This is a genomic window from Anoxybacillus sp. UARK-01 (genome assembly GCF_002075365.1).
GTDB classification, from domain to species: Bacteria; Bacillota; Bacilli; order Bacillales; family Anoxybacillaceae; genus Anoxybacteroides; species Anoxybacteroides rupiense.
In genome coordinates, this window is the sequence record NZ_NASY01000037.1 from 171,632 (window position 1) to 220,795 (window position 49,164).

The 49,164-nt window shown below is 41.4% G+C and carries 43 protein-coding genes (1 of these 43 running past the window's edge); 33 read left to right on the forward strand and 10 right to left on the reverse strand.

Annotated features, from left to right (window positions below):
• Positions 1–613, reverse strand: partial view of a MetQ/NlpA family ABC transporter substrate-binding protein gene (locus tag B6A27_RS08160; RefSeq protein WP_080861292.1) — the 5' portion only. It extends 227 nt beyond the left edge of the window; only the first 613 of its 840 coding nucleotides appear in the window; it begins with the start codon at positions 611–613; its stop codon lies off the left edge, out of view.
• 247 nt (positions 614–860) lie between these two features.
• On the opposite strand from B6A27_RS08160, the gene B6A27_RS08165 reads away from it, so the two are divergent.
• The 14 genes from B6A27_RS08165 to B6A27_RS08230 all read left to right on the forward strand — a co-directional run bounded on the left by B6A27_RS08165 (position 861) and on the right by B6A27_RS08230 (position 16,371).
• Positions 861–2,354, forward strand: coding sequence for a 4-hydroxyphenylacetate 3-hydroxylase family protein (locus B6A27_RS08165; protein ID WP_080861295.1), 1,494 nt, complete (start codon positions 861–863; stop codon positions 2,352–2,354).
• Positions 2,317–3,735, forward strand: coding sequence for a 4-hydroxyphenylacetate 3-hydroxylase family protein (locus B6A27_RS08170; protein WP_080861299.1), 1,419 nt, complete (start codon positions 2,317–2,319; stop codon positions 3,733–3,735). Before B6A27_RS08165 ends, B6A27_RS08170 begins: the two co-directional genes overlap by 38 nt.
• 13 nt (positions 3,736–3,748) lie before the next feature.
• On the forward strand, positions 3,749–4,807 hold the full coding sequence (locus tag B6A27_RS08175) for an LLM class flavin-dependent oxidoreductase (protein ID WP_066149882.1): 1,059 nt from the start codon (positions 3,749–3,751) through the stop codon (positions 4,805–4,807).
• Positions 4,808–4,831: 24 nt separating this feature from the next.
• Entirely contained in the window at positions 4,832–5,899 is a 1,068-nt protein-coding gene (locus tag B6A27_RS08180) for an LLM class flavin-dependent oxidoreductase (RefSeq protein WP_236631817.1), read from the forward strand.
• A 265-nt stretch (positions 5,900–6,164) separates the two neighbouring features.
• The gene (locus B6A27_RS08185) at positions 6,165–6,938 is read left to right on the forward strand and encodes an alpha/beta hydrolase family protein (protein WP_080861450.1); all 774 of its coding nucleotides are present in this window, start codon (positions 6,165–6,167) and stop codon (positions 6,936–6,938) included.
• A 72-nt stretch (positions 6,939–7,010) separates the two neighbouring features.
• Positions 7,011–7,181: a DUF4083 family protein gene (locus B6A27_RS08190; RefSeq protein ID WP_080861307.1), complete on the forward strand. Its 171-nt coding sequence runs from the start codon at positions 7,011–7,013 to the stop codon at positions 7,179–7,181.
• A gap of 80 nt (positions 7,182–7,261) precedes the next feature.
• Positions 7,262–7,720 carry a YoqH family protein gene (locus B6A27_RS08195; RefSeq protein ID WP_080861310.1) on the forward strand — a complete coding sequence of 153 codons (459 nt, stop codon included), beginning with the start codon at positions 7,262–7,264 and terminating at the stop codon, positions 7,718–7,720.
• Between the two features lie 346 nt (positions 7,721–8,066).
• Positions 8,067–10,133, forward strand: a complete 2,067-nt coding sequence (locus B6A27_RS08200) for a BglG family transcription antiterminator (protein ID WP_080861313.1) — start codon at positions 8,067–8,069, stop codon at positions 10,131–10,133.
• A 236-nt stretch (positions 10,134–10,369) separates the two neighbouring features.
• Positions 10,370–10,651 (forward strand): PTS sugar transporter subunit IIB, encoded by a 282-nt coding sequence (locus B6A27_RS08205; RefSeq protein ID WP_044742463.1) that lies wholly within the window; start codon positions 10,370–10,372, stop codon positions 10,649–10,651.
• 19 nt (positions 10,652–10,670) lie between these two features.
• Complete coding sequence (locus tag B6A27_RS08210) at positions 10,671–12,047, forward strand: PTS ascorbate transporter subunit IIC (RefSeq protein ID WP_080861317.1); 1,377 nt, start codon at positions 10,671–10,673, stop codon at positions 12,045–12,047.
• Positions 12,048–12,135: 88 nt separating this feature from the next.
• Complete coding sequence (locus B6A27_RS08215; RefSeq protein ID WP_080861320.1) at positions 12,136–12,978, forward strand: transketolase; 843 nt, start codon at positions 12,136–12,138, stop codon at positions 12,976–12,978.
• On the forward strand, positions 12,975–13,937 hold the full coding sequence (locus tag B6A27_RS08220) for a transketolase family protein (RefSeq protein WP_080861323.1): 963 nt from the start codon (positions 12,975–12,977) through the stop codon (positions 13,935–13,937). Before B6A27_RS08215 ends, B6A27_RS08220 begins: the two co-directional genes overlap by 4 nt.
• Before the next feature lie 260 nt (positions 13,938–14,197).
• Positions 14,198–14,755 carry a GNAT family N-acetyltransferase gene (locus tag B6A27_RS08225; RefSeq protein ID WP_066149958.1) on the forward strand — a complete coding sequence of 186 codons (558 nt, stop codon included), beginning with the start codon at positions 14,198–14,200 and terminating at the stop codon, positions 14,753–14,755.
• Positions 14,756–15,048: 293 nt separating this feature from the next.
• On the forward strand, positions 15,049–16,371 hold the full coding sequence (locus B6A27_RS08230) for a TIGR00366 family protein (protein ID WP_080861326.1): 1,323 nt from the start codon (positions 15,049–15,051) through the stop codon (positions 16,369–16,371).
• A 106-nt stretch (positions 16,372–16,477) separates the two neighbouring features.
• On the opposite strand, the gene pdxR is transcribed toward B6A27_RS08230, so the two are convergent.
• Entirely contained in the window at positions 16,478–17,929 is a 1,452-nt protein-coding gene (pdxR, locus tag B6A27_RS08235) for a MocR-like pyridoxine biosynthesis transcription factor PdxR (RefSeq protein ID WP_080861330.1), read from the reverse strand.
• Positions 17,930–18,169: 240 nt separating this feature from the next.
• Here pdxR and B6A27_RS08240 point away from each other — a divergent pair, with 240 nt between their 5' ends.
• Entirely contained in the window at positions 18,170–18,790 is a 621-nt protein-coding gene (locus B6A27_RS08240) for a LysE/ArgO family amino acid transporter (RefSeq protein WP_080861334.1), read from the forward strand.
• Between the two features lie 385 nt (positions 18,791–19,175).
• Positions 19,176–20,531 (forward strand): Nramp family divalent metal transporter, encoded by a 1,356-nt coding sequence (locus tag B6A27_RS08245; RefSeq protein ID WP_197431026.1) that lies wholly within the window; start codon positions 19,176–19,178, stop codon positions 20,529–20,531.
• Positions 20,532–21,008: 477 nt separating this feature from the next.
• On the opposite strand, the gene B6A27_RS08250 is transcribed toward B6A27_RS08245, so the two are convergent.
• Positions 21,009–21,302 (reverse strand): hypothetical protein, encoded by a 294-nt coding sequence (locus B6A27_RS08250; RefSeq protein WP_080861335.1) that lies wholly within the window; start codon positions 21,300–21,302, stop codon positions 21,009–21,011.
• A gap of 633 nt (positions 21,303–21,935) precedes the next feature.
• On the opposite strand from B6A27_RS08250, the gene B6A27_RS08255 reads away from it, so the two are divergent.
• Entirely contained in the window at positions 21,936–23,519 is a 1,584-nt protein-coding gene (locus B6A27_RS08255) for a Vga family ABC-F type ribosomal protection protein (RefSeq protein ID WP_080861455.1), read from the forward strand.
• Positions 23,520–23,523: 4 nt separating this feature from the next.
• Here the strand turns inward: B6A27_RS08255 and B6A27_RS19375 are convergent, their stop codons facing one another.
• Positions 23,524–23,823: a cysteine hydrolase family protein gene (locus B6A27_RS19375; protein WP_311975619.1), complete on the reverse strand. Its 300-nt coding sequence runs from the start codon at positions 23,821–23,823 to the stop codon at positions 23,524–23,526.
• Between the two features lie 208 nt (positions 23,824–24,031).
• The gene (locus tag B6A27_RS08265) at positions 24,032–24,499 is read right to left on the reverse strand and encodes a carboxymuconolactone decarboxylase family protein (protein WP_080861336.1); all 468 of its coding nucleotides are present in this window, start codon (positions 24,497–24,499) and stop codon (positions 24,032–24,034) included.
• 122 nt (positions 24,500–24,621) lie between these two features.
• Here B6A27_RS08265 and B6A27_RS08270 point away from each other — a divergent pair, with 122 nt between their 5' ends.
• The gene (locus tag B6A27_RS08270) at positions 24,622–25,089 is read left to right on the forward strand and encodes an Lrp/AsnC family transcriptional regulator (RefSeq protein ID WP_080861340.1); all 468 of its coding nucleotides are present in this window, start codon (positions 24,622–24,624) and stop codon (positions 25,087–25,089) included.
• A 230-nt stretch (positions 25,090–25,319) separates the two neighbouring features.
• On the opposite strand, the gene B6A27_RS08275 is transcribed toward B6A27_RS08270, so the two are convergent.
• Both B6A27_RS08275 and modB read right to left on the reverse strand, forming a co-directional pair.
• Positions 25,320–25,985, reverse strand: coding sequence for an ATP-binding cassette domain-containing protein (locus tag B6A27_RS08275; RefSeq protein WP_080861343.1), 666 nt, complete (start codon positions 25,983–25,985; stop codon positions 25,320–25,322).
• Positions 25,986–26,038: 53 nt separating this feature from the next.
• On the reverse strand, positions 26,039–26,713 hold the full coding sequence (modB, locus tag B6A27_RS08280; protein ID WP_080861346.1) for a molybdate ABC transporter permease subunit: 675 nt from the start codon (positions 26,711–26,713) through the stop codon (positions 26,039–26,041).
• A 295-nt stretch (positions 26,714–27,008) separates the two neighbouring features.
• Here modB and B6A27_RS08285 point away from each other — a divergent pair, with 295 nt between their 5' ends.
• Both B6A27_RS08285 and modA read left to right on the forward strand, forming a co-directional pair.
• Positions 27,009–27,944: a helix-turn-helix transcriptional regulator gene (locus B6A27_RS08285; RefSeq protein WP_080861351.1), complete on the forward strand. Its 936-nt coding sequence runs from the start codon at positions 27,009–27,011 to the stop codon at positions 27,942–27,944.
• Positions 27,945–28,148: 204 nt separating this feature from the next.
• Positions 28,149–28,949, forward strand: a complete 801-nt coding sequence (gene modA / locus B6A27_RS08290; protein ID WP_369818763.1) for a molybdate ABC transporter substrate-binding protein — start codon at positions 28,149–28,151, stop codon at positions 28,947–28,949.
• Between the two features lie 305 nt (positions 28,950–29,254).
• Here the strand turns inward: modA and B6A27_RS08295 are convergent, their stop codons facing one another.
• Entirely contained in the window at positions 29,255–31,294 is a 2,040-nt protein-coding gene (locus tag B6A27_RS08295; protein WP_080861354.1) for a molybdopterin oxidoreductase family protein, read from the reverse strand.
• 639 nt (positions 31,295–31,933) lie between these two features.
• Between B6A27_RS08295 and B6A27_RS08300 the strand changes: the two genes are divergently transcribed.
• The 6 genes from B6A27_RS08300 to B6A27_RS08325 all read left to right on the forward strand — a co-directional run bounded on the left by B6A27_RS08300 (position 31,934) and on the right by B6A27_RS08325 (position 39,864).
• Positions 31,934–33,133 (forward strand): macrolide family glycosyltransferase, encoded by a 1,200-nt coding sequence (locus B6A27_RS08300; RefSeq protein WP_080861358.1) that lies wholly within the window; start codon positions 31,934–31,936, stop codon positions 33,131–33,133.
• A gap of 67 nt (positions 33,134–33,200) precedes the next feature.
• A complete protein-coding gene (locus B6A27_RS08305) occupies positions 33,201–34,067 on the forward strand; it encodes a GNAT family N-acetyltransferase (RefSeq protein ID WP_080861362.1) in 867 nt (288 codons plus the stop codon).
• 270 nt (positions 34,068–34,337) lie between these two features.
• On the forward strand, positions 34,338–34,853 hold the full coding sequence (locus B6A27_RS08310) for a hypothetical protein (RefSeq protein WP_080861370.1): 516 nt from the start codon (positions 34,338–34,340) through the stop codon (positions 34,851–34,853).
• Between the two features lie 620 nt (positions 34,854–35,473).
• Positions 35,474–37,687, forward strand: a complete 2,214-nt coding sequence (katG, locus tag B6A27_RS08315) for a catalase/peroxidase HPI (protein WP_080861376.1) — start codon at positions 35,474–35,476, stop codon at positions 37,685–37,687.
• Between the two features lie 304 nt (positions 37,688–37,991).
• Positions 37,992–39,272 (forward strand): MFS transporter, encoded by a 1,281-nt coding sequence (locus B6A27_RS08320; protein ID WP_236631819.1) that lies wholly within the window; start codon positions 37,992–37,994, stop codon positions 39,270–39,272.
• Entirely contained in the window at positions 39,265–39,864 is a 600-nt protein-coding gene (locus B6A27_RS08325; RefSeq protein ID WP_080861387.1) for a TetR/AcrR family transcriptional regulator, read from the forward strand. The genes B6A27_RS08320 and B6A27_RS08325 overlap by 8 nt, the downstream gene beginning before the upstream one ends.
• A gap of 363 nt (positions 39,865–40,227) precedes the next feature.
• On the opposite strand, the gene B6A27_RS08330 is transcribed toward B6A27_RS08325, so the two are convergent.
• Positions 40,228–42,441 (reverse strand): MMPL family transporter, encoded by a 2,214-nt coding sequence (locus tag B6A27_RS08330; protein WP_080861390.1) that lies wholly within the window; start codon positions 42,439–42,441, stop codon positions 40,228–40,230.
• A gap of 126 nt (positions 42,442–42,567) precedes the next feature.
• Here B6A27_RS08330 and B6A27_RS08335 point away from each other — a divergent pair, with 126 nt between their 5' ends.
• Together B6A27_RS08335 and B6A27_RS08340 are read left to right on the forward strand one after the other, a co-directional pair.
• Positions 42,568–43,182 carry a TetR/AcrR family transcriptional regulator gene (locus B6A27_RS08335; RefSeq protein ID WP_080861394.1) on the forward strand — a complete coding sequence of 205 codons (615 nt, stop codon included), beginning with the start codon at positions 42,568–42,570 and terminating at the stop codon, positions 43,180–43,182.
• A 46-nt stretch (positions 43,183–43,228) separates the two neighbouring features.
• Positions 43,229–43,582, forward strand: a complete 354-nt coding sequence (locus B6A27_RS08340) for a DUF2200 domain-containing protein (protein ID WP_080861413.1) — start codon at positions 43,229–43,231, stop codon at positions 43,580–43,582.
• Positions 43,583–44,041: 459 nt separating this feature from the next.
• Here B6A27_RS08340 and B6A27_RS08345 read toward each other — a convergent pair.
• Positions 44,042–45,210 (reverse strand): IS3 family transposase gene (locus tag B6A27_RS08345; RefSeq protein WP_139788097.1). Its coding sequence is split into 2 segments (ribosomal slippage): positions 44,042–44,943 and positions 44,943–45,210, totalling 1,170 coding nucleotides; the frame shifts between segments, so codons are not numbered across the junction.
• Between the two features lie 277 nt (positions 45,211–45,487).
• On the opposite strand from B6A27_RS08345, the gene B6A27_RS08350 reads away from it, so the two are divergent.
• The 5 genes from B6A27_RS08350 to B6A27_RS08370 all read left to right on the forward strand — a co-directional run.
• The gene (locus B6A27_RS08350; RefSeq protein WP_139788098.1) at positions 45,488–45,802 is read left to right on the forward strand and encodes a hypothetical protein; all 315 of its coding nucleotides are present in this window, start codon (positions 45,488–45,490) and stop codon (positions 45,800–45,802) included.
• Between the two features lie 357 nt (positions 45,803–46,159).
• On the forward strand, positions 46,160–46,444 hold the full coding sequence (locus tag B6A27_RS08355) for a hypothetical protein (protein WP_066146864.1): 285 nt from the start codon (positions 46,160–46,162) through the stop codon (positions 46,442–46,444).
• A gap of 197 nt (positions 46,445–46,641) precedes the next feature.
• Positions 46,642–47,394: an RHS repeat-associated core domain-containing protein gene (locus tag B6A27_RS08360; RefSeq protein ID WP_161491037.1), complete on the forward strand. Its 753-nt coding sequence runs from the start codon at positions 46,642–46,644 to the stop codon at positions 47,392–47,394.
• Between the two features lie 14 nt (positions 47,395–47,408).
• On the forward strand, positions 47,409–47,693 hold the full coding sequence (locus B6A27_RS08365; RefSeq protein WP_012573891.1) for a colicin immunity domain-containing protein: 285 nt from the start codon (positions 47,409–47,411) through the stop codon (positions 47,691–47,693).
• A 780-nt stretch (positions 47,694–48,473) separates the two neighbouring features.
• Positions 48,474–49,164: RHS repeat-associated core domain-containing protein (locus B6A27_RS08370; RefSeq protein ID WP_139788099.1), on the forward strand; the 691-nt coding region annotated here is incomplete at its 3' end.

Here is a 49,164-nt window from a genome sequence, read left to right on the forward strand (position 1 = left end):
CTAACGCATAATCGGCATCGGGAATCGTCCTAGGAAGCTGGGCCTGCTCCACTTCGACAAAGGTAAAATTCACTTTCCGCGAGATGATATCTCTTTCCGAAACAGATATAGGCTTGTAATCTGGTTTTAACTGAACCCAACCGAGCTGCTCCAAAATTCTTAACGCCCTAGCTATATTAGGGGGATCATTTGGAATCGCGATTTTGTCTCCAGCCTTTAAGTCATCCAGCGAATCATGCTTATCAGAATATACTCCCATTGGAGCGGTAGGTACTTTAATAACTTCAGTCAGATCTAGTTTATTTTCCTTTTTGAAATTCTCTAAATAAGCGGTATGCTGGAATATATTTACGTCGATGGAGCCCTCGGCTAAAGCGAAGTTGGGCTGGATAATATCGTTAAATTCCACGTAGCGAATCGTATAGCCTTTTTTCTTTAAGTGAGGCTCTATTCCTTTTTTCACTTGATCAATATACGGACCTGGCGTAAACCCGAAGACCAATGTTTTGTTTTTTTCTTCATGAGCGCTGCTTGTACTTGTTTGATTAGTCCCACATCCTGAAACTGTGAACACCAATAAAAGCATACTGATCATCCATAGCCATTTTTTCATCTAACTATTCATCTCCCTTCGGCCATCCAATTCATAGTTATCCTATATGATTAAATGGAATATACCATAAAGATGATTGGCAATCAAGATGAAATTTTTCCAAATTTATCACAAATGCAATTTAATTCATAGTTGACATATAGGTTTTATATGATTAATATTGAGAGTAATCAATTTCAAGTAGGCGATAATACAGACATACTGCCTCTGATCTTGGCTTAGTCATTTTTAAGGAGTGGAAAAGCTTATGGCCGATAAGAAGCGAAATGGATTCATTGAGATCCTAAAAGATGGAAGAAGTGTGTGGATGGATGGAGAAAAGATAAACAATCTCGCGGAACATCCAGATTTTTCAGGAACATTGGCGACGATCAACCGCTTGTGGGAGATGCTGGACTCTCCGGAAGAACAGAAAATAGTAGGATTTGTCAGCCCAAAAACAGGCCAGTATGTCCATCAATCCTTTTTAGTTCCCACGAATCTTAAGGATATCATTTCACGAAGAGAGGCATTTACCTTATGGTCAAGAAAAACGTTTGGCGTAATGAGTAGACTATCGGATTATGCCAGTTCTTTAATTACGGGGTATTTTATTGATCGAGATCAATTTAACAAATATGATCCTAGCTTTTCTGAAAAAATCGAACAGTACTATGAACAGGCCAGAGACGAACGCCGGATCATCACCACGGCTGTTTTAGATCCACAGATTGATCGATCCAAGCCGTCGGTCGAGCAAACAGATCCCGACGCTTTGTTAAGAGTCGTTCGTAAAACCGAAGAAGGCGTTGTTGTCCGCGGTGCCAAAATGATTGCGACAGCTGCTCCATATGCTCACGACGTTATTATTATGCCGCATCAAAAGCTCTCAGATGGCCAAGTGGACAGTGCCTATATGTTTATTGTTCCTCTAAATTTAAAGGGATTGCACATCGTCTGTCGCGAATCGTTTGCTTCTCAAAATCAAGAAAAGCATCCATTAAGCGCCCAATTTGATGAAATGGATGCGGTGCTGATTTTTGATGATGTTTTGATTCCGTGGGAGCGGGTATTCATCAAGGAATCAGCCGAAGGTGTTTTTCAAGCTCAGTTGCATCAGCAACTGAATGTGCTGGCACATCATCAGACCGTTGTTCGATTGCTGACAAAGTTGCAGTTTGTAGCGGGAGTCGCTACGGCCATCGCCCAATCGATCGGAGCAGATCACTATCTTCATGTTCAAGAAAAGCTAGGAGAGCTTTACACACAACTTGACAGCATCGAAGCTTTACTTATCGCTTCAGAAATTCAAGGCGCTTTCCATCGCGATTCCGTCTATCTTCCAGCTCGTGTGCCTTTGCAAACGGCCCGGAATTTAGGAACTCGCTACTATCCTCGCGCGATTGAAATTTTAAAACAAATTGGAGCCGGCGGTTTTATTCAGCTTCCTTCTACTCCGATTGAAAAAAGTGAGACAATCTCGCCGCTATTAAAAAAATATTACAAAGGAGCCAATGTCGATGCTACAACCAAAACAGCTTTATTTCAAATCGGATGGGAGCTGGTTGGAAGTACATTAGGATCAAGGCATGATCTGTATGAAAGGTTTTATACAGGAGATCCTGTACGTACGTTTGCACAGCAGTATGACTTGTACGATAAGCAGCCTCTTAAAAAGAAACTTCATCATTTTTTAGAGAACATTAGCGAGAGGAAGGAAAAACATGAGCCAAGCCATTCCGTATATTCAACGCCTTCATGATGACAGAAATGTCTGGATCAACGGAAAGAAAGTGAACAATATCGAGCACCATCCTGCGTTTAAGGGAACGATTCGTACCATTCAATCACTGCTGAACTTGCAGAAAAACGAAGAAACAAAATCTCTGTTAATGTATCGGACAGAAGAAGGAACAGACGCCCATCTTTCCTTCCTTATTCCAAGAACGCACGAAGATTTACAGAAAAAGAGAATTGCCTATCAATACTGGGCGGATCAAACGTTTGGCGTGATGAGCCGTCTATCAGAATATTCCCGTTCCCTAATTACGGGCTGGTATGCCAACCGCGCAGAGCATGAATCATCACACCCTGGTTTTTCCGAAAAAATCGCACATTACTATCAACAATCTCGTGATTTGGATTTACTATCTACAGCAGCCGGCCATGATCCGCAAAGAAATCGTTCAAATATAACTAAAAAAGGCAAGGAGGGACTGTTACGTATTACCCGCCGAAATCGAGAAGGAGTCTTTTTAAGCGGTGCTAAAATGATTGCGACAGCGGCTCCTTATGTGGATGAACTGTTGCTTTTCTCCTTCCATAAAAGGAGTGAAAGTGAACGAGAATTTGCGAATGTTTTTGTAGTGCCAGTCCATGCGAAAGGTCTTCATATCGTTTGTCGTGAATCTTTCGCTTATGACCATCCTGTTGATTATCCGTTAAGCTCTCGGTTTGACGAGATGGATGCGGTGCTGATTTTTGATGAAGTATTTCTCCCATGGGAGCGAGTGCTTGTCTATGAAGATCCTGAATTTTCTTGGAAGCTTCGCATTGATCGCGCTGCTTCTTTACTAAGTCAGCATCAAACCGTTGTTCGTCTTGTTAGTAAATTAGAAAGTGTAGTAGCGATCGGAAATGAACTAGCAGAAACAGCGGGAGCCACAGCCTTTTTACACGTAAAAGAGAAGCTAGCGGAGCTCATCATTCAACTTGAAACAATAAAGGCGCTGCTCATTGCTTCTGAACATCACGCGCAGTTGTATAATGGTGTCTTGCTTCCCGCCCCCAACTTCTTAACAACTGCTCGTAATCTCGGAACGCGGTTTTATCCAAGAGCATTGGAAATTTTACAGCAAATTGGAGCCGGTGGACTTTTGCAGGTGCCTTCCAGCATCGAGGAATTTGATAGTCCTATCCGTTCGTTTCTACATGAATATTATAAAGGGACATACTCATCTGCTAAAGAAAGAACAAAACTTATCAAACTCGCTTGGGATCTCATTGGCAGTCCGCTCGGTGCACGACATGAATTGTATGAGCGTTTTTATTCTGGCGATCCCGTCAGAACATATGCAGCCCAGTACCATTCTTATCAGCACAAGCAGCGGCTGATTGATTTTGCCTATGAAGTTTTAAAATGAGGAGGTTCTTTTCATGTCCGTCCATTTTTATTGGTACGTACCCACAAATGGTGATGGTGAATATTTAGGATTAAAAACTCCAGAGCGTCCTCCGACGCTGGATTATATCGTACAAATCGCCCAGACAGCGGAAGCAGCTGGGTTTGAAGGAATTCTAATTCCGACCGGCATCCCTTATTTAGACTCGTGGATGGTGGGATCTGCTATTATCCATCATACAAAAAAAATCAAACCATTGATCGCCTTTCGTCCCGGTTTTATTGCTCCTACAGTGGCAGCGAAGATGGCGGCAACTCTTCATCATTTTGCGAATGGAAGAGTTCTTGTTAATGTCGTAACGGGAGGATCAGCGAAAGAACTGGGCCAAGACGGGGACTTCCTTGAACATGATCAGCGTTATCATCGGACAAGCGAGTTTCTCCATGTCGTCAAAAACGCTTGGACTCAGCCTTCATTCAACCATCAAGGCCATTACTTTACCATTAAAGATGGAACATTACGCCCGTCTATCTCTAAAAATCCAAATATTCCTATTTATTTTGGTGGATCATCTGAGATTGCTAAAGAAGTGGCTGCCCAATCGGCGGATGTTTATCTTCAATGGGGGGAGCCTGTAGCACACGCTAAACAGCAAATAGAAGATGTAAAACAGCGGGCGCAAAAATATGGACGAACATTAGAATATGGAATTCGCCTCCATATTGTGATTCGTGATCACGAACAGGAAGCGTGGGACGCAGCCTATAAAATTATCAGCAAGGTGGATTCGACCGTTCAGCACAATATAGATCATTATTATGAAACAACGGATTCTGTTGCTCAAAAAAGAATGAATGAATTATCTAAACGCAATGATCGGTTTGATAAATACGGCTGGACCGGTATCGGAAAAGTCCGAAAAGGAGCAGGGACGGCACTGGTCGGTACTCCTGAACAGGTAAGAGAAGGGCTGCAGGAATATATTCGTGCAGGCGTCACACATTTTATTTTATCTGGATTTCCTCATTTAGAAGAGGCGGAACGCTTAGGACGCTCTTTGCTTCCATTATTTAAAGAAACGGTGTTAAGTTAATGGATTTGTGGCAACGAAAGGAGAGTGGGATCTTTGCAATTTTCGATTTGGGGTTCTAATCTTTCGGGCGGTTTTTTGCGTGCAAGAGTAGAAGAAAATCAAGAATGGAGCTTCGACTATAATCGGAAGCTTGTAAAGACGGCGGAACAGCTCAATGTAGCCTCTGTTCTGTTTCCGGTCCGCTACATTGGGAGCATCGGGGGGCATTCGCCAGAAAAGCATGGACAGCTTGACCCATTGGCAATAATCGCAGCTCTAGCAGCAGAAACAAAAAGAATTCATTTGATTGCAGCGGTACTACCGGCTTTTATTCACCCCGCTACATTAGCCAAAATCGGTGCTACTATCGATAGGATTTCTAATGGAAGATTTCATATTAACCTTGTGAGTGGATGGTTTAAACAAGAGCAGGAAGCGTTTGGACTTGAATGGATTGCGCACGAGGAACGGTACAAACGCTCTATAGAGTATCTCGAAGTGTTGAAGGGGTTATGGACACAAGACCATTTCTCATTTGATGGAACCTATTACAAAATTAAAAATGCGACATTGCTTCCAAAACCAACTCAAAAGCCTTATCCCGCGATTTATCAAGGAGGGAATTCTAAAGAGGCACAAGAAATGGCCGGGCGTCTCTCAGATTATTACTTTATGAACGGCGCTCCAATCGAAGAGCTAAAAAAACAAATCCAATCCGTTCGTGCGATTGCCAGCCGATACGGACGCTGGATCAAATTTGCTGTCAATGCGTTTGTTATTGCCAGAGCAACAACAGATGAGGCGCTGTCAGAGTATCAATTCATTATTGATAACGCAGATGAGGCTGCTATTGAGCAGTTGCAAAAACGAACAGAAACAAAAGGAATGTGGAAGAACGCGTCTGTTCTACCCGATTTTGTGGCTAATAACGAAGGATTTCGAACCGGCCTTATTGGCAGCTATAAAGAAGTGGCTGAAAAAATCAATGCTCTTCAAGACATTGGAATTGATAAAGTGCTATTAACCTTTCGTTTCCCTTTAGTTGAGCTTCCAGAATTTTACGATCATGTCGTCCCTTTGCTTCATCCAAAATCGGTAAAGTATCCATCATAAAAATAAAGAAGGAGAGAAGAATCGATTGTTCTCCTGATTTCTAAAAAAGAGAATGAAAGAGTTCCACTCAACCAAGTTTGTTCGCTTTCTCAAGCGACAAGCACCAACAAGGAAATGGAAGGAACGCGCATATCTAGGTCGCTAAAAACTCTCAATGATCTATTTTTTGTATCGCATTCTAAACACCTGAAGCATCGACAATCCGCAGAGAGGAGAATGAACATTGCTAAATTGCATACCGATTACTTGGAGAAAAGAACGTTTAATGGCCTCCATTCATTATCCTGATCCATCCTTTTCAATGGCAAAAGCACCAGTTGTGATTATTTGTCATGGATTTATTAGTACACGTATCGGCGTCGATCGATTGTTCGTCCAAACAGCTGATCATCTCTCGTCCCAAGGAATGGCGGTGATCCGCTTTGATTATGTTGGGTGCGGAGAAAGCAGCGGAGAATATGGAGATAATCGGTTAGATGATCTGATCCATCAGACAAGAACCGTCATTGACTACGTCACAAGCATAAAATCATTTCAAAACCATACGATTACATTGATTGGCCATAGTCTAGGCGGCGCTGTGGCGCTGCTTACAGCTGCTGTAGATCCAAGAGTACAGTCTCTTGTGCTTTGGGCTCCATCTGCTCGCCCTTATCATGATATTACACAAATTGTTCAGCGACAGATTGGATCGACTCATGTTACGAGAACAATCGACTATTGTGGTTATCGATTGAATCCAAATTTTTTTGCTTCTTTAGCAGAACACGATCCATTGTCAGAGGCTGAGAATTTTCAAGGGAACGTCTTAGTTGTGCACGGAACGAATGATGAAGATATTCCTGTAGAAACTTGCTATTCCTATGACCGCGCCTTTGCGATTCGCCGAAAAGGAAAGTACACTAAAAAGATCATTTCAGGCGCCAACCATACCTTTTCATCGATCACGCATCGAGAAATGCTATTGGAGACAACAAGCGATTGGATCAAACAAGAACGATCTATCAACAACTGCACGCTTAGATCAAGCAATCTTTAAAAATACGTATAAGATTTCTTCTCCTACCGCATCACTCCTTATGGTACAATAAGGAAAAAAAGGAGAGTTGACATGCAGTGGGGAGACATCATCTTTTTGCTGTTGATGCTCGCATTATTTGCGGCTTTCATAAGTGCGATCTTTTGGGCAACCCAATCATTAGGGAGAAGCAGAGGCTCTGAAAGTCAATTAGCTCAAATAGAAGAAAAACTCGATCGGATCATTGATCTGCTGGAGAAGTAAAGCAAAAAATAGCGGATGGATGGTATAAGGACGTAAAAAAAGAGAAACACTAACCCAAAATGAACGGAATGGAGGTACATATGCAACGGGTCATTTTGGGATTAGGGTTAATCGGGCTGATGACTGTAAGCTCTCACCACACTTATGCAGAATCTGAACGATCTTTGCCATGCAGCATGATTTTGCCATCTGTAGATCAGCGAAGTAAAAATGCAAACGGAGCCGCTCTGATTTACAAGGTGAAGCTGACGCCAAGTTTTCCGCGAACAAGCATCAGTATCCACGCTCTCCATTTGCCCGCCCCTAGCACTTTAGGAAATTACGATACGTATGAAGGGTTTGCTTTTATTCCAGGAGAAATTAGCTGGCGATTCAAGCTCCAGCCCATCCAAGAAAAGCATGGTTCGATATGGGCGGGAAAAATAGAGGATATTACCGCTCAAATGACAGGAGTGCAAATACAAGTGCGCCCATCCAATTCAAAAACGAGGCAATTAGGAGCTCCTGTCTTAACGAACCATGTGAAATATTGTAAATGAATATCGAAAAATAAAAAACAGCTGGCTGTTCATAGCCAGCTATTTTTATGACAGAAATGGCAAATGAACAATTGATCGATTCACTTATGATCTTCGTGTTGTATACGTATGATGAATGACGGCACTTGTCAAAACTCACGGTCGGAAGGCCAGCTGTTGCCGGCTACACGGGGACAAATGTTGAGGGAGCGAGGCGTTGTATATTTTGCTCAACAAGCACCATGGGTTAATCGTATAATAGATTGATCACAATGATTCATTGTCTCAGAAACATTCATTGTGCCAAACCATCCGCCACATTGTATCCGCTTTCACTTATACTATAACTAAAGGGAGGAGCTGCCTCATGCTTGATAAAAAAAATTCGGAATTATTTCAGCTGCTGATGTCGACAAGGCCGAAATCTTATCCGATTTTTATTGAAACCCATAGCTTGAGCGCAAGGCGCTTTTTTTACCATTTGGAAAAAATTAATGATTGGCTGAAGCAAAACGATTTGCCGGAAATCGATACAAAGCAAACAGAGCTGATCATCCCAAGTCAGCTGATTGAGTATTGGAAGAGCCAACAGATGAAAACAAACCCCATCCATAGGAAACAGGTTCATTTTGATGAACGTGAGCGGGTTTTGATTTTATTGCTTTATACCTTTATTCGAACAGAGCTGATTTCAAATGCGCACTACCAGTTTTTATTAAACGTCAGCAAAAATACGGTTACTACTGATGTTAAACGCGCCAATGAGTTCAGCAAAAAATTCAGGGTCAAGATCCGCTATACGAGAGAACAAGGTTTTCATTTAAGAGGATCGGAAGAAGACAAACGAAATTTAATGCTAAAATGCATTTCTATGTTTTCGTCTCATCCTTCTAAGCATGAAATCTTTGAATATCTTTTTAGGAAGCAGGGGCATCAAGATCAATTTACAACTTACGAAAAACATTTAAAGAACGTGGAAAAAGCTTTTCGCTTAACCTTTATTGAAGAAAGAATGTTTGACTTTATTTACCTGCTGCAAATGATTCACATTCGCCAGCATCAACAAAAATGGGTTCAAATTCACTCTGATACGAACCAATTTTTACAAAAGCATGATATGTATCCAGTCGCTCTGACAATCCAACAAGCTCTAAATGAAAGCACACAAGCTGAAGAACTCGCTTATTTAACCATTCTGTTATTAGGAATTACCCAAGGACAATTATCGCCAACATCGACCGAGCTGCTAACTTCTATGACGGAAAAAATTATCAATGATTTTGAAAAGTATGCGTGCTTTCAAATAAAAAATAAACCAAAAGCGATTGAAGTGCTTTATCGTCATTTTAAACCAGCCTATTATCGCATGCTGTATAAAATTCCAATTACCAATCCGCTATTAGAGGAAATTAAAGAAGAGCATGCAAGCTTGTTCAGCTTTGTATCAGAAGTGATGAAGCCCATTCAAGAAATGCTTAATATCGATATTCCCGAAGATGAGATTGGGTTTTTGACGATTCACTTTGGTGCTTTGCTTGAACAAAATGCACTTGAAGCCAAAAACAAAAAACCGATACGAGCGGTCATTGTTTGTTCTAACGGTATTAGTTCAAGTTTAATGGTTGAAACTTATTTGCACTCATTATTTCCAAATTTCCACTGGCTTTCGCCTATGTCAAAGGATGCGTTTTCCAATCTGGATGAGCGAGACTACGATATCGTGTTTTCTACGGTTCCGCTGCAAACAAGTAAGACGCTCTTTATCGTTAAACCGATTATGAACGAAGCGGAAAAAAAGCTTCTTCATCATACGGTAATGCAGCAACTATTTACCCATTCAACTCCATATCCGACACCGGAGCAAATTATAAAAATTATCGAAAAATATTGCGTGGTGCAGCATGCAGAAAAATTGAAAGAAGACATTACGGCCATGTTATATGGACAGCCGAACAAAACCAACCTGAGGAGGAGACAACCGTTGTTGAATGAGCTGATTACAGAAGAAATGATTCAATTCGAAACAGGCATCTCCGATTGGAAGAAAGCCATTGCTAAAGTGGCAGAACCACTGTTGCAAAACGGATATATTCAGCCGTCCTACATTGATGAAATGATTGGAAACGTCGAGAAGTTAGGACCATATTTCATTGTCCATCCAGAGCTAGCGATTCCTCATGCTAGACCGGAATGCGGGGTACAAAAATTAGGAATGAGCATTTTAAAGCTTGATGAGCCTACTTATCTATTAAATGAAGAAAAAAATGCAGTCAAAGTGTTGATTTGTCTTGCAGCCATCGATAATACAACACATCTCAAAGCTCTCGCTCAGTTAACGAAGCTATTAGGAAATAAAGAAAGCCTTCAAGCACTTTTTCAAGCGAAAGATAAAGCCGAGCTTTTACAGCTTATTCATCAATATTCACTGACTTAATGCATGAATGAAACTTCATGAAATAGAGAAAGGAGGCGAAGGGCCAAACTTCATATACGAATATTTTCATAGACATGGAATTGATGCCGTTTTTCGGCCGGTCGGATGGTTGGACCAAAACTGAATATAGGATGAAGAGAAGCGAAAGTCATCTCTGACCATCAATGTTCCAGAGGTCATAAGATTATTTTGTAAAAAACTATTTGATTCCAATAATTTTTTAGGAGGGATTTAGATTGAAAATTTTAGCCATTTGTGGATCCGGTCTTGGAAGCAGTTTTATGCTGGAAATGAATATTCAACAAGTATTAAGGGAGCTAGGGGTTGATCACATCGAAGTCGAACATTGCGATCTCAGCTCCGCTACAAGCGATATGGCTGATTTGTTCGTGATGGCTAAGGATATTGCAGAAGGCGCCAGCCATTTGGGAGATCGCATTATATTAGATAGCATTATCGATCAGGAAGAAATGAAAAATAAGCTAAAACAGAAGCTGGAGGAATTAGGAAAATTATAATTATAAGGAGGGGGTTCATGTGGGAAATGCGGTATTAAAGTTTGTGATGGATATTTTAAGCGAGCCGGCTGTATTAGTTTCCATCATTGCGCTAGTTGGACTCGTCATTCAAAAAAAGCCTGCCAGCGATATCATTAAAGGAACCACCAAATCGTTTTTAGGCTTCATTGTTATCTCTGCCGGGGCTAGCATCTTAGTGAGCTCGCTTGATCCTTTCGGCAAAATGTTTCAAGAAGCTTTCCACGTCAATGGAGTGGTGCCAAATAATGAAGCGATTGTGGCGATGGCATTATCCGAATACGGATCATCAACCGCTCTTATTATGTTTTTTGGAATGATTGCTAATATTTTAGTCGCGCGCTTTACAAAATTAAAATATATTTTCCTAACGGGACACCACACCTTGTATATGGCGTGCATGATTGCCGTGATTTTAGTTGCTGCGGGATTAAAAGGATTTCAGCTCGCCTTCGTCGGTTCTTTAGCGCTTGGTCTGATCATGGCGATTTTCCCAGCGCTGGCGCAACCGTTTATGAGAAAAATCACAGGAAATGATCAAGTCGGATTTGGCCATTTTAGCACGCTCGGGTATGCCTTATCTGGGGCGATCGGCAGTCTTGTCGGCAAAAATTCGCGTTCAACAGAAAAAATAAACTTTCCAAAAGGGCTCGGTTTTTTAAGAGACAGCTCTATCAGTATTGCATTAACAATGACCATCCTTTATATCATTGTAGCCATCATTGCTGGACCGGACTACATCGAAAAAAATTTAAGCGGCGGGAAAAACTTCATTGTCTTTTCCATCATTCAAGCGATTACGTTTGCCGCGGGAGTGTTCATTATTTTATCTGGAGTTCGGCTTGTCCTAGCAGAAATTGTTCCTGCGTTTAAAGGAATTTCGACCAAGCTTGTTCCAAACGCCAAACCAGCTCTTGATTGCCCCATTGTGTTTCCATATGCACCAAATGCGGTATTAATCGGATTTTTTTGCAGCTTCTTAGGTGGGATCGTCGGCATGATGATTCTTGGAATCGCCGGTTCGATCATTATTTTGCCCGGGGTTGTTCCGCATTTCTTCACAGGTGCGACAGCTGGCGTATTCGGGAATGCTACTGGTGGAATACGGGGCGCAACCATTGGATCTTTCGCCAATGGGCTGCTGATTACTTTCTTGCCGGTGTTCTTGATGCCGGTGCTAGGAGATTTAGGGTTTGCCAATACCACCTTCTCTGATGCCGATTTTGGGGCTTCTGGCATTGTGTTAGGTTATATAGCGAATGATTTAGGTTCAGTAGGAATTACTGTGACGATCATCGCCGCTGTCGTCATTGCCGTCGTCCTTTCTTTTATTCGCAACAAGAAAAATGCTTCTCCTGATCATACCACCAACGTTTAATGTTGGTGGTTCTCTTCTTAGAATGGTCTGCTCCCGGTTTTATTTTAATAGCTTTTTTGCATCAGTCATGATGAAGGAGGAATCAAAGATGAGCGAGCTGGAACGATTTCGCGATCAAATCAGATTATGGACATTAAAGCAGCTATATGCTTTAGGGTTCGGCCATTATGGAGGAAGCCTTTCAATTGTTGAAGTCCTAGCTGTGCTATACGGCAAAATCATGAACATTTCTCCACAACAAATGCACGATGAACGGCGTGATCGTTTTATTTTATCAAAAGGGCATGGCGGACCAGCCCTTTATGCGACATTAGCTGTCAAAGGTTTTTTTTCATATGATCTGCTCTATACATTGAATCAAACTGGGACCCGTCTCCCTTCTCATCCCGACCGCAACTTAACACCGGGGGTAGAAATGACAACAGGTTCGTTAGGACAAGGACTTTCGGTCGCTGTCGGTGTTGCCTTATCACAAAAATTATCTGACTTGCCGTCTTATACGTATACGATTGTGGGAGATGGAGAATTAAACGAAGGCCAGTGCTGGGAAGCGATCCAGTTTGCGGCTCATCACAAGCTCCATCGCCTATTTGTCTTTGTCGATGACAATAAAAAGCAACTGGACGGCTGGACCAAAGAGATATGCGATCCTATTGACTTTGTAGAGAAGTTCCGCTCTTTCGGCTTTTGGGTGCGCCGAGTGAACGGCGCGAGCTTGGAAGAGATTGAAGCAGCCATTCAAGCGGGAAAACAGCAAACAGAAAAGCCCGTGGCGATCATTCTCGATACGATTAAGGGCCAAGGCGTGCCGTATTTAGAACAAAAGGAGGACAATCACCATATAAGGCCATCAGACGAAGACCGTCAAGCGATCGAGGAAGCGATTTATGAACTCGAACAAAAATGTTCCACAGAGGATGTGATCAGATGAGCCTAAAGTACTGGCCGTTGGAATTAGAAGAAAAGGAAATGCGCCAAATCTATGCGGAAACGCTTTTAGAGCTGGCGCAAAAGGATCCGCGCGTGGTCGCCTTAGAAGCAGATTTAATGAGTTCGATCTCCACCAATAAAATCCAGTCGTTTATTCCAAAGCAACTAATCAATTGCGGCATTATGGAAGCTCATATGATGGGAGTGGCGGCCGGCTTCTCTCTAACTGGAAAAATTCCGTTTGTTCATACATTTGCTCAATTCGCGACAAGACGAGCCTTTGATCAATTATTTGTATCATGCGCATACGCCCAATTAAATGTAAAAATTATTGGATCTGACGCGGGAGTGACGGCAGAGCACAACGGTGGAACTCATATGGCTTTTGAGGACCTTGGTCTTGTAAGATTGATTCCGCATGCGACCGTTTATGAAGTCAGCGACAGCACCATGTTTCGCGCACTGCTTAAACAAATCTATCAAGAATACGGGATTCATTATATTCGCACCATCCGTAAAAAAGCGACGCGTCTTTATACAAATGGTGAATCCTTTCCAAAAGGAAAAGGCAAATGCTTGCGCCAAGGTCGTGACGTCGCTATCATCGCATCCGGAATTATGGTGGAAGAAGCATTGAAAGCAGCGGAACAGTTAGCCAACCGAGGAATCGAAGCGATGGTCATTGATATGTATTCCATCAAGCCGATTGACCAAGATTTGCTCATACATGCGGCTCAAAAAACAGGATTGATTGTCACAGCCGAAAATCATAATGTCATTGGCGGATTAGGGAGTGCCGTTGCTGAAACGCTGATGGAAACATATCCGGTTCCAGTATACCGTGTGGGGGTTCGTGAACAATTCGGTCAAGTTGGAAAAATGGATGAATTAAAAGAGGTTTACGGGCTAACAGCGGAACAAATCGTCCAAACGGTAATGAAGAAATGGCCGAAAGAATAAGCTCATTTATGGTGGTGTTTTCACAGCAAACTGGCTTGAAAACGCTTGGCAAACAAGGAACGTAGCCGTTCGAATCTCATGCTGAGAGGACGACAGTGACGCAGAATAAAATCGTTTATCAAGAACTTGAAACACGCATTATATGCGTGTTTTTTATATCGAACAGGATTTCAAACGAACAAGGAGAATGTAAGAATGGGGACGGCCAACCGTTTCGTGGCATTCTTTTTTCAGGAAAGGATAAAGATAAGGAGGATCGCATCATGAGAGTCTACGAAACCGATCGCTTGCGGTTAAGAGAACTAGATGACACATTTGCTGAAACCGTGCTGAGGTATTATGAAAAAAACCGAGATTTTCTGCAGAAGTGGGAGGCGGACAGACAAGAACATTTTTTTACATTGGAATATCAAGCCAATCGATTGCGTCAAGATTTAGAACTAGCTAAAGCAGGAAATTTGCTTAAGCTTTGGCTGTTTCGCAAGGATGCTGGAGATGAGGCACCAACCATTGGCTGCATCAGTTTTAGCCATATAATCCGCGGCATTTTTCAATCGTGTATTTTAGGATATAAGCTGGATCAAGAGGAAATAAAGAAAGGATACATCACGGAAGCACTGAAAAAAGGAATCGACATCATCTTCAATGAATATCGGCTTCATCGAATTGAAGCTCCCATTATGCCCAAAAATAAAGCCTCCATTCGAGTAGTCAAAAAACTTGGATTCGAATGTGAAGGGATCGCCAAAAAAATGCTCAAAGTGAACGGAAAATGGGAAGACCACATCAGATGGGTGTTATTGAATGACCAAGTGTAAGGATATGGACAATTGGCTGCGAATATTTTTAAAAAGGTGCTAATGTTTAAGACAAAAAGGAGGTGATGGTCTGCCTTCATTACGTTACGTCATCAGCATGAAGTCGGATAAGATACTCTAATGAACAGGCCCTATATCTAGTTATAATAATAAATAAACAGTGAAGTAGTTTCAGTTCATTCTCTCCAAATATTTGAGAAATTGAAAAATTAGGAACAAATACACTGTTAATTTGATAATATTTTATTTATTTATAATAGTATGAATATTCATGTTGTAAAGGAGAGAATGCTGTGAAAGTATTGTCCAATTTTTTTACTGTACTCGTTCAAAGGTTTTTGCCAGATCCTTTTGTCTTCGCGTTGATTCTAACCGCTATTTTGTTTATATCCGGGATCATCTTCACTCCCCATAGTCCACTCGAGATGGTTCATTTCTGGGGAGATGGTTTTTGGGACTTGCTGGCATTTGCTATGCAAATGAGCTTGATTTTAGTAACAGGGCACGCTTTAGCAAGTTCACCGCTTGTTAAAAAAGGACTGCAAAACCTTGCCGGTGTTGCTAAAACGCCTGCTCAGGGAGTCATCCTCGTAACATTAGGAGCGGCGATCGCTTCTTTAATTAATTGGGGATTTGGCTTAATTGTCGGCGCTTTGTTTGCCAAAGAAGTGGCAAAACGAGTGCCAGGTTCTGATTATCGTCTGTTAATTGCAAGCGCTTACATAGGGTTTTTAACGTGGCATGGCGGACTTTCTGGGTCGGTTCCTTTATTAGCAGCCACACCCGGTAATCCGATGGAGAAAATATCCGGGATCATTCCATTAAAGGAAACCATTTTTACCGGTTTTAATTTGTTTATTACTGTCTCGCTTCTTATTGTTTTACCGATTATGACAAGATTCATGATGCCGAAATCACACGAAGTGGTAACAATTGACCCAAAACTGCTTGCTGAAGACCAAAACAATATACCATTGGCAGCGATAAGCGAAAAGAGCTTTGCGGTGCGGATGGAAAACAGCAGAATCTTAACCTATCTCATCGTTGCGCTTGGGTACGCATATTTAATTTATTACTTTGTCACAAATGGATTTAAAATGGATGTCAATACCGTTAACTTGATCTTCTTTTTTACGGGTTTATTATTACACGGCACGCCTTTATCGTATATGCAAGCAATCACGAATGCTGCCCGCGGCACAGCTGGCATTTTAATTCAATTTCCTTTTTATGCCGGAATCCAAGGGATGATGGAGGAATCAGGATTAGGCGGCATGATTACGAATGCCTTTATCTCCATTTCTAATGAACATACTTTTCCGATTCTCGCTTTTTTAAGCTCTGGCTTCATTAATTTCTTTGTTCCATCTGGAGGAGGGCATTGGGTCGTTCAAGGACCTTTCATTATGCCGGCAGCTGCTTCGTTAGGAGTCGATCCAGGTATTGCCGCAATGGCTATTGCGTATGGCGAGGCATGGATGAATATGGCACAGCCGTTTTGGGCGCTGCCAGCTCTTGCGATTGCGGGGTTAGGAGTCCGAGACATTATGGGATATTGCGTAACAACGTTATTAGTATCGGGAATTATTTTTATAGTCGGACTGACATTTTTCTAATTTTTTGTAAATAAAAAGAAAATCCTCCTTGTATGTCAAAGGAGGATTTTTCATTGTATCGCATCGGTGGACGAAGGAAAGAGGTAAAATAGATGATAGAAAAGAGTTATAAGGTTAGTTGACGAATCACTTCTGACAAACGAAAGATGCCGTTTTCAAGTTCATCCAAGGATGCATAGGAATAAGAAAGCCGAAGATACTGGGTTGCATGATGATCGTAGACATTTCCCGGATTTAACAAAATTCCGTGCTCTAACGCTTTTTCAAAAAGCTTTCTGCTAGAAATCGGAGGTAATAAGCGCAGCCATAGATAAAAAACGCCCTTAGGAACAGACCATGTGGCAATGTCGAAAAAGTGCTTTTGTAACGAATTAATCATGACATCTCTGCGCACCTTCAATTCTGTTCTGACTTTTTCTAAATGTTGGTGATACAATCCACTTGATAGCCATTCCGCCGCAACCCATTGAGATAAGGAACTCGATCCATAATCCGTTTGCATTTTAATATCTGCTAGTCGTTCAATGACAGGCTTTGGTCCGACCATCCAGCCGATGCGCAAACCAGGACTCAATGTTTTCGATATGCTGCCTAAGTATAGAACAAGTCCGTTCTTATCAATAGTTTTTAAGGGGAGAGGCGGCGGTGAATCTATCCAGAGTTCTCGGTATACGTCATCTTCAATAATTGGCAGCTGCTCTTGTTCACATACGTCCATGAGTTCTCTTCGTCTCTCTTTAGACATCAATATACCTGTTGGATTATGGAAAGATGGAATCGTATAAAGTAGTGAAGCATTCTGTCTCTTCTTTTGTTGCGCAATCATTTTTGCTTGAACACCATTTCCATCTAAAGGAAGCCCAAATAACCGCATGCCGGCGGATTGAAACACATGCAGAGAATACAAATACGATGGCTTCTCAAGAAAGATGGTAGAACCCCGATGTAATAAACCTATTGAAATCAATTGCAATGCTTGTAGGGCCCCTGACACAATCAAGATAGAGGATGGAGAAGCCTCGATTCCGATCGTTTTTAAATATGTACTAAGTTGTTCTCTCAGAAAAAGCAATCCTTTCGGTTCTTCGTAACCAAGCGAATCTATGCGGTCCGATACCCGATTCATGATTTGTTTCATCATCTCACGCGGAAATAGATCAGGAGAAAGCTCTCCTGTCCCCAATCGAATGATGTTAGGAGCAAATTCTGCTTTATTGATTTCCTGTATCGTAGGTAAATTAGGCGGATGAATTCCTGCCTGCACATAAGAGTTCCAATCGGGGGGCGAGGCAGACATCATCAAAGACCACGTATTGTTGATCACCTTCGTACCGCTTCTGCTTTTTCCTTCGAGCAATCCCTCTGAGATTAATTCTTCCACAGCCGTAACAATAGTGCTGCGGTTGACGCCCCATGCTTGAGCCAATGTACGCTGCGGAGGAATTTTCGTCCCTACAGTCCATTGTCCTGTTTCAATCTTTTCTCTTATATAGTCCTTAATTTGAATATAAAGAGGGATTGGCGATGATTTATCAGGCTTCCAATCCAATTCGATCATGCAACATTCTCTCCCTTATAAAAATAATTTGCTAGAACAATAGAATAAGCTCGTTGATAAAACTTCCCCGCTTGGTTTAGAGGCGAGAGACTTCCCCGGAGGGGGGCTATGTTAATTCTATTTCTTGCTTTGATTCTATATTTTGGTTGGGATAAAATCCATCTAATTGGTTGGAGACAATGATGGCTATCCAAGTATAATCATTATGTATCAATCGCACGCAAGGAGGGAATAGATAGAATGGCAGAAGCTTTTATTCATGGTTTTATTCTTGCATTGGGGTTGATTCTCCCGCTCGGTGTCCAAAATGTTTTTGTTTTTAACCAAGGAGCTCTTCAGCCTCGCTTGATTCAAGCGCTACCGGTTGTTTTGGCTGCTTCGCTATGCGATACATTGTTAATTATGCTTGCTGTTTTCGGTGTATCTGTTGCGATCTTAGGTTCATTTTGGCTTAAAACCATACTGATGTGTGCTGGTCTGTTATTTTTGCTATTTATGGGATGGAACACTTGGAAAAGCACTCCGGCCGATAGCAGCAAACAGATAGCCGAGAAAGCTTTTACCCCTTTGAAGCAAATTGCATTCTCCGCTTCGGTGTCGCTGCTGAATCCTCATGCAATTCTTGACACTATCGGGGTGATCGGAACAAGCTCACTCAGCTATACGGGTTCAGAAAAGATTGCGTTTACGGCCGCATGTATCATTGTTTCATGGGTATGGTTCATCCTTTTAGCATTGATGGGAAAACTAACAGGGAAGCTAGATCCATCTGGACGACTGCTGCGAATCCTTAACAAGGGCTCGGCCTTAGTGATGTGGGGAGCGGCTATATATATTGGTTTGATGGTAGTGATGGCGTAGACACACTTCCAACGGACGTTTTTATAATAGGTTGACAAATGAAAAAAAGATTTATCCATTTTTTTAGAATAACAGATGCTTATATTATCAACAAATACAGATGTTTTGTATATGGAAAGCATGAAATGATGAAAATCTTCTTGTAAAACATCGTTTAGGACAGGGAACGTTGTTCAACGTTATTTTCTTGACTTAAAAAATTTCCGATGTACAATTTATCTAGTTAACGTTTCTTTTCTCTTTACATATATTAGAAGATCGAACGAATCTTTTTTCACTCTGACGAAGGCCGTTAAAGTCGGTCTGTTTTATCAGCAAATTTTTTTGCAATAAAAGTTTGCTCTGTACAAAATATTTAGTGAACACCAATCATGAGGTGGCCATTATGAATAAAAATCATAAAAAACTGCCGACTGCAGTTGAAACTGGATGGAGAAAGCAACGAACACAACCAACGTTGCCTGAAGTCTATCGAAGTTTGCGCATTCCCAAAACGGGATCTTGGTTCAAAAAGTTTCTTGCGTTTGCCGGGCCAGGGTATTTAGTGGCCGTGGGATATATGGATCCTGGAAACTGGGCGACCGATATTGCCGGGGGCTCGCAGTTTGGATACACGCTTCTTTCCGTCATTTTACTTTCTAATTTAATGGCAATCTTGCTTCAAGCCTTAGCCGGGAAGCTTGGAATTGTAACAGGAAGAGATTTAGCACAAGCCTGCCGCGATCATTATAGCAAACCTGCTGCGATCGTATTGTGGATATTATGCGAGTTGGCTATTGCGGCATGCGATCTAGCAGAGGTCATCGGTTCGGCCATCGCGCTGAATTTATTGTTTGGTCTTCCGTTAATATATGGAGTCCTGATCACCGCCGTGGATGTACTGGTCGTACTGCTATTGCAAAATAAAGGGTTTCGTTATATCGAAACATTGGTGATCGTTTTAATTGGAACGATTGGCGCTTGCTTTGCAACAGAAATCTTTCTTTCCAAGCCGGATGTCGGCGGTATATTGAAGGGATTTGTTCCAAGTGCCGAAATCGTCCACAATCCATCGATGCTTTATATCGCAATTGGTATTTTAGGCGCGACCGTCATGCCGCATAATCTATATTTACATTCTTCCATTGTACAAACGCGCCAATATGAGCAAACACATGCAGGAAAACGGCAAGCCATTCAATATGCTACATGGGATTCGACCATTGCCTTGTTTTTTGCCTTATTTATTAATGCCGCCATTCTCATTGTTTCAGCTGCTACCTTTCATCAAGCAGGGATGAAAGAGGTGGCGGAAATCAGTGATGCTTATCATTTGCTTGCGCCGCTGCTCGGAACGACGATGGGAAGCATTTTGTTTGGAGTTGCTTTGTTAGCTTCTGGACAAAACTCGACATTAACAGGAACGTTAGCGGGACAAATTGTGATGGAAGGCTTTCTCAACATTCGTCTTCCTGGTTGGTTAAGAAGACTTATTACCCGATTGATCGCGATTATCCCAGCTGTGATCGTTACAGCTCTTTATGGTGAAAGCGGAACGGCTCAATTGCTTATTTTCAGTCAAGTGATTCTCTCTTTGCAGCTTTCTTTTGCCGTTGTCCCTCTTGTCCAATTTACAAGCGATAAAAAGAAAATGGGGGAATTTGCAAATCCATTATGGCTCAAGGCTCTTGCTTGGGCCGTAGCGATCATCATTATCGGCTTAAACGGATACTTGCTGTTTCAAACGTTCTTCGAAGCGTAACTCACGTACCCAAAGCGATGGAACGGGAAGTTTTCCATCATGGCTGCGATGAGACTATCACAAGAATAAGGTTTGCAAAAACAGGGAGACTCTTTCTCCATTGTTTCCATCTATCGATGAAAAGCCGAAAACGTGCAGCTGCACAGTTGATCGGCTTTTCATCATGTAATGCAACTTTGAACCCTGTTTGAAGTCGAATGATAGAGGCAAACTGGTGATGTGTGATCATTTGAGAGTGAATGTTTAGCCTTTTTCGCTTGACACATTCTCATGTTCCTTGATACAAAATAACGGATATGAAATGTGGAAAAGCGCTTTGGCGGTTGAAGCGGGAAAAGATTCCAGTAGTCGGACGCTATTGAGAAGAAAGCAGTGGCTAATGCAAAGTAGAAGCTGATTTTATGCTCCGTTTGTGTTTCACGGTACCATTCGTTTGCAAGAGTCCGCACAGAGAACCGTTCAATAGGCGGAATGAAATTAGTATATGTTGAGAACATTTTTGACTCGCTTTATTTCTTTTTTGTTTTCAAACAACTCTTCCACGAGAATTTTTTGCCCGTTCGCTACATCAGTCAGTTGTTTATCCATCTGGACAATCTTTTGCTCAACTTGGCTGAGCTGCTCATTGATTTCCGTCAGCTGATGATTTGTTTGTTCAAAGCGTTGATCCATTTGTTCAAAGCGTTGATTGGTTTCTTCCTCATGATTTTTTAGCTGCTCCGCCAGTTCTTTAATCGCTTGCAAAATCATTTCATTTGTAATTTCCGCCATGAATATGCTCCTTTCTTCGTTTTCAGTATCTTGATTATTATAACATATTCCCGTCATTTCAACATGAATCTATTGACATGACAATCAGGCGATCAATGGTGTCTCTCACAGGCTTATTGCGTCTTAACAAATTAACTAGCTTAAGAATCCCAGATAAGCTCAGCAAACATCCAGCCAGTACCGTTTCAAATCCGGAAACGGACAAATTAGTTCGATCTGATTGGTGAATTTGCGGGGTGTATGCTGGAATCGATCCTCCTGATGATGGAAGAACATCACTCTTCGTTTATGTATAAGAGAGCCCGTTTGGATATACAACATTTGACAATGATTAAGATATTGTTTAAAATCAAGGCGAATCAATACGAACGGAAGGGTGAATCGACGAACATGAAGTGCTAATCCTATTTTGAAAAGACGTTAATTGAAGGCATTCTTTAGCGGAAGACGATTTCTGTTTTCTTTGTGTTGCCTTCAGTTAAAGTTTTCAGAATAGGATTGCATTTCTATCGTTTGTTGCACCCAAATAGAGTGTGCCTCTTTTTGGTGTCTGACGATGTCCATGCCTCCTATTCTGGAAACGGATAGGGGGCCTTTTTGTCCCCAAAAACACAGAAAAATGGGGATGATGATATGATGCTTTTAGAAGCATTGAATGTGAAGCACTATGTAAAAGACCGATTATTGTTTGAGATCGAACGATTAGCCATTTATGAAAATGACCGAATTGGCTTAGTTGGCAAGAATGGCAGCGGAAAAACGACATTGTTGAACATATTAGCGAAAAAGATTTCTCCAGAACAAGGAAGCGTGTTATGTCGCGCTCAATGCGGGCTTTTGCCGCAGCTCAAAAGAATCGATGCGATCAAAAGCGGGGGAGAAGTCACACAGTCATACATGAATGACCTCTTTTCAAAAGCGCCGAAGCTCTTATTGGCGGATGAACCAACAACCCATCTGGATCGAGAGCATATTGAATGGCTGGAAAAGAAACTAAGCCAATGGAAGGGAGCTTTGGTCATTGTATCCCATGATTGGGCCTTTCTTGATGCCCTTTGCACAACCATTTGGGAAATGGACGAAGGAAAGATCAAAGAGTATAAAGGCAATTACAGCGATTACTTGGAACAAAAAGAGTTGGAACGCCGCAGACAGCAATCCGCTTATGAACAGTATGAAAAAAAGAAGCAAGCGTTAGAGAGAGCATTGGAATTAAAAAAACAAAAAGCAGAAAGAGCAACAAAAGCTCCCAAAAAGGTGAGCCGGTCAGAAGCAAACATCATGGGTGCTAAACCATACTTTGCCAAAAAACAAAAGAAGCTGCAAAAAACCGCCAAAGCGCTGGAGACTCGATTAGAAAAGCTGGAAAAAGTGGAAAAAATAAAGGAAACGGCTCCCATCAACATGAGTTTGCCCGATGAAGAAACCTTTCAAGATCGCATCATCATACGTGTTGAGGAGGTTACGGGTGTCATTGGCCAACGTGTTTTATGGGAAAAAACTAGTTTTCATGTACGCGGCGGAGATAAACTGGCAGTGATCGGTCCAAATGGGAGCGGAAAAACGACACTTCTTAAAAAAATGATTCATCGGGATGACGGGATTGTCATTTCGCCAATCGCGAAAATCGGATATTTTAGTCAAAACTTAGATATTTTAGACGTTGAAAAGTCGATTTTAGAGAATGTACAATCCACTTCCAAACAAGAGGAAACACTGATTCGTACCATTCTTGCAAGATTGCATTTTTTCAGAGATGATGTGTATAAGCCAATAGGAGTTTTAAGTGGCGGCGAACGGGTAAAAGTAGCGCTGGGCAAATTATTTGTCAGTGATGTGAATACACTCATTTTAGATGAACCGACGAATTTTCTCGATATTGAAGCAGCTCGTGCATTGGAATCGCTGTTACAAGAATATAAAGGAACCGTCATCTTCGCCTCGCACGACCGCCGATTCATTGAAAATGTCGCGACAAAAATGCTGGTCATCCAGGACAAAGTCATTCAATGGTTTGATGGCACCTATCAACAATATGAACAACATGTCCGTCAAAAAGATCGCCATGCGGATACGCAAGCAGATCAACGGCTCTTACTTGAAACGAAAATGTCAGAGGTGCTCAGCCGACTAAGTATGGAGCCAAGTGAAGAACTCGAGAAGGAATTTCAGTTGCTTTTAGAGAAAAAACGGAAGTTGGATAAGGGAATCAACTAATTGATCACTCATCGACGAATAGGTGGAAGAGCGCGTTATCGTTATAAAGGATCTGCGAATTTGCATGAGGAAAGGAGCTTGGTGATTCCAAGCTCCTTTTTGTAAATGGGCGTGCTTGGCACTCTATCGCGTCTGAAACCAGGTAGGTATGAAACCCTAAGTTGTTGCTCATTCTGGCAGTAGTGGAGACACAATGAGGGGTCGTTAAACCGGTAATCACCACATGATTGATATCGTGATCTTTTAAGTACTGTTCCGGCTTTGTCCCTATAAAGGCGCTGTTCCCGTTTTTTTGAATGATCACTCTTCGTCTCTCGGCTTGACAATCTCCTTAAATAAGACCCCATTGCCGTTGGCCCATAGGGGAGAATCAGGAATGAGTAGATAGATGCTAGACGTGTATAATAGGCCATTTTCGTTCTCTCCATATTTGGAGTAGACGGTAGAGGTTTTTCACGGCATCTGGATTATTACGTTCTCCCCATTTTTTATTCTCAAAGCCTTGTTGTACATCAATAATCATGAGGGTTAATTTGTTGCTTTGCTTCATTTTTATCTTCCTTCATTTTTTCATTTGGCTGTAAGTTCATCATGGCACCAAAATATTGCGAGGCGGTTGTAAAACAAATAAATGCGCATAGTTCGCTAATTTCTGCATCGCTAAAATCTTTTTTTAAGACGGAAAAGAGCGAATCCCCGATTTGTCCTTGTTGTTGGACAAACACCTCCGCAAATCCGATAGCCAGTGATGCTTTTTCATCAAATAAATGCGGTTCCGGCTTTCCTTTTGCTTTGCAGTATTCACAACCATTGTTTTGAGCAAGCATGCGCCGCACTTGTTCTTTCAATTGGGACGAAAGAAGACCATTTTTTTCAAGTTCTTCGCCTAGCCGCCTCCATGCTTCCATAATGGTTGGATTGTGACCGAGCAATTGTTGAAATGGGGTTTCTCCATATAAGGAAAATGAAATTCTAGCCATTGATTCCATCCTTTCTTTTTTCTTTATTTTAAAAGGTTTGAAGTGTAATTGGTATTTAATATAAAATGAATTTGTTAAAAAAATCATTCATATGAAACAAAAAATAAAGGAAGGGTTTACAAATGAAAATAGATGAGATTGACTTACACATCCTTGCAGAGTTAAAGAAAAACTCCCGTTTGTCCATGAGAGAGTTAGGAAGGAAAGTCCGCTTATCGCCTCCTTCGGTTACCGAAAGAGTGAAAAGATTAGAGGAACATGGAGTGATTGAGGGATACACCATTCAAATCAATCGCAAAAAACTGGGATTTACGATCGACTGTATGATGGAAGTGACGATCAAAAACGGGGAATATAAGCGATTCAAAGAGTTTATTGAACAGTACCCAACCGCATTATCTTGTTATCGTATTGCCGGACGAGCATGCTATATGGTGATGCTGACGGTGAGTCGATTAGAGGAAATCGAAGAGTTTATTAATGACATTTCTGCCTTTGCCACCACTCTTACCCATATCATCTTCTCGGAAGTGAAAATAAACAATCATTTAGAAGCACGCACTCCTTTACTGGGTTCGGATGAGAAATAAGATATAATTAGATTGAATTACATTCCCGAATGTTAAATGTCTTTTATATTTGAACGGTGAATGTCTAGAGAAAAAGGGGTTCAAACACGCTTTCATCAAAGTTGGCCGCGCTCACTAACGTTTTTCATCGAGAAACCTCCCGTCTCTAGACGAAGGATGATTCCTGATAATAAGAGGGAGGCTTTCTCATGATTTAAGAGATGGATCTTTTAGAATATGAGAAAGCATGTTCAGTTTGTTGAGGATGAATAAGTCGGGGAAAGGTCCGCTTTCATTTTATCGTCATGAATTTTTCCTTCATGTAAATATAAGATTCGATCCCCTAATTTTTTTGCTTCCTCATTATGGTGTGTTACTAGTATAATAGGAATCCTCCAATGTTTATGGATACGTAATAATTCCTCATGGCCTTTCAACCTTGTTTGTTCATCTAAAGCAGAAAAAGGTTCGTCTAAAAGCAAAGCATCCGGCTCGGTGGCGATGGCTCGAGCAATAGCGACCCGTTGTTTTTCACCACCTGAAATCTCAGATGGATAGTTGTCTCTAAGATGATCAATTCGCAGCTCTTTCATTAATTCTTTTGCAAAGCTTTCGTTTTTCATACCATAAGCAATATTTTTCCAAACCGTCATATGCGGAAAAAGCGCGTAATCCTGAAATACATAGCCAATATTTCTTTTTTGGATCGGGACAAACACCTTCTTATGTTGAAATAAAATCGTGTCATGGAGCTGGATGCTTCCGGCAGTGGGCTTACTGATTCCAGCAATACAATTTAAGATGGTCGTTTTCCCAGATCCAGAAGGGCCAAAAAGGACAACAATCTCATTTGCTACCGAAAAGTTGACATTTAATTCAAAATGGGAAAGTTTTTTTTGGATATCGACGACAAGCATAAGAAAAACTCCTTTGCGCAATACCAATAAGGTTTCGGATTCACGTGCTGCTTTTATTTGTGTATATGTTTCATCATGTTCTTTTTGCTCCACCAATTAAGCCATAAAATAGCACTAAAGCCAAGGCAAACGATCATTATCACCCAAAATTTTGCTACCTCCATATTTCCTGACTCCACGGCAAAATAGATGGCGAGAGGAATGGTGTCGGTAACGTTCGGAATATAACCAGCGATCATGAGGGTAGCGCCGAATTCTCCTAACGCTCGGGCAAAGGATAAAACGAGGCCAGATAACAAACCCGGCCATGCAAGCGGAAAGGAGATCGTCCAAAACACTCTCCATTTAGAGGCTCCCATCGTATAAGCCGCATTTTCAATATTTTGGTCATACTGCTGGAACGCTGCAGCGGCACTTTGATACATTAAAGGGAAGGATACAACTACAGCTGCAATCACTACACCATACCACGTGAAAACAATCTGGAAATCAAACCAATCAAGCAGTAATCGGCCTATAAACCCGTTTTTACCGAATACATATAATAAACCAAACCCCACAACGGTAGGGGGAAGCACAAGCGGCAATAAAATGACCGCTTCTATCATACTTTTTCCTCTAAAGGAACTACGGCTGATCAATCGCGCCAACACAACCCCGGCAATAAAGACGATCAGCGTTGCGATGGTAGCTGTTTTTAACGAGAGTATAAGCGGAGAGTAATTCATGGTTTCCAGTCACCTTTTAAATATTTCATGATTATCAGCTTCAGCGTAGAAGGAATGATATAATTATAATAAAACACAAGTTGTTATGCTCTTTCCTTGGACAAGACCGCCAGCGTTCATTATTCGGCCGCCAGGGCAGGCGAAAAATCAAACGGTCGCTTCATCGAAAAAGAGATACATGACAGATGATCTATATCATCAACTATAAATGATGGTATGGAGGTTATCAATATATTATATAAAATTAAATTTAATTACTTATAATCAAACTTTTCAATGGAGGAGTTAAGTGGTTATGGAAAAAAATCATTCTTATACAACCGAGGAAGTTGCTAACATATTAAAAGTTTCCAAATTAACTGTATACGATTTGGTGAAAAAAGGGCGATTGCCTGCTTATCGTGTCGGACGGCAAATGAGAATCGATCCTTCTGATTTAGAAGAGTATATCAAACGGTCAAAAGGAAAGCTACAGCCATTCCATCATAAAGAAACAACAAGCGACACACAAGAGTATTTGCAAGTAAGGCGATTAGTCATAAGTGGTCAAGATATCAGTTTAGATATTTTGGCTAACTACTTAGAAACATCCTCGAAGAAATTTCGTCCACTGCGTTCTTATACCGGGAGCTTGGAAAGTCTTATTTCCATGTATCAGGGCTATTCAGACATTGTAAGTACACATTTAATAGAAGGCGTTTCTGGTGAATATAATGTTCCCTATATCAATAAGATACTCGTGAATTTTCAGTATATCGTCATTCGACTGCTGGCTAGGAGGGCAGGCTTTTATGTCAAAAAAGGCAATCCATTGAATATAAAGCATTGGGAAGATTTAAGAAAAAAAGATATAAAAATGGTGAACCGTGAAAAAGGAGCTGGCGCTCGAGTTTTACTGGATGAAAGTTTGAAAAAATATCGCATCCCTGTATCTGGAATCAATGGTTACGATGACGAGGTAACCAATCATGTCAGTGTCGCAAGTGCTGTCGCCAAAGGGAGAGCGGATGTCGGCGTCGGAATTGAAAGGGGCGCTAATCTAGTGAAAGAGGTTGATTTCATTCCGCTTGTCAACGAAAAGTATGATTTGGTGATTTTAAAGAATGAGGAGAATCGAGAATTAATAAGTCAAGTGCTGCAAATTTTAAGCTCTGACAGCTTTCGAAATGATTTGGAAGCATTAGGCGGCTACGATTTATCACAAACAGGACAGGTGGTTTATGAAACATGAATCGAGTGATATCCAGCCAATTTAAAGCTGGAATGAAGGGCAGCCAGAGTTCTCTCTTGAAAACTCTGGCTTTTGTTTTCCATATGATTTAACATTTTTTATATTTAGTTATATCTTATATAATTTAAATATATAATGTACAAAATGATTTAAAATAATTATAATTAGTGTTATTAATGATAGATGAAGAAAGGAAGGAACAGAATCATGAAGCATTCGATTCGCGTGATCATGAGTATGTTTTTGTGTGCTTCTTTCCTCTTTCTTTTTGGTTGTACGAATCAAGAGGAAAAACAGGAAGCGAAGCAGACCGTAAAACTAACCATCTCAGCAGCATCCAGTTTACAAGACGCGCTGACGGAAATCCAGAAACAGTATGAGAAGGAACACAAAAATATCAAATTATCCTTTAACTTTGGAAGTTCTGGCGCACTACAGCAGCAAATCGAACAAGGAGCGCCAGTTGATTTATTTTTCTCAGCTGCTGAAGATAAATTTCGCCCTCTCGTAGACAAAGGATTGATTAACAAGGAAGAGAGTAAAAATTTGTTAGGAAATGAACTCGTTTTAATCGTTCCGAAAGACAAAGCAGGTACTATAAAAGATTTTCCGTCTTTAGGAGACGGCAACATCAAACAATTGGCCATCGGGAATCCTGAAACAACTCCAGCAGGCCAATACGGAAAGCAAACATTGTCCAAGTTAAATCTTTGGACAAAATTAGAAGGGAAAATCGTGTATACGAAGGATGTGCGTCAAGTATTATTGTATGTAGAAACAAATACGGTGGATGCGGGGATTGTATTCAAAACGGATGCCCAAATCTCTGATAAAGTCAAAATGGTTGACACAGCAGCTGGTAATACGCATGATCCGATTATTTATCCGGTCGGGATCATAAAGAATACGAAGCATAAAACAGAAGCGACAACTTTCTACCAATACATACAGACAAAAGAGGCTCGCCGAATCTTTGAAAAATATGGATTTAAGATTTTGAAATAAGCGATGTCCCAACAGTGGTTAAGAACACGATAACGCACATGTGTTCAAGATGAATCGATCCATTAACGGCTATTTATTATATCGCATAAGTGATTTTACCAGTTAAGGATAAGTAGAAATTGGAACGGATCACCCATGCAAAGGCAGCATCCTATTGTTTCAACGAACAAAGGCAAGTCAATGACTTGCCTTACATCACATCAAAAACAAGCAAAAAGATGCATCCTCGATTTCAACCTTTGTGTTTGGTGTGAAAAGAGGGGAGCCGTGGTGCACCTATTCACGCCAATAATCTCCTTTTCATCCTAACATTTCTCCACATCGACACGTCCTGAAAAAAAAGTGGCTCCACCGCCCATATCGGCGATCCGATCTGGAGTAAGGGAGTTTATTAAACGTTTCGCGCCTGGAGAATCTGCCCAAAGCCCTTGCGTGACAACGACACCAGGAAGCACATGTTCTCCAACAGAAACTTTCAATATACATTCCCCGCGATCATTCCACACCCGGATTTGGTCTCCATCCTGAATCCCTTTCGATAAAGCATCTTGGATATTCATATATAAACGCGGTTCTTTTTCGAAAGAAATGTGTTTTTCGTGATTCGAAAAAGTGGTGTTTAAGAAATTATGATTGGGACCAGGCACAAATAAAAATGGAAAGTCTCCATCATTAGCAATCGGTGTATAGGTTGGCAACGGTGGATAGCCATCTTGTTCCATTTTTCTCGAATAAAGTTCAATTTTTCCGCTTGGAGTCGGCAGCTTTCCCGGCAGCAACGGTTTGACATTTGCTTTTATATACTGCTTTTCCACCAATGCTTCATAATCGATTCCTTGCAAAAAAGGATGATTTGGGTTATCCAAGGCTTGCCTAATCATTTCCTCTTCGGTTTCGTATAAACATGAATCCTCAAAGCCCATGTTTTTCGCAAGCAATTGAAATACTTCGACATTGGATTTGGCCTCTCCATACCGTTCAATTACAGGCTGCTGGATTTGAATATAATGGTGCCAGTATGAGGTATAAAGATCCGTATTTTCGAATGAAGAGGTGGCAGGAAGCACAATATCTGCATATTTGGCTGTTTCTGTTAAAAATAAGTCATGCACGACGACAAAAAGATCTTCTCTTGTCAATCCTCTCCTTACCTTATTGCTATCCGGGGCGACCACTGCCGGGTTTGTACCATACACGAATAAAGATTTGATCGGCGGATCTTGTTCCAATAATGCCCGGCCGAGCAGATTCATGTTAATGATTCGCGTATCCTTCTTTTGCAGCAAATCCGGGCGCTGCAAGCTCTTTTGATTAAGCGCCAAATAGCCGCTATTGGATTTGATCGCTCCGCCGCCTTTGACAAGCCATTGTCCGGTCAAGGCAGGAAGGCAAGCGATGGTCCGGATACACATGCCTCCATTGTCGTGATGCTGAAGGCCATTGCCAATTCGAATAAAAGAAGGTGTTGTTTGCCCATACCATCTAGCAAGCTGATAAATATCTGCAACAGGAACACCTGTTACTTTGGAAACCGTGACAGGGTCGTATTGGACGACATGCTCACGCAATTCTTCATGTCCGACTGTATATTTCGCCAGAAAGTCATCGTCTACCATATTTTCCATAAACAAAATGTGCATCACGCCTAAAGCGAGAGCCGCATCGGTACCCGGCAAGATCGGAATGAACCAATCGGCGAACTGGCCGGTTTGATTTTTATGAACATCAATAACAATGATCTTTGCTCCGTTTTTTCGGGCTTTTTGGGCCAATACTACTTGATGCATGTTCGTGCTGACCGCATTGATTCCCCAGAAGATGATGAGTTTTGCATGAATCGTATCTTCCGGATCTGTTCCAAAGCCGCCTCCCATTGTATATTGAAGTCCTTCTGATCCAGCTGACGAACAAATGGTTCGATCCAACAGGGAGGCGCCCAACCGATGGAAAAACCGCCGATCCATTCCTTCGGCGCTAAGTCTCCCCATATTGCCATAAAAGCTATACGGAAGAATGCTTTCAGGTCCTTCTGTTTCAATCAGCTCTTTCCATTTTGCCGTAATGGTCTCCATCGCTTCGTCCCAGCTGATCCGCGTAAATTTTCCTTCACCTTTAGCCCCTGTACGTTTCAATGGATATTTCAAGCGCTTGGGATCGTAAATTCGTTCGGTCATATTCCGCACTTTATTGCATATATTGCCTTTTGTCACAGGATGATCCGGATCTCCTTGGATTTTCACGATTTTTCCATCTTGCTTATGTACGAGCAACCCGCATTGATCGGGACAATCCAGAGAACAAACGGACGGAAATACACCTGTTGGCTGCTGCACAAATGGTTCCATCTTTTTCTCCTTTCCATTATTCCAGATTGTAAATAAAGCCATGTTTACACATCAGTTAAGATGCTTAATATGATAAAATAATTTGAAAAGTAAGGCAATCATAATCGATAGGCTTTTTAGATCTCTCATTTGTTTTACAGAAAAAATGCAGAAAGCATGAAGGAAAGATTTATAAATGCAACGGAAAGGTGATGAACTTGTATGAAAAAATATGTTTTTTAAATACAGAAAATAAGAGATTAAGTGTAGCCATCTTTCGTGTTATAAAGTTTATTGATATCATGATTACGTATTTCCTGACAAAAGCCTTCCGCCTCTAAAAGCGGAAGAACCTTCTCTCGATGATTAGAAGGAGATGGATGGCAGTCGGCATTAGCCAAAATGATTGAAGAATAAGAACATATGTACTATTATATACTTGTAAGCGGGCTCGTTTATGGATAAAAGTTTTACATAAAATAGTGAGTACGATAGACCTGGATACATAGCGACACTTGTTTGTCAAAGTATCAATGTACACATACAGAGGTTCCGAACTATCATTTTAAGTTACATCCAAAAGTCAAATTCCATATATTGTATGAAAAACAACTCTTATTTTAACAATTTAGAGAACCATTCAGCTGAGGAGTGACAGAAATGGCGCGTGTTTTATTTATTAATGCTGGATCGGAAGGGCATGTCAATCCAACGATCGGAGTTGTTCAAGAGCTTATTTCACGCGGAGAAGAGGTTGTATACTTTACGATCGAAGCTTTTCGAGAGCGAGTGGAAAAGACGGGGGCTACTGTACGAACGTTTGATGATCAAAAATTTCTTAAAGCCTTTCTTTCAGGAGGAAGAAATTATTTGCTTGAAAGAGTCAACGGTCTTTTACGTACGGCAGATATCGTCATACCTAGCGTTCTTGAACAGATCAACGGGGAGCATTTTGATTACATCATCCATGATTCCATGTTTGGTTGTGGACGGTTACTCGCCCAAATTCTTGAAATTCCCGCTATCAATTCTTGTACTTCTTTTGCGCAGACAAAAGCTTCCTTTGATAAAATGCTGGAACATCTTTCGAAAGAAATTCCTGCAAAACTACTGAACGCTGTATACGATGAATTTCAACACCTTGCAGAAATGGTGGAGAAAAAATATCATGTGGAGATCCATTCTCCTTATGAAGTTTTTTGTAATCCTGCACCGCTTACCATCGTTTATACAACTAGAGAGTTTCAACCTTCTGGAGAAGCATTCGACCAAACTTACAAATTTGTAGGTCCATCTATCTCTTCGCGATTATCACACGAAAACTTCGATCTTACTGAAATTAAGGGGAAAAGTCTCATTTACATTTCATTAGGTACGGTCTTCAATCAAGCAATTGATTTCTATAAGCTTTGCTTTAAAGCACTGGGGAATACGGATTATACTGTTGTCATGTCTGTTGGGAAAAAAACGAAAATTTCGGATTTAGGTGAGATTCCTAAAAACTTCATTGTAAAAAATTATGTCCCACAAATGGAGGTGCTGAAATACAGCCAATTATTTATTACGCACGGCGGAATGAACAGTACTAATGAAGGTCTTTATTATGGGGTTCCGCTTATTGTAATTCCACAAAGCGCGGATCAGCCGATCATTGCAGAACAAGTTGTCAATATCGGAGCCGGTATTCAATTAGAAATGCAAAGTTTGACTGCAAATCAACTGCGTGAAGCCGTAGACCACGTGTTAAACGAACCAGCTTTTCACCAAGCAGTGGCAAAGATTAGGGAATCCTTTCAAAAAGTAAGCGGATATCGTCAAGCGGTTGATGAGATTTTCAAATTTCAAAGTCGTTTATATTAAGGAGAAATGCTTAAAGTGCCGGCGTAATGTCTTTCTTAATTCGTAAACAACAAAGGGGGGGATTTATATGAGAACACATAAAGATCAATCCATTGATTGTGTAACATTAAGTTATGAAGATATCCCGGCATTAATAGCGCTCTCCACGTCAGTAGGATGGGATTATGATGAACATGAAATTCGAACAATAATAAAATCAGGAAAAATCTACGGATATAAAAGAGAAGGGAAAGTTGTATCAAGCGCTGCTATTATCCCTTATGACGCTTCTTTAGCTTCTATTGGCATGGTAATCGTTCATGAAGCATACAGGGGAATGGGGCTTGGGAAAATTGTTACACAAATGTGTATAGATACGGTTTCAAAGGATACTACTATTATGCTAATCGCGACGGAACAAGGAAAACCTTTATATGAAAAAATGGGGTTTAGTGCAGTGGATTGTGTCCAAAAATATCTTTGTGATCGTTATATCCCTATTCAATCAAACGATAAAATGGAGATGGAAATACACACTTTTAGTCCAAAAGATTTAGCGCAAATAGTAACATTAGATGAAAGAGCGGTTGGAGCGAAAAGAAAAAAATTCCTTATTAATAGGATTGAACAAGCAAAAGAATGTTTAACTGTAAAAGATAGGGACGGAACCGTGATCGGCTATGGACTTTCGATTCTAGGACCTGTCAATCTTATCTTAGGTCCAATTGTAGCTCCTAATTTTGAAATAGCGTGTTTATTGGTAGATAAATTAGCTCGCAATCATCAAGGAAGAGTAAGAATTGATGTTCCATCAGGACATGAAGAATTTATGTTATTTCTGGAACAGCATGATTTTTATAAAGTAAGCCAGCCTCCAGTCATGATTATAAATTCAAAGCAATTACCCCCACGAAACGGGACGTTATATGGAATCGCGGCACAGGTGTTTGGATGATGTTTATGTAGGGTTACAGCAGATGAATAATGGCCGATTCCATTCTAACTTATCCTAAAAATTAAACGATGGATCGCATCTAAAAAGAAAAACCTAAGAAATCCTCCTAATTGAGGAGGATTTTATGTAGAGTATCCCGAATTGATAATTTATAAAGGCATATTCATGTGATTCTAATATTTAAGCCTCAAGATAACACATTCATTAATAGTTGGTATTGAGCGTTGAAAAGTATAAACCATTGGGAGACGTTCAAAGGGGACAAACGAAATGATAACCAAAGCAGAGTTAATCAATCAACCTTATTCAGGGCAATACAAGGAGAAGATATATGATATTTCGAGTCCATGGAACTCTCAAAATTGGAGTTGGATAAAGTTCACAAATGATGATTTAACAGAATGGTGTGGAAACTTTCGAGGGTTTCCGCGAGATGTTGCAGTATCAAATAAGTATAACATCGTTCTTGTTCTCACTTCGGATTATTTATTTAAGCTTGATTGTTTTAGTGAAGAATTAGTCGAATATGAGTCTCATCCCCAATATCGAAGTCTAACTGTAACTCCTTTAGGAGATTTTGTAATAGCTGATTATTATGATATTGAAATTATAAAATCGAATTTAGAAGATAAGATTCCAGTACATAGTCCAATAAAAATGGATAATATCCAGCTTCATGGTTGGTCTAATAATAAATTATCCATAATATGCGATGAATTTCTAACCGGGAACCATCATGTGGAGTTAGAGCTTGATGGCGAGACATTCGAAATAACTTTTAAATGACAACATGAGAAAATATGCAAAAAAACAAACATGATTCAGCACTCCTGCGTAATCAAAAAGAGGAAAGAGAAGCTTTTACTTTTATTTTATTATAATGAACGGAAGAAGAGCGTCTTTCTATTCTCCTTCATTGCTGCTTGTATCTGTTCGAAGTGGTCTATCGTTTTCGATTCCGCATCATCCACCAATGACTTCCCTAACCAATAAAATGATTTATACAATGGAGCGTTTGATGAATAAAACGCACCTCAAAAAACTTGGCCCGCCTTTACAAAAATATCTTAATGATCATGGCCTATCATACTGCGGTTGCGGCTATGGAGGAAAGATCATAAATCACATTAAAATAAATAGCTAGAGAAAAAGAATTGCGGGGCATCATACTTTGTCCATTATGTTGTTCGCATCGATACGATTTCCCCAGTGACGTTAGATTCGTTAAGGGGAAAGCCAGCATCACTCATAGAAATCATAGTCGCTAAAAATACTGAATCTTTTTTCTTTACTACTAAGTATTAATTTAATATAATTTTAATGTAGTAATCATTATCAATTAAGTTGTTAAAGGATAACAACGAAAACAGATAATGATTGAATTTACGATTGAAAGGAGAAGAGTGATGGAAAACAAAAATCATCACAACGCATCCCAATGCCCGTTTTCTCATGGCAGTGTAACAAGTCATACCTCTAAGAGAACAACAAATAAAGACTGGTGGCCTAACCAGCTGAATTTAAGCATTCTCCACCAACATGACCGAAAAACCAATCCTCATGATGAAGAGTTTCATTATGCTCAAGAATTTCAAAAATTGGATTATCAGGCTCTAAAAGAAGATTTGCGCAAGCTGATGACCTCAAGCCAAGATTGGTGGCCAGCTGATTATGGACATTATGGCCCGCTGTTTATTCGCATGGCCTGGCATTCTGCAGGAACATACCGCATCGGTGATGGACGAGGCGGCGCTGCTACGGGTTCGCAACGTTTTGCTCCTCTGAACAGTTGGCCGGATAATGTCAACTTAGATAAAGCGCGCCGGCTGTTGTGGCCGATCAAAAAGAAATATGGCAACAAAATTTCCTGGGCTGACCTGATCGTATTAGCCGGCAATGTGGCTATTGAATCCATGGGAGGGAAAACGATCGGTTTCGGCGCCGGCCGTGTCGACGTTTGGCATCCGGAAGAAGACATTTACTGGGGAGCTGAAAAGGAATGGCTTGATGAGAAACGTTACACAGGAGAGCGCGATCTAGAAAATCCGCTTGCGGCTGTTCAGATGGGGCTCATTTATGTCAATCCGGAAGGTCCTGATGGGAAACCAGATCCAATTGCGGCGGCCCGTGACATCCGGGAGACATTTAAACGCATGGGGATGAACGATGAGGAAACAGTTGCGCTTATTGCTGGAGGGCATACGTTTGGCAAGGCGCACGGTGCCGGTGATGCCTCGCACGTAGGTCCTGAACCTGAAGCGGCGCCGATTGAAGCACAAGGATTAGGATGGATCAGCTCCTATGGAAAAGGAAAAGGCCGTGATACGATTACGAGCGGGCTTGAAGGCTCTTGGACCCCGACTCCTACCAAGTGGGATATGTCCTATTTCGATTTGTTGTTTGGATATGAATGGTGGCTGACAAAGAGCCCGGCCGGAGCATGGCAATGGCAAGCTGTGAATCAGGATGAAAAAGACTTAGCCCCGGATGCTGAAGATCCTTCGAAAAAAGTTCCAACGATCATGTTTACAACAGATCTGGCGCTTCGTTTTGATCCGGAATATGAAAAGATTGCCCGCCGGTTCCATCAAAATCCAGATGAATTTGCGGATGCTTTTGCCCGCGCCTGGTTTAAACTGCTTCATAGAGACATGGGACCAAAAACGAGATATCTCGGTCCGGAAGTGCCAAAAGAAGATTTCGTTTGGCAAGATCCGATTCCTGAAGTTGACTATGAATTAACCGATTCCGAAATTGAAGAAATCAAAGCGAAAATTTTGAACTCGGGACTAACCGTCAGCGAGTTGGTGAAAACGGCTTGGGCTTCTGCCAGCACGTTCCGCAACTCTGATAAGCGCGGTGGAGCCAACGGTGCCCGTATTCGCCTTGCTCCCCAAAAAGATTGGGAAGTAAACGAACCGGAACCATTGGCAAAAGTGCTAGCTGTTTATGAAGATATTCAAAACGAGCTACCTAAAAAGGTGAGCCTTGCCGATTTGATCGTTCTTGGTGGCAGCGCGGCAGTGGAAAAGGCAGCCCGCGATGCCGGTTTTGATGTCACGGTGCCTTTTATTCCAGGACGGGGTGATGCGACACAAGAACAGACAGATGCGGAAAGTTTTGCGGTATTAGAACCAGTTGCAGACGGTTTCCGCAACTATCAAAAGAAGGAATACAGCGTCGGTCCTGAAGAGTTGCTGCTAGACAAGGCGCAGCTGCTGGATCTGACCGCTCCTGAAATGACGGTGTTAATCGGCGGTCTGCGGGTGTTGGGGGCTAATTATCGTGATCTGCCTCATGGTGTATTCACGCACCGCGTTGGCGTGCTGACCAATGATTTCTTTGTTAACTTGGTAGATATGAACAATAAATGGGTACCGGTGGAAGGCGGTATTTATGAAATTCGCGACCGGCAAACAGATGAAGTGCTGTGGACGGCTACCCGGGTGGACCTCATTTTCGGCTCTAACTCGGTGCTCCGTTCCTACTCCGAATTTTACGCCCAAGATGATAATCAAGAAAAATTTGTCCGTGATTTTATTAAAGCTTGGGTCAAAGTGATGAATGCTGACCGCTTTGATATTCATTTAAAAAACGTAAGAGCGTCGGTGCCTGTTTGATCGATTTAAACCCAATCCTATAACAAAATGGGGTGATAGACATTCGTCTATCACCCATAGTTTTGGGAGAAAAACGATTGAACTTGGTTCTTTATACTGTTTCCATACCGGATATGACGTAGGACTATTTTTTCTTTATTGTGGAATCTCGGCCATCTTTAACATTTTTCCTCATATTCATGATGGCCATGCTTTTGTAAACTTGATGGTTTGAAAACGTTTTTGATAGAATATAGAATGAACGTTCAGTATAATAATAATGTATACCGATCACAGTGACAAAATTGACTTGGAGGAACACAAGATGATGGAATTGGCAACAAGGAACAGAGGAGCCATACTCATCCTTATGTTGAACATTTTTTTGGCTTTTGTCGGTGTTGGCCTGGTTATCCCGATTATGCCGACATACATGAACGTGCTTGGGATTTCTGGAACGGTTGTCGGCTTTCTGGTGGCCGTTTTTTCTTTAACCCAATTTTTGGTGGCGCCTTATGCAGGAAGTTGGTCAGACTTATATGGGAGAAAATGGGTGATTGTGATTGGTATGTTGATTTTTGCCGTTTCCGAAGTCATTTTTGGTCTGGCCAATGACGCTCTTCTCCTGTTTCTATCGAGAATGTTGGGCGGTGTGTCAGTCGCCTTCATCATGCCAGCTGTCATGGCGTATGTGGTTGACATTACCTCAGAAGAAGAGCGGGGCACAGGAATGGGCTGGGTCAATGCGGCTATTTCGACTGGTTTTATCATCGGGCCGGCGATCGGCGGATTTTTGGCGGAATACGGTTTGCGAGTACCTTTCTTCGCAGCAGCCAGCGCCGCCGCTGTTGCTGGCGTTGTTTCGACCATTCTTCCTGAATCGCTCGACAAGAGTAAACGCCTTGACATGATGGCGTCTCAAAAGAAACGAACCAATCAGATGGCACAACTCGCTCGGTCTTACCGCACGCCATACTTTACTGGATTGGTGATCATTTTGATCATCTCGCTTGGAATCTCTCAATATGAAACCGTGCTTGGGCTCTTTGTCGATCACAAGTATGGATATACCCCGAGAGAAATTGCCTGGTTGATCATGATCGGCTCCATCATTGGAGCCGTCGCGCAGTTGACGCTCTTTGGACGATTAATCAATTGGATCGGCGAGAAGAAGCTGTCGGCCTATTGTCTATTGTTGATCGTCGTGTTCATGGTGGTGACCCTCTTTTCGTTCCGTTATTGGATGATGGTCACTTCAGTCACTCTTGTCTTTTTGGCAGTTGATTTTGTACGGCCAGCCATCAGCACGTATTTCTCTAGAATCGCAGGCGATGATCAAGGATTTGTGGCTGGAATGAACGCATCGTATACGAGTCTTGGAAATATTGCCGGTCCTTTGCTGGCCGGAGCTTTGTTCGATATTCAAATGAATTCGCCATTTCTAATCGGCAGTCTGATTATGCTGGCTGGTTTTCTGTTGAATTTGTACTGGATTCGCAAGGAGAGGAAAGAGCACCGGCCGGTTCACCAAAGCAACAACCATCTCTTGGACACCAAAACAAAAAACTATTATGATGAAGGTGGCAGGAGGGCATACAATGAATAAAAAGAAGTTGCAGAGCGAACAGACGAAAAAATGCATTGCCGAAGCAGCCATGCAATTGTTTGCCCAAAAAGGATATAAGGGGACATCTATCGAAGATATCGTCGCGGCAACAGGAAAGAGCAAGGGCAATATTTATTATCACTTCGGCAATAAGGAACAGCTGTTTCAATATTTGTTGGATGAATGGGATCGTGATTGGCGGGAGAAGTGGAAGCAAAAAGAGTCGCAGTGGCCGACATTTGCCGAAAAGCTTCTCGGATTGGCAGAGCATATTGTTACAAATGATGTAAATCATCCCTTGACAAACGCGATGGATGAATTTCTCAATAGTGAATGGAACAACAGTGAAGTGCAGGAAAGGGTAACGAAGTTCTATTCCGATCAGATTGCTTTTTTTCAAGAGATGATACAGACAGCGATGGACGACGGAGAGCTACAACAGGATCAAGCGCAGATGTTGGCGGTTATTTTTGGAGCGATGATAATGGGATTGGGGGAAATCTCACGGCGTATCCAGTTTCAAGAGGCATTGAAATTATATCACAAAGCGATTGATGTTTTTTTGCATGGAACGTTGACACGCGATTCCTAAGTGAAAACAAAATCAAATGATGAAATGAACAATGTCAATTGCTTAGAGAACGTCGCTAGCTCCGGCGTTCTCTTTTTTATTCGCTGCTTTCCCAACAGACCAACCCTCTCGTTCGATGAAGATCCAAACGGGGACTCGCAATAAAAAATTTCCAAGGTTTCCCTTTCCTCTGTTGAGGCGTCCTTTTGTTTTGCATCGGTTTTTCAATAAGGAATAGGTTGAGGAGAGGGACAAGTGGTATAATAGAAACATTCCTGTGCAGAGGCTTGATCAAAAAAGCTCCCTTAGTGTGATGCAGGGGTGTCGGTAGACAAAACCCCGTCATCACACCAAGAGAATTTGATATGCTTTGGATGGCTGATTTTACTTGGCTCGTGTTTTCAACGAAGATTCCTGCTGTTTTGAACGACTCGGCCAAAATGCCATTTTTCCCATAAGCGCCGTCAAGGAAGGCACCAGCAATGCTCGAACGACAAAAGTATCTAAAAGTACGCCAAGAGCCGTGATTAAACCAAATTGAACAAGGACTTGTATAGGCATGGTGATCAATACAGCGAAGGTGGCCGCTAGGATCAGACCTGCTGATGTAATGACACCGCTCGTTTGTGTCACCCCTTCTTTAATGGCTTCTTTTAACGGCATGGTCTTGGCTTTTTTCCAGATACTCGAGACCATAAAAATATTATAATCTTCGCCAAGAGCAATCAAGAAGACGAAAGCATACAGAGGAATGGCTCCTTGAATCGCTGCTACGCCAAATCCGTAATGAAGGATAATCCACCCCATTCCCAAGGCCGCAACATAAGAAAGCAAAACAGTCAATATTAGATTAATCGTCGTTATGAGCGAGCGCAAGTATGCAAAAAGCAAGACCGCGATCAGACCGATCACAAGGGGAATGATCACGTGGCTGTCCCGATCGGTCCATGATTTCACATCATATTGCTCCGCTGTTTGTCCAGCAAGCCAAATAGAAGTGTCATTCTGTACGGCTCCGCTAGTTTCCAGAGCCTCTGCGGCAATGTTGCGCAGCTCCGGAATAACCTTCATCGCTTCTTGTGAATAAGGGTTTGCGTTAAGAACTAGACGGTATAAAGAGTAGGCGGGATCAATGGTGCTGATTTGACGCTCAGCAACCTCATTCACCGCAGGATGTTCCGCCAGAGTTTTGCTTAGATCGGGACCGTTTTTGACGATCACGGAAACCGGAGCAAGCTCCCCAGGGGAATAGCTCTCGGCTATGCGTTCAAACCCCTCGCGGGAAGGCATATCTTTCGGGAACGATGACAGCAAATCATACGTAAAGGTTATTTGACTGGCGAATGCGGCCAAAATCCCAAGCGTTATGGTGCAGGCAATGACAACTCTTCGCGGTTTGGTAACGACTAGTTGACCGACAGTTGCACTCAAGGTACGTCTAGCTTTTTTAGGTTTATAATCCTTGCCCTTCTCAACGGCACGCTGCTGCTCTTCTTCTGGTGTCCGAGGAACAAATGGGAAGAAGGCGACGCGTCCGATGATGGCCAGCAACGCCGGCACCAACGTCAGACTGGCAAGCATCATGATCAGAATAGATAAGCTAAACGGCACTGCGAAACGTTCGTATGCACCATATTTAGCTACAAGCAATGCTAGCAAAGCTAGCATCACGGTGAAACCGCTCATGGCTATGGCACCTGAAGCTTCTCGGAAGGTGCGGCGCAGTGCATGAAAACGATTGCTGTCACGCATCAGCTCTTGTCGGAAGCGGGTAATGAAAAATAGACAATAGTCTGTACCAGCGCCGAAAAGAAGGACGGTCATGATCGCAAGGCTTTGAGAGTCGACTACAATCCATCCTTTCTTGGCCATCCAGCCCAATAGGGGACTGGTTACAGCATAAGCGAAGCCAACACCAATTAACGGGATGATCGCTAAGAGAGGAGAACGGTAGATCAAGAGCAAAACGACTAACACCAACAAGATGGTGGCGATCAATAAAATGAAATCAGCATTCAGAAACAAATCGGTAGCATCCACCGCAATGCCTGCGGGACCGCTAATGCGAAGACTCAATTTGTCCGGCGCGTCCATTGTTGTGGTAAAAGGATCGGTACCAGAAGCTTTCTTGATTCTGTCCTGAAGAGCATGTAAACTCTTTTTAAGCTGCTCCGGCTCCATACTCTCATCAAATATGATCGGCTGAACAAGTGTGCTGCCATCCTCAGAAATCATTTGTTTCAAGGCAGGAGGAGGAAACTGATGCAAGGAAAGCAAGCTTTTTTGGCCTTTCAGCGGTTTTTCTTTGAGCTGTTGAGAAATTTCTGCCATCAGATGAAAATCCTGTTCGTTCAAACCGTCAGGCCGATGCCAAACCACTAAAGCAGGGAGCCCTGACTCCCCAGGGAAATACTTTTCCATGACACGAGCCGCCTGTAAAGAGGAACTGTCTTTATGAAGATTGCCGGCGTTGTTTTGTTTTTGATCACCTGCGGCTGGTAAGGAAACCGAGAGAATGATGGCCATGGCTACCCAGACAATCAGCGTTGCCCACCGTGTTTTCGGTCCGCTAACCAGCGCTCCGATCGAATGAAACATATTACTGTCCTTCCTTTCTTTACGCGTTTTGACGCTATTTACGTATCTTTTATGTGGAGATGATATAATTATATATACCAGAAGGTTAATTAATCAAGCTTTATTTTAGAGCGGGAGGGAGCAACTGTGAATCAATCCAGAGAAAAACGTAAACCAGGCCGTCCAAAAGCAACCGAGTCTTCACAAACGATGATACAAATATTGCGGACTGCCTCCGCTTTATTTATGGAACACGGGTTTGAAAAGGTGTCCCTTGAAACCGTAGCTAAAACATGCGGTTTAACCAAAGCAAGTGTTTATTACTATTTCAGTAACAAATCCATGTTATTTACCAAATGTCTGTTGTTTGTGTTAAAGGTTGCACACGATCAAACCGTTGCCATTATGAACGGTCCCGGGACATTGCAGGAACGTCTGCGGGAGGTCGCTATACGCTATATGCAAAATACGTATGTGGATTTTGAAACGATGATGCGTGAAGCCTCGTCGGAGTTATCAGAGGAACAAACTGCAGAAATTCGCAATGCTGAACGGAAGTTGCATGAAGTGCTTGAGCACGCCTTTCAAAAAGCAATGGAAAAGGAGGAGATTGTGCCGTATGATCCTTTCTTGCTTTCTCATCTTTTTGTCGCCATGTTGACCGTTCGCAATCGCCGAGAAGTAATGAATAAGCGCCAAATGGTGGAAGAAGTTGCCTCTGAAATGGTCCGGTTGTTGCTTAACGGTCTTTCTCCACGTTAAAAAGAGGATGGTTCTCATATAATAAAAGATAGAAAGGGGAGATATTATGGACAAGCATCGGATTTATACAACAAGTGTCGCCAGTGTCTACCCTCACTATGTGACAAAGGCAGAGAAAAAAGGGCGCACGAAAGAGGAGGTTGATACAATCATTTGTTGGTTGACTGGATACAGCCAGGAAGAGTTAAATACACACTTAGAAAAAAAGACAGACTTTGAAACTTTCTTTACAGAAGCTCCGCACTTGAACCCTTCGCGAACTCTCATCAAAGGTGTGGTCTGCGGTGTCCGGGTGGAAAATATCGAAGAACCCATCATGCGAGAAATCCGCTATTTAGATAAGCTGATTGATGAGCTAGCAAGAGGGAAGGCGATGGAGAAGATTTTACGGAAATCATAATCGAAAACAAGAGCGTGCGTGTGGGGAGGAGGTGACACGAACTTGAAAAACAAGCCCGCGATGGGCATGTTTGGTTGTAGAATTTTACAGAGATTCAAAGACACATGAAACCAAAGTAGACAGTTGACCAAATGGGTGATCGACGAATGTCGATCACCCATAGCTTTTGGAGGAAAACGATTTAGCTTAATGGCTTCTTTATGCTTGACACGTGATCCTTTTCTGTTTTTCTTTGTTCGATGAAAGGGGATTGCGCACATTTCATTTGGTTAGATTTACATTCACGTTATCTTTGTCTGGTTGTCGTCTTTGCCATTCGGACAGATAGATATGTGCATTCTGTTCTTGACTGTGTGTTCTCCGTTAATCCCTCTTCCATTTGATTGCTTCACCAATAAAGATAAACTTTGGTGTTATGTCAAGAAAACGGACACGTTAAACAGAGAGAAATAGCTGAACTTAGGCAGCTACTTTTCTCTGATTAGCGTAGTAAGCAGCCTCAAATTCATATGGCGATACATAGCCAAGAGCTGAATGAATTCTTTTGCGATTGTAGAAGCATTCGATGTACTCAAAAATGGCTTGTTTCGCTTCTTTCCGCGTGCGGAATCGATTCAGATAAATGCACTCTTTCTTGATTAGGCTATGAAACGACTCCATACAAGCGTTGTCGTAACAGTTCCCACGTCTCGACATGCTCACTTGAAAATGATGTTCCTGTAAAAGTTGCTGATAGTCATTCGAAGCATATTGGCTCCCACGATCCGAATGATGAATCACTCGTTCCGTTGGTTTTTCGCTGTTTAGAGCTCGTTGTAACGCTTTGATGACTAACTCTTTCGTCATTCGTGTATCGATATACCATCCTACCATCTTGCGAGTATATAAATCCATGATACTGGCTAAATACAACCAGCCTTCATCGGTAGAAATGTACGTAATATCTGCCATCCATACTTCATTCGGAGCCGTTGCTTGGAAGTTTTGTTTCAATAGATTGTCATATACGTTGTAAGGATGGTTACTGTTCGTAGTGGCTTTGAATTTACGGACGGTAATGGATCTCAAGCCTTCTTCCCTCATGATGCGAGCGACCGTCTTTTGAGACACTCGAATCCCTTGTTTGCCTAGTTCTTGCGTAATTTTCGGGCTTCCGTAAATCTTACGGGACTTTAGATACTCATTTCGAATCTGTTGAGTGAGTTGTTCTTTTCGTTTTTTCTGTTTACTTTTCGGACGCTTGAGCCAGTCGTAATACCCACTTCTTGAAACACCGAGCACTTGACACATCTTCACCACGCGAAATTCGTTTCGGTGTTGAAAAATGAATGCGTAAATTACTTCTGGTTTCTGGTGAAGATGCCTAACGCCTTTTTTAGGATCGCTAATTCCTCCTCCAACTCTTGATTACGACGGCGTAACTCAATGATTTCTTGATTTTGTGGCTTGATGTTGCCTGAACCCACAAAACTCTTTCCGTTGCTTTCTTTGTATTCTTTCACCCAACGGTGAAGAGTGTTGTAAGCCAAACCTAACTCTTTTGCCACTTGGGCGATGGACTTGTCCCCCTCCAAGCATAACTCAACCGCTTGAATCTTGTACTCTTTGTCAAATGTTCTCTTTTTCATGATTGGACACCTCGAACCTATTGGAATTAAGTTTATTATAATCTCCCTGTTCTCCATGTCCACTTTTTAGACTAACATCATATAGTTGAGGAAATGGAGTTAACCTTTTAGAGGATGGATTGTCTAAAAGATTAATTCAACATGCAATTTAGGCTTAGTCCCCATTGAGAGGGACTAAGTTTTTTGGTTTTAGTTATCAGCTTATTAGTCTTTTTCAAGAATTTAGCCACTCACTAAGTATATTTTGCAATAAACACCTCTTGCAGTAACTGCAACATTGGCTGCAATGGCAGCATATGCTCGTGCAGAAGCGATTAAGAATTTTATCATTTGGGCCTATGAAACAGGAAAACAGTGGAGGCCAACGAAAAAAGTGCTCAAGACTTTATCTAAAGAACGATGGCAGCATATTAAAGAAAGACATTTTCCAAATTACCCTATGAAAGAGGGTAAAGGAAACCTTTTTCCAACCAATGTTTGGAGTGAGGGGGTTATTAAAAATAAGATATTAGAGATTGCTAATGCAAGTTATTTGCCAGAGTTTCATGCGTATAAAAATCGAGCTTATCGGTTTGCACCTGTATTCTTATAAAGGATATGCATGTGTTATTAAGGTTGTATATTATAAACAGGCAGGAAAGATAATTACTGCTTTCCTATAGGGAATTTTGGAAAAAAAGGTGTAATTAAACTGTACTAGTTGCATAGAGGATTGTTGATTGAGTAAGGAAAACCTTTAGTCAGTTAAAATGTATAATATTTAGCATAAATTTTTATGTTTGCCATCAAATTATTGAGTAAAGCGTGGGAATAAAAGGGGAGCCGTTATAAAAAAGAGTTGGTTACACGCTTAAAAAATAATCAAGTTAGTCATGGTGAATTTAAACGGATTGAGAAAGAATTTATTGAGTATATAGAAAAATGAGGGTTTGTCTTTAAAAGAAAAACTATGTATAAAGGTAAGCTATTTGAATACAAATTTGTTCAAGGAATTTATCTAATCCTTAACACGGATAAGGAGTATGATGAAGAGTGTAATTGGACACCATGGGGGGAATGGCAAGTTTGTGACAAAAATGGAGGGATTCTTTATTATCTCTCTGATGATGCCACGTCTAATATTACGACCGTTGATGGTGAAGCAACAGCTTGCTTTGGCTTTTGGATGGAAGAAGTAGAAGACATTCCTTTTTTTATTACTAAATATTTAAAGTATAAAACACACAAAGAATAGTGTAAGCAGGATTAGAATTAGGCTAAACATATTTATTTTCAACTAGTAAATTGCCTTAGCTCTGAATTTACCCGGGCTAAGGCTTTTTATATGTCTGTAGATGCACTTACTTACATGTTTGATTATGAAACATTGAAAAGAAAGTTTGGGAATATGGGCATTTACATGGACGAAATCGAATACGGTGACAAATGCGAATGGGCGATACATTCTACTACGTCACGAACTACCACGGCGATGTCGTGCGGATGGTCGATGAAAACGGCGCGACGGTTGCGAATTACAGCTATGACCCGTGGGGAAAAGTGCTTTCGGTTTCGGAAAATGCGGCAATGGCTGGACAACCGCTAGGATATGCAGGATATTATTATGATAGGGAAACGAAGCTGTACTACTTGCAAGCCCGCTATTATGATCCAGAGACGGCGAGGTTTATCTCAAGAGATCGAGATCCGGGAGACAAAGACGATCCGATCACTCAAAATGCGTATACGTATGCGAATGACAATCCGGTGATGCTGGTGGATCCGGATGGAAATCGTGGATTAACCACATTGTATCGGACTGTTGCAGGTGCCCTCACATATGTTATGGTCAGCGGGGCAGTAGCAAAGAGTTTAGTTAAGAAAGCGGTAGGGAAAGTAGCAAAGAAGGTTTTACGTAAGGGTACGGGTAAAGTTACAAAAGGTGGATTGAACTTTACTAAAACTACTGCAAAGCATATGGATAATCCAGACAGAAGAGTTCCAGTGCAAATCCTACAACAAGCGATAAAGGGTAAAGGTTATAAAGACCCTAGAGGTTCAAATGCACGAATGTATTATACTATAATGTATAGAAATGGTAAGAAGTACAACTTAGAAGTTCTATATGATAAGAAAACAAATACCATCTTGCATTTTGAGTATGCTAGGAAAGCAATGGGGCCATTAAAGGCTATTCCTAAATAAAGGAGGGAAAATGCTTGGATATTGATTATTCAAAGAAGTTATATCAATTGATACAGGATTACTTAAATAAACAAATTGATACTGAGACTTTTTCAAATGATTTTACTGTAATTTATAATTTACATGTAGACTATGATAGTTTAAGTACTAAGGAACTTAAATTATTTGGTGAGTTATCAGAAATAACTAGTCGATTTTCACCTTTTGAAGAAGACCTTAAAAAATATAATTGTTACTTTAACGCAAATGATGTTGAAAAAAAAGCAAAAGAAGTTCTCAAAGAATTAAGTAAAAATTGAACCATAACTTTATATTGTTACAAAAGCCTTAGGAGATAAATTCTCTTAAGGCTTTTTACATGGAGGAGTGCCGAATAAAGCGCAAGAGCAACAACCTATACGCATAACCCTTGAAACTCCTGTATTGATAATTCTTAGGGTTAGATTGTACGCACAAAATCAGTTTGAAAAAGATGCTATATTTTATGATTTTCATCAACGATAAACGACTGAAAATTATCAGCTACCACCGTTTTTATCTCCTAAAACCTTACCTTTGCTTTCTCCTTGACTTTTGAAATTTTTTCGCAACTTTTTCTTCGCTACCACCGATTACTATAGCGAGAGGCTACTCCACCTCGATTAACTCCTGGATGTCGATGTTTAACACTTTGCACACTTTCTCCAATAACGAAACATTATCACCATGAGGCTGTGACCGCTAAATAAAACTGAACAGAATTCGACTGATTAAATTGAACAGTTTAGAAGCGTGCACTTTACATGGAGTGGCGTACATGATAGCCTCGTTTCATGCGGCTGATTCTTGTTGTTGCTCGCTTTTTAGGAAATATCTTGTACGCAGAGGCTCCATGTCAAGTGATAGGGATTACGCTGGAATTTCCAGAAAAGTGTTCACTCTTATTTAGCGAAAACTGTTCAATTTTTCTCGTCGGTTACAGAGGCCCTCTGCATGATAATTTTATATTAATTTTTTGTATATAAGATCAATATAAAAAGACGCCCTTTTGAAAAAATCTTTTTAATAAAGAGTTTTTATATGTGAAATGAAATTCTATCATGCTGACTCTGATTTCATCCATATTACTAACGACAACGACCAAACCGTATGGACGAGCGACAAACCAAAACGGTAACACGTTCTACTATGTGACGAACTACCGCGGCGATGTCGTGCGGATGGTCGATGAAAATGGAGCGACGGTTGCGAATTACAGCTATGACCCGTGGGGCAAAGTGCTTTCGGTTTCGGAAAATGCGGCCGTGGCTGGACAGCCGATAGGGTATGCAGGATATTATTATGATAGGGAAACGAAGCTGTACTACTTGCAAGCGCGGTATTATGATCCGGAGACGGCGAGGTTTCTTTCGAGGGATCCGTATCCGGGGGATTTGGATAATCCTATCACTCAAAATGGATATACTTATGCGAATAATAACCCGGTGATATATGTTGATCCAGATGGCGAATTACCTTGGGTAGTCAAAGAGATTGCAAAGTTTGCTATAAAGCAGGCTGTTAGAAATCCTAAAAACCTAAGGATAGTTGTAGAAAAAATAAGAAGCTTTACAAAGCAAAAATATATAAAAAAAGCTCTAGACCAGTTAGGCTTAGAAGTACAATCTAATTTAAAAGGAGGATATATTCTTAAAATAATGGCAAATAGGAAGCGTATACTCTCTATTGACTACCATGGTTTAAATATCTTTAAAGGTACTGGTAAGTATAAAGGTAAGCACACTAGACATA

Coding starts and splice junctions, on each gene's coding strand:
- B6A27_RS08170 (WP_080861299.1), top strand. CDS start 2,317: ATGAGCCAAGCCATTCCGTATATTCAACGCCTTCATGATGACAGAAAT.
- B6A27_RS08250 (WP_080861335.1), bottom strand. CDS start 21,302: ATGGCGGAAATTACAAATGAAATGATTTTGCAAGCGATTAAAGAACTG.
- B6A27_RS08355 (WP_066146864.1), top strand. CDS start 46,160: ATGTATAAAGGTAAGCTATTTGAATACAAATTTGTTCAAGGAATTTAT.
- pdxR (WP_080861330.1), bottom strand. CDS start 17,929: ATGATCGAATTGGATTGGAAGCCTGATAAATCATCGCCAATCCCTCTT.
- B6A27_RS08310 (WP_080861370.1), top strand. CDS start 34,338: ATGATAACCAAAGCAGAGTTAATCAATCAACCTTATTCAGGGCAATAC.
- B6A27_RS08325 (WP_080861387.1), top strand. CDS start 39,265: ATGAATAAAAAGAAGTTGCAGAGCGAACAGACGAAAAAATGCATTGCC.
- B6A27_RS08265 (WP_080861336.1), bottom strand. CDS start 24,499: ATGGCTAGAATTTCATTTTCCTTATATGGAGAAACCCCATTTCAACAA.
- B6A27_RS08220 (WP_080861323.1), top strand. CDS start 12,975: ATGAGCCTAAAGTACTGGCCGTTGGAATTAGAAGAAAAGGAAATGCGC.
- modB (WP_080861346.1), bottom strand. CDS start 26,713: ATGAATTACTCTCCGCTTATACTCTCGTTAAAAACAGCTACCATCGCA.
- B6A27_RS08255 (WP_080861455.1), top strand. CDS start 21,936: ATGATGCTTTTAGAAGCATTGAATGTGAAGCACTATGTAAAAGACCGA.
- katG (WP_080861376.1), top strand. CDS start 35,474: ATGGAAAACAAAAATCATCACAACGCATCCCAATGCCCGTTTTCTCAT.
- B6A27_RS08240 (WP_080861334.1), top strand. CDS start 18,170: ATGGCAGAAGCTTTTATTCATGGTTTTATTCTTGCATTGGGGTTGATT.
- B6A27_RS08320 (WP_236631819.1), top strand. CDS start 37,992: ATGATGGAATTGGCAACAAGGAACAGAGGAGCCATACTCATCCTTATG.
- B6A27_RS08185 (WP_080861450.1), top strand. CDS start 6,165: ATGGCCTCCATTCATTATCCTGATCCATCCTTTTCAATGGCAAAAGCA.
- B6A27_RS08295 (WP_080861354.1), bottom strand. CDS start 31,294: ATGGAACCATTTGTGCAGCAGCCAACAGGTGTATTTCCGTCCGTTTGT.
- B6A27_RS08165 (WP_080861295.1), top strand. CDS start 861: ATGGCCGATAAGAAGCGAAATGGATTCATTGAGATCCTAAAAGATGGA.
- B6A27_RS08340 (WP_080861413.1), top strand. CDS start 43,229: ATGGACAAGCATCGGATTTATACAACAAGTGTCGCCAGTGTCTACCCT.
- B6A27_RS08305 (WP_080861362.1), top strand. CDS start 33,201: ATGAGAACACATAAAGATCAATCCATTGATTGTGTAACATTAAGTTAT.
- B6A27_RS08270 (WP_080861340.1), top strand. CDS start 24,622: ATGAAAATAGATGAGATTGACTTACACATCCTTGCAGAGTTAAAGAAA.
- B6A27_RS08200 (WP_080861313.1), top strand. CDS start 8,067: ATGCTTGATAAAAAAAATTCGGAATTATTTCAGCTGCTGATGTCGACA.
- B6A27_RS08190 (WP_080861307.1), top strand. CDS start 7,011: ATGCAGTGGGGAGACATCATCTTTTTGCTGTTGATGCTCGCATTATTT.
- B6A27_RS08330 (WP_080861390.1), bottom strand. CDS start 42,441: ATGTTTCATTCGATCGGAGCGCTGGTTAGCGGACCGAAAACACGGTGG.
- B6A27_RS08300 (WP_080861358.1), top strand. CDS start 31,934: ATGGCGCGTGTTTTATTTATTAATGCTGGATCGGAAGGGCATGTCAAT.
- B6A27_RS08245 (WP_197431026.1), top strand. CDS start 19,176: ATGAATAAAAATCATAAAAAACTGCCGACTGCAGTTGAAACTGGATGG.
- B6A27_RS08360 (WP_161491037.1), top strand. CDS start 46,642: ATGGGCGATACATTCTACTACGTCACGAACTACCACGGCGATGTCGTG.
- B6A27_RS08285 (WP_080861351.1), top strand. CDS start 27,009: ATGGAAAAAAATCATTCTTATACAACCGAGGAAGTTGCTAACATATTA.
- B6A27_RS08215 (WP_080861320.1), top strand. CDS start 12,136: ATGAGCGAGCTGGAACGATTTCGCGATCAAATCAGATTATGGACATTA.
- B6A27_RS08175 (WP_066149882.1), top strand. CDS start 3,749: ATGTCCGTCCATTTTTATTGGTACGTACCCACAAATGGTGATGGTGAA.
- B6A27_RS08195 (WP_080861310.1), top strand. CDS start 7,262: ATGCAACGGGTCATTTTGGGATTAGGGTTAATCGGGCTGATGACTGTA.
- B6A27_RS08275 (WP_080861343.1), bottom strand. CDS start 25,985: ATGCTTGTCGTCGATATCCAAAAAAAACTTTCCCATTTTGAATTAAAT.